General features: G+C 71.7%; 50 protein-coding genes and 1 tRNA gene (2 of these 51 running past the window's edge). 22 read left to right on the top strand and 29 right to left on the bottom strand.

Annotated elements, in window-relative coordinates:
- Nucleotides 1-365: the 3' portion of a MarR family winged helix-turn-helix transcriptional regulator gene (locus HS99_RS20990; RefSeq protein WP_030281833.1), read on the top strand. The gene continues 67 nt to the left of window position 1, outside the view; the window shows 365 of its 432 coding nt (coding positions 68-432); the start codon falls outside the window, past its left edge; its stop codon occupies nt 363-365.
- Between the two features lie 20 nt (nt 366-385).
- On the opposite strand, the gene HS99_RS20985 is transcribed toward HS99_RS20990, so the two are convergent.
- Entirely contained in the window at nt 386-2,602 is a 2,217-nt protein-coding gene (locus tag HS99_RS20985; protein WP_050366834.1) for an MMPL family transporter, read from the bottom strand.
- Nucleotides 2,603-2,829: 227 nt separating this feature from the next.
- On the bottom strand, nt 2,830-4,320 hold the full coding sequence (gene rpsA, locus HS99_RS20980; protein WP_030281838.1) for a 30S ribosomal protein S1: 1,491 nt from the start codon (nt 4,318-4,320) through the stop codon (nt 2,830-2,832).
- Nucleotides 4,321-4,733: 413 nt separating this feature from the next.
- Between rpsA and HS99_RS20975 the strand changes: the two genes are divergently transcribed.
- On the top strand, nt 4,734-5,606 hold the full coding sequence (locus HS99_RS20975; protein WP_050366833.1) for a class I SAM-dependent methyltransferase: 873 nt from the start codon (nt 4,734-4,736) through the stop codon (nt 5,604-5,606).
- 8 nt (nt 5,607-5,614) lie between these two features.
- Nucleotides 5,615-8,128: an ATP-dependent helicase HrpB gene (hrpB, locus tag HS99_RS20970; RefSeq protein WP_030551197.1), complete on the top strand. Its 2,514-nt coding sequence runs from the start codon at nt 5,615-5,617 to the stop codon at nt 8,126-8,128.
- A gap of 5 nt (nt 8,129-8,133) precedes the next feature.
- On the opposite strand, the gene HS99_RS20965 is transcribed toward hrpB, so the two are convergent.
- From HS99_RS20965 to HS99_RS20955, 4 genes are all read right to left on the bottom strand, one after another.
- Nucleotides 8,134-9,384: a chymotrypsin family serine protease gene (locus tag HS99_RS20965; RefSeq protein WP_030281846.1), complete on the bottom strand. Its 1,251-nt coding sequence runs from the start codon at nt 9,382-9,384 to the stop codon at nt 8,134-8,136.
- 130 nt (nt 9,385-9,514) lie between these two features.
- Nucleotides 9,515-9,661 (bottom strand): hypothetical protein, encoded by a 147-nt coding sequence (locus tag HS99_RS45095; protein WP_157846573.1) that lies wholly within the window; start codon nt 9,659-9,661, stop codon nt 9,515-9,517.
- Nucleotides 9,662-9,929: 268 nt separating this feature from the next.
- Nucleotides 9,930-10,376 carry a tetratricopeptide repeat protein gene (locus HS99_RS20960; protein ID WP_030281849.1) on the bottom strand — a complete coding sequence of 149 codons (447 nt, stop codon included), beginning with the start codon at nt 10,374-10,376 and terminating at the stop codon, nt 9,930-9,932.
- 11 nt (nt 10,377-10,387) lie between these two features.
- Complete coding sequence (locus HS99_RS20955; protein WP_030281851.1) at nt 10,388-10,603, bottom strand: hypothetical protein; 216 nt, start codon at nt 10,601-10,603, stop codon at nt 10,388-10,390.
- Between the two features lie 189 nt (nt 10,604-10,792).
- Between HS99_RS20955 and HS99_RS20950 the strand changes: the two genes are divergently transcribed.
- The gene (locus HS99_RS20950) at nt 10,793-11,521 is read left to right on the top strand and encodes an SDR family oxidoreductase (protein ID WP_030281853.1); all 729 of its coding nucleotides are present in this window, start codon (nt 10,793-10,795) and stop codon (nt 11,519-11,521) included.
- A gap of 126 nt (nt 11,522-11,647) precedes the next feature.
- Here HS99_RS20950 and polA read toward each other — a convergent pair whose 3' ends face one another.
- Nucleotides 11,648-14,335: a DNA polymerase I gene (polA, locus tag HS99_RS20945; RefSeq protein ID WP_050367169.1), complete on the bottom strand. Its 2,688-nt coding sequence runs from the start codon at nt 14,333-14,335 to the stop codon at nt 11,648-11,650.
- Between the two features lie 229 nt (nt 14,336-14,564).
- Between polA and HS99_RS20940 the strand changes: the two genes are divergently transcribed.
- From HS99_RS20940 to HS99_RS20915, 6 genes are all read left to right on the top strand, one after another.
- Nucleotides 14,565-15,029, top strand: coding sequence for a PaaI family thioesterase (locus tag HS99_RS20940; protein WP_030281858.1), 465 nt, complete (start codon nt 14,565-14,567; stop codon nt 15,027-15,029).
- A gap of 581 nt (nt 15,030-15,610) precedes the next feature.
- Nucleotides 15,611-16,855, top strand: a complete 1,245-nt coding sequence (locus HS99_RS20935) for a branched-chain amino acid ABC transporter substrate-binding protein (RefSeq protein ID WP_030281859.1) — start codon at nt 15,611-15,613, stop codon at nt 16,853-16,855.
- A 123-nt stretch (nt 16,856-16,978) separates the two neighbouring features.
- The gene (locus HS99_RS20930) at nt 16,979-17,908 is read left to right on the top strand and encodes a branched-chain amino acid ABC transporter permease (RefSeq protein WP_030281863.1); all 930 of its coding nucleotides are present in this window, start codon (nt 16,979-16,981) and stop codon (nt 17,906-17,908) included.
- Between the two features lie 5 nt (nt 17,909-17,913).
- Entirely contained in the window at nt 17,914-19,845 is a 1,932-nt protein-coding gene (locus HS99_RS20925; protein ID WP_078938541.1) for a branched-chain amino acid ABC transporter permease, read from the top strand.
- Nucleotides 19,846-19,853: 8 nt separating this feature from the next.
- Complete coding sequence (locus HS99_RS20920; RefSeq protein WP_046385622.1) at nt 19,854-20,663, top strand: ABC transporter ATP-binding protein; 810 nt, start codon at nt 19,854-19,856, stop codon at nt 20,661-20,663.
- Nucleotides 20,660-21,376, top strand: a complete 717-nt coding sequence (locus HS99_RS20915; RefSeq protein ID WP_030281869.1) for an ABC transporter ATP-binding protein — start codon at nt 20,660-20,662, stop codon at nt 21,374-21,376. The genes HS99_RS20920 and HS99_RS20915 overlap by 4 nt, the downstream gene beginning before the upstream one ends.
- A 61-nt stretch (nt 21,377-21,437) precedes the next feature.
- On the opposite strand, the gene HS99_RS20910 is transcribed toward HS99_RS20915, so the two are convergent.
- A complete protein-coding gene (locus HS99_RS20910) occupies nt 21,438-22,094 on the bottom strand; it encodes an ANTAR domain-containing response regulator (RefSeq protein ID WP_037828837.1) in 657 nt (218 codons plus the stop codon).
- Nucleotides 22,095-22,186: 92 nt separating this feature from the next.
- On the opposite strand from HS99_RS20910, the gene HS99_RS20905 reads away from it, so the two are divergent.
- Nucleotides 22,187-22,272, top strand: a tRNA-Leu gene (locus tag HS99_RS20905).
- Between the two features lie 101 nt (nt 22,273-22,373).
- Complete coding sequence (locus HS99_RS20900; RefSeq protein ID WP_030551202.1) at nt 22,374-23,162, top strand: helix-turn-helix domain-containing protein; 789 nt, start codon at nt 22,374-22,376, stop codon at nt 23,160-23,162.
- A 194-nt stretch (nt 23,163-23,356) separates the two neighbouring features.
- On the opposite strand, the gene pyk is transcribed toward HS99_RS20900, so the two are convergent.
- Nucleotides 23,357-24,787 (bottom strand): pyruvate kinase, encoded by a 1,431-nt coding sequence (gene pyk, locus HS99_RS20895; protein ID WP_030551204.1) that lies wholly within the window; start codon nt 24,785-24,787, stop codon nt 23,357-23,359.
- Between the two features lie 303 nt (nt 24,788-25,090).
- Here pyk and HS99_RS20890 point away from each other — a divergent pair, with 303 nt between their 5' ends.
- The 7 genes from HS99_RS20890 (at nt 25,091) to HS99_RS20860 (ending at nt 33,151) form a co-directional block, all read left to right on the top strand.
- Nucleotides 25,091-26,188, top strand: coding sequence for a substrate-binding domain-containing protein (locus tag HS99_RS20890; RefSeq protein WP_030551206.1), 1,098 nt, complete (start codon nt 25,091-25,093; stop codon nt 26,186-26,188).
- On the top strand, nt 26,185-27,840 hold the full coding sequence (locus tag HS99_RS20885) for a vWA domain-containing protein (RefSeq protein WP_223886092.1): 1,656 nt from the start codon (nt 26,185-26,187) through the stop codon (nt 27,838-27,840). Before HS99_RS20890 ends, HS99_RS20885 begins: the two co-directional genes overlap by 4 nt.
- A 244-nt stretch (nt 27,841-28,084) precedes the next feature.
- Nucleotides 28,085-28,381 (top strand): hypothetical protein, encoded by a 297-nt coding sequence (locus HS99_RS20880; protein ID WP_030551208.1) that lies wholly within the window; start codon nt 28,085-28,087, stop codon nt 28,379-28,381.
- Nucleotides 28,382-28,648: 267 nt separating this feature from the next.
- Nucleotides 28,649-30,484, top strand: a complete 1,836-nt coding sequence (locus HS99_RS20875) for a bifunctional metallophosphatase/5'-nucleotidase (protein ID WP_030551210.1) — start codon at nt 28,649-28,651, stop codon at nt 30,482-30,484.
- Nucleotides 30,485-30,558: 74 nt separating this feature from the next.
- A complete protein-coding gene (locus tag HS99_RS20870; RefSeq protein WP_030551212.1) occupies nt 30,559-31,119 on the top strand; it encodes a Uma2 family endonuclease in 561 nt (186 codons plus the stop codon).
- Nucleotides 31,120-31,256: 137 nt separating this feature from the next.
- On the top strand, nt 31,257-32,183 hold the full coding sequence (locus tag HS99_RS20865; RefSeq protein ID WP_030551214.1) for an NADP-dependent oxidoreductase: 927 nt from the start codon (nt 31,257-31,259) through the stop codon (nt 32,181-32,183).
- A 32-nt stretch (nt 32,184-32,215) separates the two neighbouring features.
- The gene (locus HS99_RS20860) at nt 32,216-33,151 is read left to right on the top strand and encodes an AraC family transcriptional regulator (protein WP_030551216.1); all 936 of its coding nucleotides are present in this window, start codon (nt 32,216-32,218) and stop codon (nt 33,149-33,151) included.
- Between the two features lie 29 nt (nt 33,152-33,180).
- Here the strand turns inward: HS99_RS20860 and HS99_RS20855 are convergent, their stop codons facing one another.
- From HS99_RS20855 to hisI, 19 genes are all read right to left on the bottom strand, one after another.
- Nucleotides 33,181-34,638 (bottom strand): aldehyde dehydrogenase family protein, encoded by a 1,458-nt coding sequence (locus tag HS99_RS20855; protein WP_030551218.1) that lies wholly within the window; start codon nt 34,636-34,638, stop codon nt 33,181-33,183.
- A gap of 48 nt (nt 34,639-34,686) precedes the next feature.
- A complete protein-coding gene (locus HS99_RS20850) occupies nt 34,687-35,553 on the bottom strand; it encodes a Sco1979 family transcriptional regulator (RefSeq protein ID WP_030281894.1) in 867 nt (288 codons plus the stop codon).
- 411 nt (nt 35,554-35,964) lie between these two features.
- Nucleotides 35,965-37,425: a glutamate synthase subunit beta gene (locus HS99_RS20845; protein ID WP_030281897.1), complete on the bottom strand. Its 1,461-nt coding sequence runs from the start codon at nt 37,423-37,425 to the stop codon at nt 35,965-35,967.
- A complete protein-coding gene (gene gltB / locus HS99_RS20840; RefSeq protein WP_191093681.1) occupies nt 37,418-42,061 on the bottom strand; it encodes a glutamate synthase large subunit in 4,644 nt (1,547 codons plus the stop codon). The genes HS99_RS20845 and gltB overlap by 8 nt, the downstream gene beginning before the upstream one ends.
- A 445-nt stretch (nt 42,062-42,506) precedes the next feature.
- Nucleotides 42,507-43,244 (bottom strand): VIT1/CCC1 transporter family protein, encoded by a 738-nt coding sequence (locus HS99_RS20835; protein WP_370863283.1) that lies wholly within the window; start codon nt 43,242-43,244, stop codon nt 42,507-42,509.
- A gap of 145 nt (nt 43,245-43,389) precedes the next feature.
- On the bottom strand, nt 43,390-44,475 hold the full coding sequence (gene lgt / locus HS99_RS20830; protein WP_072655363.1) for a prolipoprotein diacylglyceryl transferase: 1,086 nt from the start codon (nt 44,473-44,475) through the stop codon (nt 43,390-43,392).
- A gap of 119 nt (nt 44,476-44,594) precedes the next feature.
- Complete coding sequence (locus HS99_RS20825; protein ID WP_030551222.1) at nt 44,595-45,458, bottom strand: DsbA family protein; 864 nt, start codon at nt 45,456-45,458, stop codon at nt 44,595-44,597.
- A 61-nt stretch (nt 45,459-45,519) separates the two neighbouring features.
- Nucleotides 45,520-46,029, bottom strand: coding sequence for a MauE/DoxX family redox-associated membrane protein (locus HS99_RS20820; protein ID WP_078938889.1), 510 nt, complete (start codon nt 46,027-46,029; stop codon nt 45,520-45,522).
- A gap of 129 nt (nt 46,030-46,158) precedes the next feature.
- On the bottom strand, nt 46,159-46,404 hold the full coding sequence (locus HS99_RS20815; protein ID WP_157846574.1) for a hypothetical protein: 246 nt from the start codon (nt 46,402-46,404) through the stop codon (nt 46,159-46,161).
- A gap of 217 nt (nt 46,405-46,621) precedes the next feature.
- Entirely contained in the window at nt 46,622-47,446 is an 825-nt protein-coding gene (trpA, locus tag HS99_RS20810) for a tryptophan synthase subunit alpha (RefSeq protein WP_030281912.1), read from the bottom strand.
- 2 nt (nt 47,447-47,448) lie between these two features.
- Nucleotides 47,449-48,699, bottom strand: a complete 1,251-nt coding sequence (trpB, locus tag HS99_RS20805) for a tryptophan synthase subunit beta (RefSeq protein WP_030551226.1) — start codon at nt 48,697-48,699, stop codon at nt 47,449-47,451.
- 50 nt (nt 48,700-48,749) lie between these two features.
- Nucleotides 48,750-48,899, bottom strand: coding sequence for a tryptophan biosynthesis modulator TrpM (gene trpM, locus HS99_RS48455; protein ID WP_167395798.1), 150 nt, complete (start codon nt 48,897-48,899; stop codon nt 48,750-48,752).
- A 10-nt stretch (nt 48,900-48,909) separates the two neighbouring features.
- A complete protein-coding gene (gene trpC / locus HS99_RS20800; RefSeq protein ID WP_030281917.1) occupies nt 48,910-49,716 on the bottom strand; it encodes an indole-3-glycerol phosphate synthase TrpC in 807 nt (268 codons plus the stop codon).
- Between the two features lie 214 nt (nt 49,717-49,930).
- Nucleotides 49,931-50,371 carry a DUF2752 domain-containing protein gene (locus tag HS99_RS20795; RefSeq protein WP_030281919.1) on the bottom strand — a complete coding sequence of 147 codons (441 nt, stop codon included), beginning with the start codon at nt 50,369-50,371 and terminating at the stop codon, nt 49,931-49,933.
- 137 nt (nt 50,372-50,508) lie between these two features.
- Nucleotides 50,509-50,784 (bottom strand): HGxxPAAW family protein, encoded by a 276-nt coding sequence (locus tag HS99_RS20790; RefSeq protein ID WP_030551229.1) that lies wholly within the window; start codon nt 50,782-50,784, stop codon nt 50,509-50,511.
- 157 nt (nt 50,785-50,941) lie between these two features.
- A complete protein-coding gene (locus HS99_RS20785) occupies nt 50,942-51,553 on the bottom strand; it encodes a TIGR02234 family membrane protein (protein ID WP_030551231.1) in 612 nt (203 codons plus the stop codon).
- A gap of 26 nt (nt 51,554-51,579) precedes the next feature.
- Nucleotides 51,580-52,041, bottom strand: coding sequence for a Uma2 family endonuclease (locus HS99_RS20780; RefSeq protein WP_050366830.1), 462 nt, complete (start codon nt 52,039-52,041; stop codon nt 51,580-51,582).
- Between the two features lie 20 nt (nt 52,042-52,061).
- Nucleotides 52,062-53,582, bottom strand: coding sequence for an anthranilate synthase component I (locus HS99_RS20775; protein ID WP_030281927.1), 1,521 nt, complete (start codon nt 53,580-53,582; stop codon nt 52,062-52,064).
- A gap of 39 nt (nt 53,583-53,621) precedes the next feature.
- Nucleotides 53,622-53,993, bottom strand: a complete 372-nt coding sequence (gene hisI / locus HS99_RS20770; protein ID WP_030281929.1) for a phosphoribosyl-AMP cyclohydrolase — start codon at nt 53,991-53,993, stop codon at nt 53,622-53,624.
- Between the two features lie 123 nt (nt 53,994-54,116).
- On the opposite strand from hisI, the gene HS99_RS20765 reads away from it, so the two are divergent.
- The 3 genes from HS99_RS20765 to HS99_RS45090 all read left to right on the top strand — a co-directional run bounded on the left by HS99_RS20765 (nt 54,117) and on the right by HS99_RS45090 (nt 56,542).
- On the top strand, nt 54,117-54,695 hold the full coding sequence (locus HS99_RS20765) for a hypothetical protein (protein ID WP_050366829.1): 579 nt from the start codon (nt 54,117-54,119) through the stop codon (nt 54,693-54,695).
- A gap of 49 nt (nt 54,696-54,744) precedes the next feature.
- Nucleotides 54,745-55,383, top strand: a complete 639-nt coding sequence (locus HS99_RS20760; RefSeq protein WP_030280449.1) for a TIGR03085 family metal-binding protein — start codon at nt 54,745-54,747, stop codon at nt 55,381-55,383.
- A gap of 379 nt (nt 55,384-55,762) precedes the next feature.
- On the top strand, nt 55,763-56,542 hold the full coding sequence (locus HS99_RS45090) for a VOC family protein (protein ID WP_030280446.1): 780 nt from the start codon (nt 55,763-55,765) through the stop codon (nt 56,540-56,542).
- Between the two features lie 104 nt (nt 56,543-56,646).
- Here HS99_RS45090 and hisF read toward each other — a convergent pair whose 3' ends face one another.
- On the bottom strand, nt 56,647-57,192 hold the 3' portion of the coding sequence (gene hisF / locus HS99_RS20750) for an imidazole glycerol phosphate synthase subunit HisF (RefSeq protein WP_030280443.1). 225 nt of this gene lie beyond the right edge of the window; the window shows 546 of its 771 coding nt (coding positions 226-771); its start codon lies off the right edge, out of view; the stop codon is at nt 56,647-56,649.

The following is a 57,192-nucleotide window of genomic DNA, read 5'->3' as shown; positions in this document are numbered from 1 at the left end:
ACCTGGTCCGGACCCTGCGCGACAGCGACGACCTGCCGCCGAACCAGGCCGCCGTGCTCGGCCTGCTGATCCGCGACGAACGCTCCTGCACCGTCGCCGAACTCGCCGACCGCCGACGCGTGCGCCACCAGTCGATGGCCCGCACCGTCGCACTCATGGCCGAGGCCGGTCTGGTCGCCCAGCAGCCCCACCCCACCGACGGCCGCAAGCAGCTGATCGCCCCCACCAACGCCGGCCGCGCCGCCCTGCTCGACCAGCGCGCCCGCCGCGAGCACCACATCGCCACCGCCATCGAGACCCGCCTCAGCACCGAGGAACGGGCCCAGCTGCGCGCGAGCGTCGAACTGCTGCAGCGCCTCAGCTGAAGACCCGCCGGAGCCGGCCGCTACCGCGCCTGCCCCGACGCAACCAGCTCCGGAGCAGGCGCCTGCGCCTGCACCGGGATCGCCGGCTGCTCGATCTCCGGCAGGTCGACGTGCTCGCTCAGCCCGAACCTGCGGTGCAGCCGCCGCAGCGGGGCGGGCGCCCACCAGTTGAACTCGCCGAACAGGCTCATCGCCGCGGGCACCAGCAGGCAGCGCACCAGGGTGGCGTCCACCGCGACGGCCACGGCCAGTGCGATGCCCATCTGCTTGACCATGAGCATGTCCCCGAGCGCGAAGCCCGCGAAGACGATCACCATCAGCATCGCCGCCGAGGTGATGATCCGACCGCTGCGCTGGACGCCCAGCTCCACCGCCCGGACACAGCCGTGCCCGCGCTGGGTCAGCTCCTTGATCCGGGAGAGCAGGAACACCTCGTAGTCCATCGACAGCCCGAAGGCGAAGGCGAAGACCAGCACCGGGATGAAGGTCTCCAACCCGCCGGTCGGGCTGAACCCGAGCAGTCCGCTGAGCCAGCCGTCCTGGAACACCAGGGTCAGCGCTCCGAGCGAGGCGCCCAGCGACAACAGGTTCATCAGCAGCGCCTTGACCGGCATCACCACCGAGCCGGTCATCAGGAACAGCAGCACCAGCGTCCCGGCCGCGACCAGGCCGAGCGCCCACGGCCCGCGCGACAGCAACTCGTCCTTGAAGTCCACCACCGAGGCCGCGCCGCCGGTGACGTACGTCCGCAGCCCGCCCCGGTCGGCCCGCAGCTCGTCCACCACCCGCTTGGCCGTGTCGCCCTGCGGGTCCCCGTGCACGAGCACGTCCACCGTCGACACCTCGTCGCCGACCGGCGTCACCGCCCGCACCCCGCTCACCCCGGGCAGCTTGGCGACCACGTCGTCCGCGTACGCCTGCGCCACCGGCCCCCCGCCCTCGACCACCACGGTGATCGGCGCGGCCGCGACCTGCGGGAAGCGGTGGTCGACGGTCTCGGCGACCTGCCGCCCGGCCGAGGAGGTGGGCAGCACGGCGGCGCCGGAGCTGCGCATCTCGGCGTGCAGGAAGGGGGCCCCGGCCGCCATCAGCAGCGCCACCGAGGCGAGGGTCACCGCCACCGCCCGCTTGCGGACCCGCCGTACGGTCCGGCTGAAGAAGCCCTCGTCCGGGACGGGTGCGGTCGGCGTCCTGATCCGCGAGCCCGCGAAGCCGAGCAGCGCGGGGATCAGGGTCAGTGCCGCGGCGACCGCGATCACCACCACGCTCACCCCGGCCGCGGCGACGGCGCCCAGCACCGGACTGGTGAAGACGAACAGGCCGGACAGCGCGACGGCCACGGTCAGTCCGGAGAAGGCGACGGTGCGCCCGGCAGTCGCGGCGGTCCGCTCGACGGCGGCGGCGATGCCCGCGCCGTGGCCGCGTTCCTCGCGGAAACGGTTCACCATCAGCAGCGCGTAGTCGATCGACAGCCCGAGCCCCAGCACGGTGGCGATCGGCAGCACACTGGTGTCGATGTCCATGATCCGGCTGAACCCGAACATGGCCAGAAGTGCCCCGCCCACCGAAGCCACGGCGCCGATCACCGGCAGTGAGGCGGCGGCCAGCCCGCCGAAGACCAGCACCATCACGACCAGGGTGAGCGGCAGGGTCACCATCTCGCCGAAGCGGGTGTCCTGCTCGGTCTGCTTCTTGACCTCCTGCTGGAGCACCAGGTCCCCGCCGACGGTCACGTGCGCACCGCCCGCGCCGTCCAGCGCGGCGAGCCGGTGGGTGACCGTGTCGGTCTGGGCCGAGGTCGCGGCGGCGGCCATCCGTACGGTGACCAGGCTCGCCGTCCCGTCGGCGGCCCGCAGCGCGGCCGGACCGGGGCCCGGGCCGTACGCGTCCTGGACGCCGGAGACCCCGGGCAGGGCGGCGATCCCGGCGGTGGCCTTCTGGACGGCCGCGCGCACGGCAGGATCGTCCACCGGCTTGCCGTCCACCACCGCGGTCACCGTGCCCTTGACCGGATCGGCCGCGGCGACCACCGCGCTGCCCCGGTCGGCCTCGGCGGTGGCGGAGGAGGCTCCGGCCACCGAACCCTCGAAGACCCGACCGCCGATCAGCACCCCGGCGACCAGGACGACGGACCAGAAGCCGAGCACCCAGCGGCGGTGGCGGAAGCAGAACCGGCCTATCGCGGCGAGCCGGCCGCCGACCACAGCGGTGGTGGCGGCGGTGGTGGGGTTGCGCATGGAGGAGCCTTTCGGGCAGTTCCACTCAATGTAGGTGCAACCCGAACTCCGGCCTATAGCAGGGCGATGAGCCTCATCTCACATTTCCCTACACATAAACCACACATAAGTCAAACCAGAAAACGAAGGGCGCGAGCCGACCCCGGGAAAAACGCGGAACGGGCCCCACCCGGACGAATCCGGATGGGGCCCGTTCCCTAGCTGTCAGCTAGCGGGGGGCGAGAGCCTCAGCTCTGGCCGCCGGCCAGCTTCTCGCGCAGGGCGGCCAGGGCCTCGTCGGAGGCCAGGGCGCCCGAGCCCTCGTCGCTGCTGGACGAGTAGGAGCCACCGGCGGCAGCGGCGACGGCGTCGCCACCCTCGGCAGCGGCCTCGGCGTCGGCCTCGCGGCTCTTGATGACCTGGGCCTGGTGCTGCTCGAAGCGGGACTGCGCCTCGGCGTACTGGCGCTCCCACTCCTCACGCTGCTTCTCGAAGCCGGGCAGCCAGTCGTTCGCCTCGGGGTCGAAGCCCTCCGGGTAGATGTAGTTGCCCTGGTCGTCGTACGAGGCGGCCATGCCGTACAGGGTCGGGTCGAACTCGACCTCGGCCGGGTTGGCACCCAGGGCCTCGTTGGCCTGCTTCAGCGACAGGCTGATGCGACGACGCTCGAGGTCGATGTCGATGACCTTGACGAAGATCTCGTCGCCGACCTGGACGACCTGCTCCGGGATCTCGACGTGGCGCTCGGCCAGCTCGGAGATGTGGACCAGACCCTCGATGCCCTCGTCCACGCGGACGAACGCACCGAACGGAACCAGCTTGGTGACCTTACCCGGAACGACCTGGCCGATCTGGTGGGTACGGGCGAACTGCTGCCACGGGTCCTCCTGGGTCGCCTTCAGCGACAGGGAGACGCGCTCGCGGTCCATGTCAACGTCGAGAACCTCGACGGTGACCTCCTGGCCGACCTCGACGACCTCGGACGGGTGGTCGATGTGCTTCCAGGACAGCTCGGAGACGTGCACCAGGCCGTCGACGCCACCCAGGTCCACGAAGGCACCGAAGTTGACGATCGAGGAGACGACGCCGGAGCGCACCTGGCCCTTCTGCAGGGTGGTGAGGAAGGTCTGGCGGACCTCGCTCTGGGTCTGCTCCAGCCAGGCACGGCGGGACAGGACCACGTTGTTGCGGTTCTTGTCCAGCTCGATGATCTTGGCCTCGAGCTCCTTGCCCACGTAGGGCTGGAGGTCGCGGACGCGACGCATCTCGACGAGCGAGGCCGGGAGGAAGCCGCGGAGGCCGATGTCGAGGATGAGACCACCCTTGACGACCTCGATGACGGTACCGGTGACGATGCCGTCCTCTTCCTTGATCTTCTCGATCGTGCCCCAGGCACGCTCGTACTGAGCGCGCTTCTTGGACAGGATGAGACGACCCTCCTTGTCCTCCTTCTGGAGAACCAGGGCCTCGATGTTGTCACCGACGGCGACGACCTCGTGCGGGTCAACGTCGTGCTTGATCGAGAGCTCGCGGGACGGGATGACGCCCTCGGTCTTGTAACCGATGTCGAGGAGGACCTCGTCACGGTCGACCTTCACGATGACGCCCTCGACGATGTCGCCATCGTTGAAGTACTTGATGGTCTCGTCGATCGCGGCGAGGAACGCGTCCGCGTCGCCGATGTCGTTGACCGCGACCTGCGGGGTGGTGCTGAGGGAGGAGTCGGTGGGGCTCGTCATTAGGAAAAGGGCTCCGGTACGGACATGAAAGTCGTAGGTAATGCCACGCGGAGGGCCCGTATCGCTCCCACCGAAAGCCGGACAGCCAAGAACACGGCGCACCGGTGATCCCGTGAACAACGAGAACCGGCGTCCGTCTTGCGACCGTGGGGTCTTCGACAGATGCGAGCGCGACCTGCTCCGTCCGAGGCGCGCAGGCCCGCAGCGCAACTTGTAGCATACGGGGACGGCCAGGCACGGTCAACGCCAAGAGAGGCAAGACGGTGGAGCCCGGTACGGATCAGGCCATATCCTCCGATTGCGCACCTCGCGGTGGCGCTCGCAGGGGCCCTTCCCCGGATGCCACCACCAGGAGCCGGACCCTGACGGGCCGGTTCGCGGCAGCGGCGCTTCCGCACTTCATACCCTACGCGATGGGCATTGTCACCGTGGCCACCACCCCCCAGTCCCCTCTTCACGATCTTGACTCATCCGTCGACGAGGACGACACCGGCGACGACGCGGTGCGGCGCTCGGCGGGCGTCGGGGAGAGCAGCCGGGCCAGTCGGCACTGGTGGGACCGCAACGCCGACGAGTACCAGGACGAGCACGGCGAGTTCCTCGGCGACGACCGCTTCACCTGGTGCCCCGAGGGACTGGACGAGGCCGACGCCCGCCTGCTCGGCGACGTCTCCGGCCGCGACGTCCTGGAGATCGGCGCCGGCGCCGCCCAGTGCTCCCGCTGGCTCGCAGCCCGCGGCGCCCGCCCCGTCGCCCTCGACATCTCCTACCGCCAGCTCCAGCACTCCCGCCGGATCGACCTCGGCCGCGGCACCGCGCCCGTCCCCGTCGTCCAGGCCGACGCCGCCGTCCTGCCCTTCGCCGACGCCTCCTTCGACCTCGCCTGCTCCGCCTACGGAGCCGTCCCGTTCAGCGCCGACACCGAGCGCCTGATGCGCGAGGTGCACCGGGTGCTGCGGCCCGGGGGGCGCTGGGTGTTCTCGGTCACCCACCCGATCCGCTGGGCCTTCCCCGACGAGCCCGGCGTCGAGGGGCTCACCGCGACGTCCTCCTACTTCGACCGCACCCCGTACGTCGAGCAGGACGAGAACGGCAACGCCACCTACGTCGAACACCACCGCACCCTCGGCGACCGGGTCCGCGAACTCGTCGCCGCCGGCTTCCGGCTGATCGACCTGGTCGAGCCCGAGTGGCCGGCCGACCTGGAACAGGAGTGGGGCGGCTGGTCCCCGCTGCGCGGGCGGCTGATCCCCGGCACGGCGATCTTCGTCACCGAGCGGGGCTGAGCCCCTCCATGAACCCCGCCTGGCGCGAACTTCCCGTCCGCACCGCCCTGCCCGCCCTGCACGAGGCACTGGAGCAGGACGGCACCGCCGTCCTCGCGGCCCCGCCCGGGACCGGCAAGACGACGCTGGTGCCGCTCGCCCTCGCGGGGCTGCTCTCCGACGGCCGGCCCGTGCGGCGGGTGCTGGTCGCCGAACCGCGCCGCCTCGCCGTACGGGCCGCCGCCCGGCGGATGGCCTGGCTGCTCGGCGAGGCCGTCGGAAGCCGGGTCGGCTACACGGTGCGCGGGGAGCGTCGCGCCGGGCCCGAGACCGTCGTCGAGGTGGTCACCACCGGCGTGCTGCTGCAGCGGCTGCAGCGCGACCAGGAGTTGCCGGGCGTCGATGTCGTCGTCCTCGACGAGTGCCACGAACGGCACCTGGACGCGGACACCGCGCTCGCCTTCCTGCTGGACGTACGGGCGGCGCTGCGGCCCGAACTGCGGCTGGTCTGCGCCTCGGCCACCTCCGACACCGAGGCCTGGGCCGAACTCCTCGGCGGCGCACCGGTGGTGGAGGCGCACGGGGTGTCCCACCCGGTGGACGTGGTCTGGGCACCGCCGCCGCGCGCCGTCCGGCCCGCGCACGGGACCCGGGTCGACCCGGCGCTGCTCGACCACGTCGCGGCCGTCGTGCGGCGGGCGTTGGGTGAGCGCGACGGGGACGTGCTCTGCTTCCTCCCCGGCGTCGGCGAGATCGCCCGCGTCGCGGGGCAGCTGGGCGGCGTTTCGGCCGAAGTGCTGCAACTCCACGGCCGCGCCCCGCAAGCCGTCCAGGACGCCGCGCTCTCTGCCGGGCAGGGACGCCGCGTCGTCCTGACCACCGCCGTCGCCGAGTCCTCGCTCACCGTGCCCGGGGTTCGGATCGTGGTCGACGCCGGGCTCGCCCGCGAACCCCGCACCGACCACGCCCGGGGGCTGGCCGGGCTGGTCACCGTACGGGCTTCGCTCGCCGCCGCCCGCCAGCGCGCGGGGCGTGCCGGGCGCGAGGCCCCGGGGACCGTCTACCGCTGCTGGCACGAGGCCGAGGACGCCCGCGCCGCACGGTTCCCCACCCCCGAGATCGCCCTCGCCGACCTCACCTCGTTCGCCCTCCAGGCCGCCTGCTGGGGCGACCCGGACGCCACCGGCCTCGCCCTGCCCGACGCCCCGCCCGCCGGGGCGATGGCCGCCGCCCGGCAGACCCTCATCGCCCTGGGCGCCGTCTCCTCCGACGGCCGTGCCACCCCACGGGGTACCCGCCTCGCCCGCACCGGGCTGCACCCCCGACTCGCCCGCGCCCTGATCGACGGCGCCCCCGCCGTCGGCGCCAGGCGCGCGGCCGAGGTGGTCGCCCTGCTCTCCGAGGAGCCGCCGCGTGCGCTGGGCGACGACCTCGGCGCGGTGTGGCGGACGGTCCGTTCCGCCGGCGATCCGTACGCCGCCCGCTGGCGCGACGAAGTCCGCCGCCTCCAGCGCTCCGCCTCCGACGAACCGACCACCCCACTCCCCGACGCGACCGCCGTCGGACTCGTCGTCGCCCTCGCCTTCCCCGAACGCATCGCCCGCGCCCGGGTGGAGCGCCCCGCCCCCGGCGAGCGCAGCCCGTACCTGATGGCCTCCGGGACGGCTGCCGAACCCGCCCGCGACACCCGGCTCGGCGCCCTCCCCTGGCTCGCCGTCGCGGTCGCCGACCGCCCGGCCGGCTCGCACTCCGCCCGCATCCTGCACGCTGCGGCACTGGACGAGGACACCGCCCACCAGGCCGGAGCCGCTCTGCTCACCGCCCGCGAGGAAGTCCACTGGGACACCCGACGAGGTGAGGTCGTCTCCCGCCGGGTCGAGTCCCTCGGCGCCATCGAACTCACCGAGAAGCCCCTCAGCCGCCCCGACCCCGCACTCGTCCGCGCCGCCCTCCTCGAAGGCCTGGCCCGCGAGGGCATCAGCACCGTGCTGACCTGGCCCTCCCCGGGCCTGCGCGAACGCCTCGCCTTCCTCCGCAACGCTCTCGGCGACCCCTGGCCCGACGTCTCCGACGGGGCGCTGCTCGAACGCGCCGACGAGTGGCTCGAGCCCGAACTCTCCCGCGCCCGCCGCCGCGCCGACCTCGCGAGGATCGATACCACGGCCGCGTTGCAGCGTCTGCTCCCCTGGGCCACCGGCGAAGCGGGCCGCCTGGACGAACTCGCGCCGGAGCGGATCACCGTGCCGTCCGGCTCGAGGATACGAGTCGACTACAGCACCGAACGCCCGTTCCTGGCAGTCAAGCTGCAAGAGCTCTTCGGCTGGACCGTCACCCCCGCCCTGGCCGGCGGCCGCGTCCCGCTGACCATCCACCTGCTCTCCCCTGCCGGCCGGCCCGCCGCCGTCACGGGAGACCTGGCGTCCTTCTGGCAAAACGGCTACCCGGCCGTCCGTGCCGACCTCAGGGGCCGCTACCCCCGCCACCCCTGGCCCGAAGACCCGACGACGGCGGAGCCGACCCGCCGTACCAACGCCCGGAAGTGACGCCGTCAGGAGATCGAGAAGCCCATCTGGTTCACCACCGGCGTCATCGGCACGTACATGACCTGCGCGTAGCAGGTCGTCGAGTGCGCCGTCGACCCGGCCGGGCAGCTGACCTCCGACCTTCCGGCCACGATCACGCCGCGAGCCTCCATGTCGCCGCTGGCGCCGGACGGGTTCGCCAGCGCCGGGCCACCGCTGTCGCCCTTCGCGCCGACCGCCCGTCGGTCACCGCCCTTCGACTCCGCGATGTCCACCGGCCGGATCCTCGTCCCCTCGTCGTTCGTCGTCTCCACGTCGACCTTCTTGACCTCCACATCGCACTTCCACCCCGACTGGGCACCGCTGAGGCAGACCAGGTCCCCCACGTTGTTGCGTCCGGCCCCGTACGTGTGTCGTGACGAGCCGCTCCGGTCCGACCAGGCGCCGTCGTAGAACCGGTCGGCGCCATTGCCGTTGATCGCGATCATGCCGACGTCCAAGCCGTCGCCGATCGCGTACAGGTCGCCGATGTAGCCGCCGGTGCCGTTGTAGTACCGGCCGCCGCCGCAGTGCGCGGCGGTCAGCAGCACCTTCGTCCTGTCCTTCCACCCGCTGAACGCGGTCGAGCAGAACGCGGCCTTGCCGGTGTTGACCTCGGCGCCCGCGTAGTACGGCGCGCTGTCGGAGTGCCGACTGCCGGACAGCGCTGCCGGGATGCCCTCGACGGTGGCCGTCACCGGCATCCCGGCGATCTCGGCGGCCCTCCGGGAGTACGCCTGCTCGGTCGTGGCGCCGCCGGTCAGCCGCGTTGCCTTCGAAGGCACGTACGTGATCGAGATGGCGGCGCCGTCCTCCTGCGGGCCGATCGACGTCCAGGCCCCGGGCGCCACCGCGGCGGTGAACCGCTCGATCGCGGCACGCATCTCCGCACGGGAGTACGGGCTGCGGTGAACGTCGACGGTGAAGCCGGGGCTGGCGTTCGCGCCGAGCAGCGCCTGCACCTTGGTCGGGGCCTCGCCCTTCCAGTAGAGGTCGGCGTGCTGGTTCCAGGCGTCGATCACGGTCCCGGCGTAGCCGTCCGCCGCCTGATCGCCGGACTCCACCCAGTCCTGCACCGGGTCCGTCATGCGGTGGAGCGTCTGCTGCGCCTGCGGGTCACGGAGCACCGGCAGGCGGACGGAGCGGATCGGTTCGTCCGGCGCGGCATCGGCGGCAACGAGAGCGGAGGCGGTCACGGCGGACAGGGCCAGGGACAGCAGGAGACGGGAGCGGCGCATGAGCGGTCCTTCGACGGAGCTGGCGGGCCGGCATCCAGCGTAGGGACTGGGCGGCATCTCGCCTGGCCAGAAGGCGCATGTCGGGCTGTGGCAGGCGCACTTGGGAAGCAGCGCGCCCCCGGCAGGTGGGTCAGTCGCGTCGGTTCGGCCGGATCGCCGAGAAGAGGACGAACGACAGGATCACGGTGGTGAGGATGACCAGGAACTCGCGGAACCCCTCGGAGCTGGTGGGCAGCCACCCCTGGACCAACCCGACCAGCAAGACGATGTCGAGCACCACCGCAATTGCGTACCCCGGCCGCTTCACTGTCGATCTCCCTCCCCGTTCCCGTCCGCCCGCACCGTACCCCGCTCACGGCGCATCCCGGGGCGCTGCCAATGTATTTGACACTACGTGGGCCGCCGGCAGCCAGTGCTGCGCTGCAGGAGTTCGTGGAGGGGTCAGGCCGGCAGGTCGTCGGGGTGGAGGCCGAATTCCGGGCGTCCCTCATGGTTGCCACCGGGTGGCCCGCGTTGGCCCCGGGCGATTCGCCAACGGTGAGCCGTCAGGAGCCCGCACTGCCGGAGTGGTTCAGGTCCGCACGGGCCCGCAGGAACTTGAGATACCTGGGGTCGTCCTCTTCGAAGATTTCGGGTCCGCCACCCATGTGGGCCCTGATCAGCTCATCCGCAGCTCGGTCGTGGTCGCCCAGCTCGAAGGCGGTCTGGCCCAATCGAAGGTGGATGTACGGATTGCCGAGTCCGTCAGGACACTGAACGGCGTTGTGGAAGCACTTGTAGGCCTTGTCGTGAACACCGCGTCGGAAGTGCACGTCTCCGATCGCTACGTAGATCCAGGTCGAGGCCGCCCACCCACGGGGATCGCCCGGCAGCAGCCGGAGGGCTTCGATGTAGCGCAGCCTGGCCTCGTCGAACTCTCCCATTCCGGCCAGGGCATCACCCTCCTGACACAGGTCGGTGATCTCGGCATGGACCTCATCGGGCAGTTGCATGGCCGTCCCTGTCATGGCAACGACGGCGCAGCGGTCGGCGAGGGCTCCGCAGTGGGGCTCACCGCCGCGCTCGCCGTACCCGCCCCCACCGGCGCGGCCGCACCACCCCCGCCACCGGACAGCGCCCACACCGAGCCGCCCACCAACAGCAGCGCCGCCAGCCCGGCCGGGACCGCCAGCCGCGGCCGCAGCAACCCCCGCCGCTCCTCCGCGCCCTGTTCCGTCATCGCCGCTCCCCCGGATCCGCGCCGCGCCCACTGCGCGGCGGCCGGGCAGATCGTAGCGGCGGGCGCGGACACTGCTCCGTCCGGGCCCGGACGAGGCCTGCCGCGCAGGAAGTCGGACGGGCCGACTCCCTGCGCCGGGCGAACACGGGGAGGATGTGGCGCCGCCTTGCCGTCGGCCAAGCTGGGCACATGAGATTCGACGACCACAGGGTGGTCATCACCGCTGCCGGCCGCGACTTCGGGCGCACACTGGCCATCCGCCTAGCGGACCTCGGCGCCGAGGTCTTCCTCTCCGCCCGCACCCTCGCCGCTGCCGAGCGGGTCCGGGACGAGATACGCGACCGGGGAAAGCAGCGCGTCCACGCCTTCGCCTGCGACCTGACGGACCCCGCCTCGATCCGCGACTTCGCTGCCCGAGTGGGCGGGCAGACCGACCACATCGACGTGCTGATCAACAACGGCTCCCGCTACCTCGCAGGCCCGGACCTCCTGTCGGCCTCCGACGCCGACGTCGTCGACACGATCGCCTCCGGCGCCACCGGCACCGTCCTGACCGTGAAGAACTTCCTCCCCCTCCTGCTCAACTCGGTCAAACCGGACGTGGTGACCATGGTCTCCGCCTGCGGAACCCCGGGCCATCACCGCTCGGACGCCCATGACTCCTTCTACGCGGCCAAGAACGCCCAGGCCGGTTTCGTCGACATCCTCTCCAAGCGCCTGCGGCCCCGGGGAGTCCGGGTGATCTCCCTCTACCCGCCCGACTTCGACAACCCCGACCCCCTCGCCGAGGAGTGGGAGACCACCCCGCGCCACGCCCGGGCCCCCCTCGCCGCCCAATCCCTCGTCGAGTGCGTCCTCTTCGCGGTGTCCCAGCCCCGCGACTGCTTCATCAAGGCCTTCCACTTCGAACAGGTCTGAACGGTCGTCCAGCACCAGGGGCAGCAGGCCCAACTAAACGAACGGGCCGAACCGAGCGAACACGTCGGCGGGCCCGGGCACTTCGTGCGCCCGGGCCCGCCGCCGGCGGCCGACTACCGCTCCGGGTCAGTGCGCGGCGGCCTCCCAGTTGGCGCCGACGCCGACGGAGACGTCCAGCGGGGCGCGCAGCGGGTAGGCGCCGGCCATCTGCTCGCGGACGACGGCCTCGACCCGGTCGCGCTCGCCCGGGGCGAGCTCCAGCACGATTTCGTCGTGCACCTGGAGCAGCATCCGGGAGGCGAGCCCGGCCTCGCGCAGCGCCTCGTCGACCCGCAGCATGGCGATCTTGACGATGTCGGCGGCCGAGCCCTGGATGGGGGCGTTGAGGGCCATCCGCTCGGCCATCTCGCGGCGCTGGCGGTTGTCGCTGTTGAGGTCGGGCAGGTAGCGGCGGCGGCCGAGCAGGGTCTCGGTGTAGCCGGTGGCGCGGGCCTCGTCGACGACCCGGTGCAGGTAGTCGCGCACGCCGCCGAAGCGCTCGAAGTAGGTGTCCATCAGGCCTTGGGCCTCGGCCGGCTTGATGCCGAGCTGCTGGGAGAGCCCGTACGCGGACAGCCCGTACGCGAGGCCGTAGGACATCGCCTTGATCTTGCGGCGCATCTCGGCGTCCACCGCCGCGCCGGGGACCTCGAAGACCTGGGAGGCGACGGTGGTGTGGAGGTCCTCGCCGGTGGCGAAGGCCTCGATCAGCGCCTCGTCCTCGGAGAGGTGGGCCATGATCCGCAGCTCGATCTGCGAGTAGTCGGCGGTGAGCAGCGACTCGTACCCGGCCCCGACGACGAAGGCGCGGCGGATGGCGCGCCCCTCCTCCGTCCGGACCGGGATGTTCTGCAGGTTCGGGTCCTGCGAGGAGAGCCGGCCGGTGGCGGCGACCATCTGGTTGAAGGTGGTGTGGATCCGGCCCTTGGGCGAGACCGTCTTGAGCAGGCCCTCGACGGTGGTGCGCAGCTTGGCCTGGTCGCGGTGGCGCAGCAGGATGACGGGCAGCTCGTTGTCGGTCTGGGTGGCCAGCCAGGTGAGCGCGTCGGCATCGGTGGTGTAGCCGGTCTTGATCTTCTTGGTCTTGGGGAGGGCGAGTTCGCCGAAGAGGATCTCCTGGAGCTGCTTGGGCGAGCCGAGGTTGAACTCGCGCCCGGCGGCGGCGTGGGCCTCCTCGACGCAGCGCTGGATCTCGGCGGCGAACTGGGTCTCCAGCCGGGTGAGCCAGTCGCGGTCGGCGGCGATGCCGTGGCGCTCCATGCGGGCGAGCAGCGCGGCGATGGGCAGTTCCATGTCGTGCAGCAGCCCGGCGGCGCCGACCTCGGCGAGGCGGGTGTCGAAGAGAGCGGCGAGGTCGAGCACGGCGCGGGCCTGGAGCATGAGGGCCTGGGCGTGCGCGGTCGGGTCCTCCTCCGGTGCGTCGAAGGCGAGTTGGCCGCTCTCCGCCGCCGGGGCGGGGGTGAGGGAGCGGGCCAGGTACTCCTCGGCGAGGACCTCCAGGGTGAAGGTGCGGCGGCCGGGCTTCTCCAGGTAGGCGGCGAGCGCGGTGTCGGCGACGACCCCGGCGATGGTCCAACCGCGCTCGGCGAAGGCGCGCATGACCTGCTTGGCGATGTGCAGGGCCTTGGGGGCGGCCGCGTCGGCGAGCCAGCCGGCGAAGGCCTGCTCGTCCTCCTCGGCGAGCAGCGCCGGGTCGAACCAGGCGGCCGACTCCCCTGCGGCGAGGGCGACTTCGCTGACCTCGCCGGTGCCGAGCGCCCACTGGTAGACGGCGGCGAGGGCGACGGTGGTCTTGCCGTCGGAGGCGTGCTCGCGCAGCCAGGCGGCGAGCGTTCCGGGGTCGGTGAGCAGTTCGCCGTCGACCTCGACGCCGGGGGCGAGCTCGGCCTCCACCGCGGCCTCGCCGACGGCCGGGTCGATGCCGAAGACCCGGTCGCGGAAGTTGGCGTTGCGGAACTCCAGCGACTCCATCAGGGTGCCGACGGCGGCCTTGTCGAACGGCCGGCGGGCCAGGTCGGCGACGCCCAGCGGGAGTTCGACGTCGCGGACCAGCTCGGTGAGCACCCGGTTGCGCTTGACCGAGTCGAGGTTGTCGCGCAGCTTCTCGCCGATCTTGCCCTTCACCTCGTCGGCGCGGGCGACGAGTTCGTCGAAGGAGCCGAACTGGTTGACCCACTTGGCGGCGGTCTTCTCGCCGACGCCGGGGATGCCGGGCAGGTTGTCGGACGGGTCGCCGCGCAGGGCCGCGAGGTCGGGGTACTGGCGCGGGGCGACGCCGTACTTCTCGGCGACCTTCTCCGGGGTGAAGCGGGTGAGCTCGGAGACGCCCTTGGTGGGGTAGAGCACGGTGACGTGGTCGGTGACCAGTTGGAGGGAGTCGCGGTCGCCGGTGACGATGTCGACGTCGTAGCCGGCCGCCTCGGCGGCGGTGGCCAGGGTGGCGATGATGTCGTCGGCCTCGAAGCCCTCGACCGTCATCCGGGGGATGTTCATGGCGTCGAGGAGTTCGCCGATCAGGCCGACCTGGCTGCGGAACTCGTCCGGCGTCTTGGCGCGGTTGGCCTTGTAGTCGGGGAACTCGGCGGAGCGGAAGGTCTGCCGGGAGAGGTCGAAGGCGACGGCGAGGTGGGTGGGCTGTTCGTCGCGGACGGTGTTGGCGAGCATCGAGGCGAAGCCGTAGACCGCGTTGGTGGGCTGGCCGGTGGAGGTGTTGAAGTTCTCCACGGGCAGGGCGTAGAAGGCCCGGTAGGCCATCGAGTGCCCGTCGAGCAGCATCAGCCGGGGCCGCGCGCCGGCCCCGCCGTCACCCGTCGCGCCCTTGTCCGTACTCTGCGTAGCCACGTCAACGTCCGTTCCTGCCGATTCCACTACCGGTCACCGATCCTATGGCCCGGCACCGACAAAAGGGGCGCCGCGCCAGGGCGGCACCGCCACTACCGGCGAGTAGGACGGTCGTACGATCACAGGCAGCACGACGACGCGACACCCCCGAAGGAGTACCCCCATGACCGACGCGGCTCCCGACACCGCCCCCGTCCTGAAGGTCCCGCAGGACGTGCTCGACCACTTCGCCAAGCTCGGCGTGAGCCCGGAGACCTTCTCCGGCGGCCACCTCGGCGAGAAGCTCGGCATCCGGATCGTCGAGGCCTCCGGCGACCGGGTGGTCGGCACCATGCCGGTGGAGGGCAACCAGCAGCCGTACGGGCTGCTGCACGGCGGCGCCTCCGCGGCGCTGGCCGAGACGCTCGGCTCGATCGGCGCGATGCTGCACGCCGGTCCGGGCCGGTACGCGGTGGGCGTGGACCTCAACGCGACCCACCATCGCTCGGCCACCTCCGGTCTGGTCACCGGGGTGGCGACGGCGGTGTTCAAGGGTCGTACGGCCGCCACGTACGAGATCGCGATCACCGACGACACCGGCAAGCGGGTCACCAGCTGCCGGCTGACCTGCATGCTGCGCGACCTGTAACGGGCCTTCGGGTACGGCCGGTTCGGCCCGGAGAGCAGCAAGTCCCCTTCCCGCCCCCTCGTTTGACCGTCCGCCCCCGTGGGCAGGCGTTGGTCTGAGCGAGGGGGCGTCGGCATGTCCGGATGCGATCGACGCGTCTCCCACCCTTCCTCCCACTCCTGTAACGCAGCGTAATAAGTAGGAAATCCGCGCAAGCGGCGGTTCCGAGACCCCGAAGCCCCTTCACCGCGCCCCCCTTGTCCGCAATGCGGACGTGCACGGTCGAATGCAGCACATCGGACACCTGCGTCCGATTATCGACAGCGCCAGCGGCAACCCCCATTTCTGGCTCTTACATCCCGCCACCAGCGGGTAAACGCCCGGCAGTTCAGGGTCGGTCGAGCCGGAACGACCACATGCTGAGACAAATGCTCCGTGTGCTCATAACAAGAGAATCACAGCCTGCTCACACCACTGCCCGAGCCGCCCCCCGACATCTAGAGTCACGGCCAGTCACCGCGCCATCCGGAATGGGCCCGGCCCTCCGCGCATCCCGGCTCCCGCCACTCGGCGCGGCGCCTCCTGAACCGAAGGGGACCCTCGTGCGTCATCGTTCAGCAATTGTCGTGAGCATTGCCGTGATCGGCGCCCTCAGCCTCAGCGCCTGCGGCTCCCGCGGCGGCAAGTCCGGCGACAACGCCGGCAGCAAGGACAACAACGCCGCCACCACCACCGTCGTGATCGGCGTCGACGCCCCGCTCACCGGCGACCTCTCCGCCCTCGGCCTCGGCATCCGCAACTCCGTCGACCTCGCCGTCAAGACCGCCAACGCCACCAACGAGGTCCCCGGCGTCAAGTTCGAGGTCAAGGCCCTGGACGACACCGCCAAGCCCGCCCCCGGCCAGCAGAACGCCACCCAGCTGGTCAGCGACTCCAAGGTCCTCGGCGTCGTCGGCCCGCTCAACTCCAGCGTGGCGCAGTCGATGCAGCAGATCTTCGACGACGCCGGCCTCACCGAGATCTCCCCCGCCAACACCGGCGTCGCCCTCAGCCAGGGCGAGAAGTGGGCCACCGGCGACAAGAAGCGCCCCTTCAAGTCCTACTTCCGCACCGCCACCACCGACGCCGTCCAGGGCCCCTTCGCCGCCCAGTTCCTCTACAACGACGCCAAGAAGACCAAGGTCTTCCTGATCGACGACCAGAAGACCTACGGCGCCGGCCTCGCCGCCACCTTCAAGGGCCAGTTCACCAAGCTCGGCGGCACCCTCGCCGGCGAGGAGCACGTCAACCCCGACGACCGCGACTTCTCCGCCATCGTCACCAAGGTCAAGGCCTCCGGCGCCGACGCCGTCTACTACGGCGGCGAGTACCCCGCCGCCGGCCCGCTCTCCCTCCAGCTCAAGGACGCCGGCGTCAACATCCCCCTGATGGGCGGCGACGGCATCCAGAGCGACGAGTTCATCAAGCTCAACCCCAAGAGCCAGGGCGACTTCGCCACCGCCGTCGGCCTGCCCGTCGAAACCCTCGACACCGCCAAGAAGTTCATCGCCGACTACAAGGCCGCCAACTACAAGGACGCCTACGAGACCTACGGCGGCTACTCCTACGACAGCGCCTGGGCCATCATCGAAGGCGTCAAGAACGTCGTCGCCGCCAACAACGGCAAGCTGCCCAGCGGCGACGCCCGCAAGGCCGTCCGCGACGCCGTCCAGAAGGTCTCCTTCAACGGCGTCACCGGCAAGGTCTCCTTCGACGAGTTCGGTGACACCACCAACAAGCAGCTCACCGTCTACACCGTCAAGGACGGCAAGTGGGCCGTCGAGAAGTCCGGCACCTTCAACGGCTGACCGCCCCTCCGCAACCCGTCACCACCAGCACCACCAGCGCGCGGGGGCGCCACGAGTGCCCCCGCGCGCCCCCACATCCACCACCCACGCGGACACCCCAGAACGCACTACGGAGGCCCAGCGGTGCACGACCTACCGCAGCAGCTGGCCAACGGCCTGATCCTCGGCGCCCTCTACGGACTCGTCGCGATCGGCTACACGATGGTCTACGGCATCGTCCAGCTCATCAACTTCGCCCACGGCGAGATCGTCATGGTCGGCGGCTTCGGCGCCCTGACCGCCTACCTCGCCCTCCCCGGCGGCACCACCCTGTGGCTGGCCCTGCCACTCATGCTGATCGCCGGCATCCTGGTCTCCACCCTCACCGCCGTCGCCGCCGAACGCTTCGCCTACCGGCCACTGCGCAACGCCCCCCGGCTCGCCCCGCTGATCACCGCGATCGGGCTGTCCATCTTCCTCCAGCAACTCGTCTTCTCCTTCTACCCCGACGCCAAGAAGGCCCGGGTCTTCCCCAAGATCCCCGGCGACCCCTTCAGCCTCGGCTCCGTCACCGTCCAGCGCAGCGACCTCTTCCTGATCATCGCCGCCCCCCTGTGCATGCTCGCCCTCGGCTGGTTCGTCACCCGCACCCGCTCCGGCCGCGCCATGCAGGCCACCAGCCAGGACCCCGACACCGCCAAGCTCATGGGCATCGACACCGACCGCATCATCGTCATGGCCTTCGCCATCGGCGCCGCGTTCGCCGCCGTCGCCGCCGTCGCCTACGGACTGCGCAGCGGCCAGGTCGACTTCCGAATGGGCTTCATCCTCGGCCTCAAGGCCTTCACCGCCGCCGTCCTCGGCGGCATCGGCAACATCTACGGAGCCATGCTCGGCGGCCTCGCCCTCGGCCTCGCCGAAGCCCTCGCCACCGGCTACATCCAGCACCTGCCCGGCATGCACCTCTTCGGAGGCGGCGCCTGGAAGGACGTCTGGGCCTTCGTACTCCTCATCCTCGTGCTCCTCGTCCGGCCCCAGGGCCTGCTCGGCGAGCGCGTCGCGGACAGGGCGTGACCACCATGACCACCAGAACCGAGACCACCCCGGTCATCCCGCTGCCCGCCACCGCCGCCACCACCCTCACCGGACTCGGCGCCCTCGCCGTCGCCGCCTCCGCCGCCATGTCCTGGACCTGGACCAGCGACTTCCCCGGCGACCTCACCTACTACGGCTCCCCCGTCGGCCTCCAGTGGCTCGCCGTCGCCGCCGGCGTCCTCACCCTCGCCCTGCTGCTCGCCACCCTCGGCACCCCCGGCCTGCGCTGGGCCGCCCCCACCCGCAGCAACAACGCCGTCCTGTACGCCGCCACCGGCGCCCTCGCCGTCGCCGCCTACTCCGTCACCTCCATCTCCACCGAACTCGGCGGCCTCGCCAACCTCGAACCCGGCGGCTGGGTCCTCGCCGGCGGCGGCCTCCTCGGCGTCCTCGGCGCCCTCGGCCTCCCCCTCGACCGGCGCACCCACGTACCGCTCCGCATCCTCGACAAGCGGCTCTTCCTCCTCCTGCCCGCCGCCCCCGTCGGCTGGATCGCCGCCCACGCCATCCCCGGCGACAAGCCCGTCGCCCCCGTGATGACCGCCCTCTCCGGCGCCCTCGCCATCGCCGCCGGCGCCGTCCTCCTCCTCCAACTCGGCCACCTCGCCAACAGCCAGCTGCGCCTCGGCAAGGTCGACCGCCCCCTCCCCGCGCCCCGCGAACTCCCCTCCTGGGTCGAGGTCCTGCTCATCGTCGCCGCCTTCGGCGTCGGCTCCTACGCGATCACCTTCGGCATCGACACCGACTACGGCGAGCTCTTCATCGGCTACCTGCTGCTCATCGCCTTCATGATCGCCGCGCTCGCCGGCTCCGGCCTGCTGGGCAGGCTGCGCGCACTGACCCTCAAGTACCGCCCGGTCACCACCGGCGCCGCCTTCGCCGCCGCCGCCAGCTTCCCGTTCCAGACCGGCGAGCAGTACGCCTCCGTCGCCACCAACATCCTGATCTTCGCCACCGTCGCCCTCGGCCTCAACATCGTCGTCGGCCTCGCCGGCCTGCTCGACCTCGGATACGTCGCCTTCCTCGGCGTCGGCGCCTACGCCGCCGCCCTGGTCTCCGGCTCCCCCGCCTCACCCATCCACGTCCAGCTGCCGTTCTGGGCCGCCGTGATCGTCGGCGCCGCCGTCTCCATGGTCTTCGGCGTCGTGATCGGCGCCCCCACCCTGCGCCTGCGCGGCGACTACCTCGCCATCGTCACCCTCGGCTTCGGTGAGATCTTCCGCATCACCATGCAGAACCTCAACGGCACCACCGGACCCAACGTCACCAACGGCTCCAACGGCATCCCCCGCATCCCCGAACTGAACATCCTCGGCTTCGACTTCAGCCAGACCCACGCCCTCGGCGGCATCCAGATCGGCCGCTTCGGCAACTACTACCTGCTGATGCTGCTCGTCACCGCCCTCGTCGTCCTGGTCTTCGCACGAGTCGGCAACTCCCGCATCGGCCGCGCCTGGATCGCCATCCGCGAGGACGAGACCGCCGCCGAAGCCATGGGCATCAACGGCTTCCGCCTCAAACTCCTCGCCTTCGCCCTCGGCGCCTGCCTCGCCGGCGTCGCCGGCACCGTCCAGGCCCACGTCACCTACACCGTCACCCCCGACCAGTACACCTTCGCCGACGCCCTGCCCCCCAACTCCGCCTTCCTCCTCGCCGCCGTCATCCTCGGCGGCATGGGCACCATCAGCGGCCCACTCGCCGGCGCCACCCTCCTCTTCCTCATCCCCAAGAAACTCGAATTCCTCTCCGACTACCAGCTCCTCGTCTTCGGCGCCGCCCTCATCGTCCTGATGCGCGTCCGCCCCGAAGGCCTCATCCCCAACCGGCGCCGGCAACTGGAATTCCACGAAGCCGACGAACCGGCCCCACCCGCCGCCGACGACGACACCACCGCACTCACCAAGGCAGGGGCGTGACCCGCCACATGACCACCACAACTGCGCCCCTGCTCGACGTCACCGGCGTCACCATGCGGTTCGGCGGCCTCACCGCCGTCAACGACGTCTCCCTCACCGTCGGCGAAGGCGAGATCATCGGCCTCATCGGCCCCAACGGCGCCGGCAAGACCACCTTCTTCAACTGCCTCACCGGCCTGTACGTCCCCACCGAAGGCGCCGTCCGCTACCGCGGCACCGTCCTACCCCCCAAACCCCACCTCGTCACCCAGGCCGGCATCGCCCGCACCTTCCAGAACATCCGGCTCTTCGCCAACATGACCGTCCTGGAGAACGTCCTCGTCGGCCGCCACACCCGCACCAGGGAAGGCATCTTCTCCGCCATCCTCCGCCTCCCCCGCTACCACCACGCCGAGGCCGAGAGCCGCGAGAAGGCCATGGAACTCCTCGCCTTCACCGGCCTCGCCCACAAGGCCGACCACCTCGCCCGCAACCTCCCCTACGGCGAACAGCGCAAGCTCGAAATCGCCCGCGCCCTCGCCTCCGACCCCGGCCTGCTGCTCCTCGACGAACCCACCGCCGGCATGAACCCCCAGGAGACCCGGGCCGCCGAGGAACTCGTCTTCGCCATCCGCGACCAGGGCGTCTCCGTCCTCGTCATCGAGCACGACATGCGGTTCATCTTCAACCTCTGCGACCGCACCGCCGTGCTCGTCCAGGGCCAGAAGATCGTCGAAGGCGACCGCGCGACCGTCCAGAACGACGAACGCGTCATCAGCGCCTACCTCGGCGCCCCGCTCGAAAGCACCACCCCCGCCGCACCGGAGGACACCCAGTGACCGCACTCCTCGAGGTCGAGGACCTCCGCGTCGCCTACGGCAAGATCGAAGCCGTCAAGGGCATCAGCTTCACCGTCCACCAGGGCGAGGTCACCACCCTCATCGGCACCAACGGCGCCGGCAAGACCACCACCCTGCGCACCCTCTCCGGCCTCCTCAGACCCACCGCCGGCCGGATCACCTTCGACGGCCAGGACCTCGCCACCGTCCCCGCCCACAAGATCGTCGCCCTCGGACTCGCCCACTCCCCCGAAGGCCGGCACATCTTCCCCCGCATGACCATCGAGGAGAACCTCCTCCTCGGCGCCTTCCTGCGCACCGACGCGGCCGGCATCGCGGCCGACGTGGAACGCGCCTACTCGTTGTTCCCCATCCTCGGGGAGCGCCGCCGCCAGGCCGCCGGGACGCTCTCCGGCGGCGAACAGCAGATGCTCGCCATGGGCCGGGCGCTGATGTCCCAGCCCAAGCTGCTCATGCTGGACGAGCCCTCGATGGGCCTCTCCCCGCTGATGATGCAGAAGATCATGTCCACCATCGTCGAGCTCAAGGCGAGCGGCACGACCATCCTGCTCGTCGAGCAGAACGCCCAGGCCGCCCTGTCGCTGTCCGACCGCGGCTACGTCATGGAGACCGGCCGCGTCGTCCTCTCCGGGACGGGCGCCGACCTCCTCCACGACGAGTCCGTCCGCAAGGCGTACCTCGGCGAGGACTGACCCCGCCAAACGCAAGGAGGGCCCGGCAGAAACGTTCTGCCGGGCCCTCCTGCGTACCGCCCTACTCGGGCTTACCCTCTTCCGCCTTCTTGCGGTCCTGGGCCTCGCCCTCCTCGATGACCGCCTCGGCCACCGCCGCCATCGTCATCCGGCGGTCCATCGACGTCTTCTGGATCCACCGGAACGCCGCCGGCTCGTTCAGCCCGAACTTCGTCTGCAGCACACCCTTCGCCCGGTCCACCAGCTTCCGGGTCTCCAGCCGCTGGGTGAGATCCCCGATCTCCTTCTCCAGCGCCCGCATCTCGGTGTACCGCGACACCGCCATCTCGATCGCCGGCACCAGGTCCGACTTCGAGAACGGCTTCACGATGTACGCCATCGCCCCGGCGTCCCGCGCCCGGTCCACCAGCTCCCGCTGCGAGAACGCGGTCAGCATCAGGACGGGCGCCAGGTGCTCCTCATGGATCTGCTCAGCGGCCGAGAGCCCGTCCAGCACCGGCATCTTCACGTCGAAGATGGCCAGATCCGGCTTCAGCTCCTTCACCAGCCGTACCGCCGTCTCCCCGTCCCCCGCTTCGCCGACGACGGTGTACCCCTCCTCCTCCAGCATCTCCTTGAGGTCGAGGCGGATCAGCGCCTCGTCCTCGGCGATCACGATCCGGGTGATCTGGGGCGAATCGGTCTCAAGCGGCTGTGCCTGCTCGTCGGCGGTGCTCACTGCGCTCCTAGTTCCGGCGGGGTACTGCATGCACGAGGGTACCTAGCTGCGCTCGACGGTGCCCACAGGGTATCCTTCGTGGGCGCGAACCAGCCGGGTTGGTGGAAGGGCAGACACGATCGCCTCAAAAGCGATTGCCTGAAAGGGCGTGTGGGTTCGAATCCCACACTCGGCACCAGAATTTCCCTGGTATTCCCAGGTTGCAGGAAATTCACCTCATCTAGTGGAACGCCGTCAAAGTATCCAGCATTCGGCTGCGCACGTCGCAATGTGACGCACATGACCGCTCTCTCCGTGCGCGAACAGGCTGTCCACCTCCTCCGTCGCGGCATCAGCAATGCCGAAGTGGCCCGTCGGCTCCGTGTCCCGCAAGGCACGGTTTCCTGGTGGAAGCACCAGGACCTCGCCAAGCGCAACAAGCTCCCCGGCCGTAAGCGCTCTGCCTGTATGCACTGCTACGGCGACGAGCTGAACCGCCCCGCCTACTCCTACCTACTCGGCCTCTACCTCGGCGACGGCCACATCCTGCTGCCCAACGAGTACCGGAGGACCCAGAGCCTCCAGATCACCTGCGACGACAAGTGGCCGGGCATCATGGATTCCGTCGAACAGGCCATGCGCGAGGTCCTCCCCAACAACAAGCCTTGCCGGGTGCGGCGCACCGGATGCCATGACGTCAAAGCCTATTCGAACCACTTGACCTGCCACTTCCCCCAGCACGGCCCCGGAAAGAAGCACGAGCGCAGCATAGCCTTGGAGCCCTGGCAGCAGGAGATCGTCGATACGCACCCGTGGCAGTTCCTACGCGGTCTCATCCACTCCGACGGTTGCCGCATCACCAACTGGGCCACCAAGACCGTCGACGGCGTGGTCCGTCGCTACGAGTACCCGAGGTACTTCTTTACCAACACCTCGACCGACATCATCGGCCTCTTCACCGCCACCCTCGACGCCGTCGGCGTCCAGTGGAAGGCCTCGATCCCCCGCCTCACCGGGCAGGTCAACATCTCCATCGCCCGAAAGGACTCCGTCGCCCTCATGGACGCCCACATCGGCCCCAAGTACTGACCCCCGCACAGCGGTTCGCTCGTACTCGGCCCGGGCGGCCTCGTAGGCCGCGCCCGCGCCGGGGCGGTTCACGACCTCCTCGCGGAGGTCGCGCCGGAGGGTGCGCTCGTGAGCGCGCATCTCTCCGGTCCTTACCCGACCCAGCGCACGGGCGGCATCCCTCGCACGAGGGATGCCGCCCGAGGAAACGCCCCTCAGGCGTCCAGGGTCCCCACGTGGTGGACGCGGACGAGGTTGGTGGAGCCCGCCAACCCCGGAGGGGAGCCGGCGGTGATGATGACGATGTCGCCCTTCTGGCAGCGGCCGAGGGAGAGCAGGGCAGCGTCGACCTGTTCGACCATCTGGTCGGTGGTCGGGGCGAACGGGCCGAGGAAGGTCTCCACGCCCCAGGTGAGGGCGAGTTGGCTGCGTACGGCCGGTTCGTAGGTGAAGGCGAGCACGGGGATGGGTGAGCGGTAGCGGGTGAGGCGGCGGGCGGTGTCGCCGGACTGGGTGAAGGCGACCAGGTACTTGGCGCGGAGGAAGTCGCCGATCTCGGCCGCCGCGCGGGCGACGGCGCCGCCCTGGGTCCGCGGCTTGGTGCCGGTGGTCAGCGGAGGCAGCCCCGCGGCCAGGATGTCGTTCTCGGCAGCCTCGATGATCCGGCCCATGGTCCTGACCGTCTCGACGGGGTACTTGCCGACGGAGGTCTCCCCGGAGAGCATGACCGCGTCCGTGCCGTCGAGCACCGCGTTGGCGACGTCGGAGGCCTCGGCGCGGGTCGGCCGGGAGGCGTTGATCATCGAGTCGAGCATCTGGGTCGCGACGATGACCGGCTTGGCATTGCGCTTGGCGAGCTTGATGGCGCGCTTCTGGACGAGCGGGACCTGTTCGAGGGGCATCTCCACGCCCAGGTCACCGCGGGCCACCATGATGCCGTCGAAGGCGTCCACGATGGAGTCCAGGTTCTCGACCGCCTGCGGCTTCTCGATCTTGGCGATGACCGGGACGCGCCGCCCCTCCTCGTCCATCACCCGGTGCACGTCCTCGATGTCGCGCCCGCTGCGGACGAAGGAGAGCGCGACCAGGTCGGCCCCGGTGCGCAGCGCCCACCGCAGGTCGGCGACGTCCTTGTCGCTGAGTGCGGGGACGGAGACGGCGACGCCGGGGAGGTTGAGGCCCTTGTGGTCGGAGACGAGTCCGCCTTCGATGACGAGACATCGCACTCGGGGGCCGTCGACCTCGACGACTTCCAGGGTCACCCGTCCGTCGTCGACGAGGATGCGTTCGCCGCGGCCGACGTCGCCGGCGAGGCCGGCGTAGGTGGTGCCGCAGATGGTGTTGTCCCCCACGACGCCCTTGTCGGTGGAGATGGTGAACTCGTCGCCGCGTTCGAGGAGTACGGGTCCGTGGGCGAAGGTGTCGAGCCGGATCTTCGGGCCTTGGAGGTCGGCGAGGATGCCGACGCTGCGGCCGGTTTCGTCGACGGCCTTGCGGACGCGGCGGTAGCGTTCCTCGTGTTCGGCGTGCGAGCCGTGGCTGAGGTTGAGTCGGGCGATGTCCATACCGGCGTCGACCAGGGTTTTGATCTGGTCGTACGAGTCGGTGGCCGGCCCGAGGGTGCAGACGATTTTTGCTCGGCGCATACTGCTGAGGGTAGGCATTACCGGCGCGTAACCTCGACGTGGGTACGGACCGCGGGATGACCTTTGGGGTAAGGGGAGTTGAACAATCTGACACTTCCTCGGACCGTTGTGCGAGGGCCCTCCCCGCGGTCGTGCTGAAGCGGCCTGCGGAGGCCCCCGGGGCCCCCGGCCGATGCGATTCCGTGAAACGGTGTTCACCCCCGGTTCACCGTCCCTTCCGTCCGTGCTCCCCGCCCGGCGGGACGCTCGTCACCCCCGGGTGACCGCGCCCGGGTGTGGAGCGACGAGGGGGAGGCGCTCGGAATGAGACGCGCTCTGGGGGTGGTCGCCGCCCTGGCCCTGTTGGGCGGGGTGACGTACGCGCTGGTCCCGGACGACGGCCCGGACCCGCGGAAGACGGTCACGGTCACCGGGCTGATCGGTTCGGAGAAGCGGGCGTTCTTCGAAAGTCCTGAGGTGAAGGCGGAGTTGGCGAAGCAGGGCCTGGAGGTCCACTCCGACTCGACCGGTTCCTGGACGATGAGCGAGCAGGCGAAGAGCAACTCCGGGCTGGACTTCGCGTTCCCCGCGAGCACCGCACCGGCCCGCGAGATCCAGCGCAACTGGGGGCAGCAGGACTCGCCGTTGGTGCCGTTCTACTCACCGCTGGTGGTGGTGGCGCACGCGCCGGTCGCGCAGGTCCTCAAGGACAACAAGCTGGCGGCGCAGGACGCCGATTCGGGCGTCTGGACGTTCAGGATGGACGAGTACGTCAACGTCCTCAGGGCGAACCGCAGGTGGCAGGATCTGACGAACGCGGAGGGCCACGGTGATCTGGCCGGGCCGATCTACGTCACCACCACCGATCCGGAGAGTTCGTCCTCCGGCGCGCTGTACGTCGCGCTGCTGTCGTACGTCCTCAACAACCACCAGGTGGTGTCCGACGACGCGGGGGTGGAGGCCGCCCGGCCGGTGCTGCACCAGGCGACGGCGATGCAGGGCGGCCAGAAGAGCAGCAGCGACGAGCCGTTCCGGGACTTCCAGGCGGGGGTCGGCAATCCGTTGTTGTTCGGGTACGAGTCCCAGGTCGCCTCGCTGACGGCCCAGGGCCAGTCGGCCGGCGACACGGTGGTGATGTACCCGGACACCACGGTCTACTCCGACCACACCATCATCGCCCGCACGGAGAACGGCAGGAAGCTGGCCGCCCTGCTCCAGGACGACGACGCGCTGCGCACCCTGGAGGCCCGGTTCGGCTTCCGCCCGCAGGCGCGTCCGGGCGCCTTCGCCGAACTGGTGAAGGGCAGCAGGCAGCCGGCCTTCGCCCAGGACCTGAACGCGGCGAGGGTGAAGCAGTCGCCCGTGCCGTCCCTGGACAACCTGCTCAAACTGACCGCGGCGGCCAAGGGGAGCCCGAAGTGAACCACCCGATCAAGAGCCGCAGTTGGCTGATCGCCGCGCTGGCGGCGGTGCTCGCCGCGGCGACCGCCTGCACCTCCTCCCCCGCCCCGGCACCGCAGCCGAACCCGACCGGCTCGCTCGCGGAGACCGCGCGCCCCGGGGTGCTGCGCGTCCTGGCCGGCAGTGAGCTCCAGGACCTCCAGCCGGTCCTGGACGATGCCCGCAAGGCGACCGGGGTGACGGTGCAGCTGGCCTTCACCGGCACGCTGGACGGCGCGGACACGGTGTCCTCGGGCCGGGCGGACGGCAAGTACGACGCGGTCTGGTTCCCGTCCAACCAGTATCTGCGCCTGGATCCGACCGGCAGGTCCAAGGTGCTGTCGGAGACCCCGGTGATGGTCTCCCCGGTGGCGGTCGGGGTGCGCTCCTCGGTGCTCGCCGACCTCGGCTGGGGCGACGGCTCGAAGGTCACCTGGGCGCAGATCGGCGACGCGGCCGCCGCGGGGAAGCTGTCGTACGGGATGTCCGACCCGTCGCGTTCCAACTCCGGTTTCTCCACCCTGGTGGCGGTGGCCTCGGCGTTCTCGGGCGCGGGGGCGGCGCTGAGCGAGGCGGACGTGCAGAAGGCGACGCCGCAGCTGAAGCAGTTCTTCACCGGCCAGAAGCTCACCTCCGGTTCCTCGGGCTGGCTGGCGCAGGCGTACACCCGGGCCGAGCCGGGCAGGGTGGGGGCGCTGGTGAACTACGAGTCGGTGCTGCTGTCGATGAACAGGACCCTGCCGCCGGAGCAGCGGCTGACGGTGGTGCGCCCGGTGGACGGCGTGGTCTCGGCGGACTACCCGCTGTCGCTGCTGTCCTCCTCGGGGCCGGGCGAGCGGGAGTCCTTCCAGCGGCTGGCCGCCTACCTGTTGAAGCAGGACGTGCAACAGCGCATCTCGGAGCTGACGCTGCGCCGCCCGGTGACGGCGGGCGCGGCCCCGGCGGCGGGGCTGCCGACCGACCGCCGCCGCGAGCTGCCGTTCCCGGGGACGCGGGCGGTGGCGGACGGCCTGCTGGGCTCGTACCAGAACGAGCTGCGCCGCCCGTCGAGGACGGTGTACGTGCTGGACACCTCGGGTTCGATGGAGGGTGCGCGGCTGAGCTCTCTGAAGACGGCGCTGGGCCGGCTGACGGGCACGGACGACACCCGCGGGGTGCGGCGGTTCCGGGACCGCGAGGAGGTGACGCTGATCTCCTTCGCCTCGCAGGTGAAGTGGACGAAGACCCACGTGGTGCCGCCCTCCGGCGGGACGCCCGGTCCGGAGGCGGAGCTGGCGTCGATCAACGCCGACGTCCAGTCGCTGCGGGCCGAGGGCGGTACGGCGCTGTACGACTCGCTGGAGCAGGCGTACCGGGTGATCGAGGGCCAGCAGAAGGCGGCGAACGACGACCGTTTCACCTCGATCGTGCTGATGACGGACGGGGAGAGCAACGAGGGTGCCACGGACGGCGACTTCAGGAGCTTCCACGATGCGCTGTCGCCCGCCGAGAAGGCGATCCCGGTGTTCCCGATCAAGTTCGGTGAGGCGGCGGTGGGCCAGTTGCAGGGGATCGCGGACGTGAGCGGCGGCAAGCTGTTCGACGGCGGCGGTTCGCTGGACGGGGTGTTCGAGGAGATCCGTGGCTACCAGTGACGGGTACGGCCGGAGGGCGCTGCGGTACCTGGAGTCGACCAGGAACCTGGTCGGCTGCGGGGGTGGCGCCCTCGGGCTGGGGCTGCACTTCGCCGGGCTTGGCGGGGCATGGTGGCCGGGGGTGGTGGCGGGGTTGTACGGGGCCGGGGCGCTGCTGACGCCCGGCCCGAAGCCCACGCCCCCGCAGCCCGCACCGCCGCCGGCCCCGACGCCTGCGCCTGTGTCTGTGTCTGTGTCTGTGTCTGTGTCAGCGCCACGCGAGACGGCCGAGCCCCCGCCCGACCCCGAACTGGAGGCGCTCACCGTCTACCTGGACACCGTCCCGCTGCCCGCCTCGGCCGGGGTGGACGCGCTGCTGGCGGCGCTGCGCGAGACCGGGCCCGGTCCGGCGGCCGACCGGATCGTCCGGCACCGGCTGCCGGTGGCGGTGGACGGCTATCTGCGGGCCCGGACCTGGCTGCCGTGGGCGGGCCCGGACACGCCGGACCCTGCGGCGGAGCTGGGCCGGGAGGTGAAGCAGCTGGCGGCCGAGCTCGGCTGAGCAGCTTTCCGGAAAGGCGCCCGACCGGCCGGAAGCCGACCGTCCCGGTCCGTACCACCTCCTCCCCCGCCCATGCCGGTCACGAACGAGTCGCCAAGATCTCACCTGTTGGAAACGTCCGGGGGCTATCCAGCGGCCCGGCCCGCACGGCACACTTCTACGCGCGTCCCTCTACGCGCGTCACCGCAGTAGCGGACGCGCCACGCACTTCGTACGTCCACAAGTTGACGGCCCATCGGCCGTCGTTCCCACTCGGGAGAGTCGTCCATGCCCCTGAACCGCCGTGACTTCGTCACCCGGTCCGCCGCCACCGCCGCCGGCGCCGCCCTGACCGGCGGAGCCGTCGTCGCCGCCGCCCCCGCCGCCGCGGCCGCCGAGCCGGACACGGCGGCCGCCAAGGGCAACAAGCGCAAGCCGCGCCGCCAGGCCTTCACCGTCATGGGCACCACCGACCTCCACGGCCGGGTGCTCAACTGGGACTACTTCACCGACGCCGAGTACGTCGACAAGGCCCACAACGCGGTCGGCCTCGCCAAGATCTCCACCCTGGCCAACCAGGTCCGCGAGGACAAGGGCTGGGACCGCTGCCTGCTGATCGACTCGGGCGACATCATCCAGGGCACCCAGCTGACCTACTACTACGCCCGGATCGAGCCGATCGCCACCGACGGCGACAACGTGCCGGACCACCCGATGGCCGTCGCCATGAACCTCATGGGCTACGACGCCGCCGCGCTCGGCAACCACGAGTTCAACTACGGCATCCCCACCGTGAAGGCCTTCGAGGACCAGCTGGAGTTCCCGCTGCTGGGCGCCAACGCGCTGCACGCGAAGAACGAGAAGCCCGCCTTCAAGCCGTACGTGATCAAGGAGGTGTGGCTGGACGAGGACACCCCGATCAAGGTCGGCATCCTCGGCCTCACCAACCCGGGCATCGCGATCTGGGACAAGGCCAACGTCGCCGGCAAGATGGTCTTCCCGGGCATCGTGGAAACCGCCGCCAAGTACGTGCCCCGGATGAAGGCCGCCGGCGCGGACGTCATCGTGGTCTCCGCCCACTCCGGCATCGACGAGGCCACCACCTACGGCGACCAGCTCCCCTGGCCCGAGGACGCCTCCGGCGAGATGGCCGCGACCGTCCCGGACATCGACGCGGTACTGGTGGGCCACACCCACAAGGAGGTCGCCCAGCGCCTCATCGTCAACAAGAAGACCGGCAAGACGGTCGTGCTCTCCGAGCCGCTGTGCTGGGGCCAGCGCCTGAGCTGCTTCGACTTCGAGGTCGAGTTCGCCGACGGCCACTGGAAGGTCGCCTCGGTCTCCTCCCGGGTGCTGAACTCCAACACCGTGCCGGAGAACCCGGAGATCAGCAACGCCATCCTCGGCCAGCACAAGAAGGTCGTGGCGTACGTCAACCAGAACATCGGCACCAGCAAGATCGAGCTGTCCATCGCCGACGCCCGGTTCAAGGCCACCCCGATCATCGACCTGATCGGCAAGGTCCAGGCCGACGCCGTCAAGGCCGCGCTGGCGGGCGGGCAGTACGCCAACCTCCCGGTCCTGGCCCAGGCCGCCCCGTTCAACCGCACCGCGCTGATCCCGTCCGGCCAGGTCAAGCTGCGCGACGCGGCCGGCCTGTACATCTACGAGAACACCCTGGAGGCCCGCATCCTGACGGGCGCCCAGCTCAAGGACTACCTGGAGTTCTCGGCTAAGTACTACAACCAGCTCGCCGCGGGCGCCCCGGTCAACAAGGACACCCTGACCAACGCCGAGGACACCCCGGACTACAACTACGACTCGCTCTACGGCCTGAGCTACGACATCGACATCGCCCAGCCCAAGGGCAGCCGGATCGTCAACCTCAGCTTCCAGGGCAAGCCGATCGACCCGAACGCCCAGTTCGTCCTCGCAGTCAACAACTACCGCGCCAACGGCGGCGGCAACTTCCCGCACGTCGCCACCGCCAAGGCGGTCTGGTCGAACTCCGACGAGATCCGCAACACCATGATCGCCTGGGTCAAGGCCAAGGGCGTCATCGACCCCGCCGACTTCTTCACCGACTCCTGGCGCCTCGTCCGCGCCGGCCAGCCGGTGTTCTAGTCGCAGCTTTCCACGAAGGCCGTCCGCCCCCGCGCGGACGGCCTTCGTGCCTCTCCCGGTGGAAGAATGGAGCCATGAGCGAGTTCCAGATTCCCGACCGCCACGCCCAACTGCTCGAGTACGCGCAGAGCCTGACGCCCCCGGCCGGATGGAAGCTCGAGATCTCCGGCGACGAGATCATCATGATGGCCGGACCGTCCGCGATCCCTCAGCGCAACCTCCTGCAGATCCGCGAGCAGTTCGACGCACACCGCCCGTCCGACATGATGCCGAGCGAGAACTCCGACCTCGCCTCCCCCAACGTGGGAAAGCTGCGCAACCCCGACCTCACTTACATCCCCCTGGAATCGAGCGGCAACCAGATCCCGGCCGAACAAGCGCTCATCGCGGTCGAGATCGTCTCGCCGTCGAACCCGGAGAACGACCTGGTCGGCAAGGTGCGCGACTACCCACTGATGGGCATCCCGCTCTATCTCCTGATCGACCCGCGCGAGGGCGACATCACGCTCTACTCCGAGCCCTCCGCTGGCGGCTACCACCAGCAGTGGCACGGCAAGTTCGGCGACCGCGTGCCGGTCCCGGCCCCCTTCGACTTCGAGCTCGTTACCGACCGCCTCGTCCGCTACTCGGCCTGAACCACTCTCCCCACGAGACGATCGAACATCCAGCCGAGACTGAAGGATATTCATCCGCTCTTCCGGCCTCCCTACTGTTGAGCACGTCGAGAACGGCCCCACGGGGGCCGGTGTTGAACCGGATGAGGGAGAGTTCGATGCGCGCGATCGTGCAGCAGGAGTTCGGCGGCCCCGAGGTCATGAAGGTGGCCGAGGTGGAGCGCCCGAAGCCGTTGAGCGGCGAGGTGCTGGTGCGGGTGAAGGCCGCCGGGGTGAACCCGGTGGACGTGGCGGTGCGGGCGGGGGCGTTCCCGCTGCTGGGCGAGCCTCCGTTCACGGTGGGCTGGGACGTCTCCGGGGTGGTCGAGGAGGCCGGCCCGGGCGCCCGCTACCGGGTGGGCGAGGAGGTGTACGGGATGCCGTTCTTCCCCCGCGCGGCCGGCGCCTACGCCGAGTACGTGGCCGCGCCGTCCCGCCAACTGGCCCGCAAGCCCGCTTCGCTGGACCACACCGAGGCCGCCGCGCTGCCGCTGGCCGCGCTGACCGCCTGGCAGGGCCTGGTGGACCTGGCGAAGGTCGGCGAGGGCGACCGGGTGCTGGTCCACCGTGCGGCCGGCGGCGTCGGCCACCTCGCGGTGCAGATCGCCAAGGCCCGCGGCGCGTACGTGATCGCCCTCGCCAGCGAGCCCAAGCACACCTTCCTCAAGGAGATCGGCGCCGACGAGGTGCTCGACTACCGGACCACCGACTACACCGAGGCGGTCCAGGACGTCGACGTCGTCTTCGACTCCTCCTCCGAGGGCACCCGCGCCCTCGAGGTGCTCAAGCCGGGCGGCACCCTGGTCAGCATCATGGAGCACTGGAACCAGGAGCTGGCCGCCGAGATCGAGACCGCCGGGCGGCGCTTCGCGGGCGTCTCGGTGGAACCCGACTACGCCGGCCTGGAGGCGATCGCCGCCCTGGTCGACGAGGGCCGGATCCGCCCGCACGTCGCCGCGGTGTTCCCGCTCGCCGAGGCCGGCCGGGCCCACGAGCTGGTCGCCTCCGGTACCGTCCAGGGCAAGGTCGTCCTCACCACGGACTGACCGTCGAGCGACGAGAACCCCGGGGGCCGACGATGGACATCCTGACCGAGGCGCTGGCCTCGATGCGCACGGCGCACCCCGCGTCGGTGCGCACCGAGGGCCGCGCGCCGTGGGCCCTCCGGCTGCCCCCGGTGGCCGGGGCGGGCTTCCACGTGGTGCTGTACGGCACCTGCTGGCTGGTCCCCGCCGACCCGGCCGCCGGCGGCGGGCCCGTTCCCCTCAGTCCCGGGGACGTCATCTTCCTGCGGGACGGCCGGGGCCACGTCCTGGCCGACACCCCGGACACCCCGCCGGTGGACGCCGAGGCCTGCCGGATCGACCACGGCTCGCCGATCGGCACCCTGACGATCGGCGGCGACGGCGCCCGCACCAGCCTGCTGTGCGGCAACTACCACCTGGACCAGGGCCGTCCGCACCCGATGGTCCGCCAGCTGCCGGCCGTGATCCACCTGCCGACCAGGCACGGCCGCCACCCCGAACTGGCCGCCGCCGTACAGCTGTTGGGCACCGAGCTGGAGAACCCCCGGATCGGCTCGAGCGGGATCGTCCCGGCACTGATCGACTCGCTGCTGCTGTACGTCCTACGGGCCTGGTTCGAGGACCAGCCCCCCGCGGCCGCCGCGGGCTGGGCGGCGGCCCTGCGGGACAGCGCCGTGGCGCCCGCCCTGAACGCCATCCACGATGCCCCGGCGACCGCCTGGACGGTGGAGTCCCTGGCGGACCGGGCGGGCCTGTCCCGGGCCGCGTTCGCCCGCCGCTTCACCTCGATGGTGGGCGAGCCGCCGATGGCGTACCTGACCCGCTGGCGGATGACCACCGCCGCCCGGCTGCTGCGCGAGTCGGAGGCGCCGCTGACGGCGGTGGCCGCGCAGACCGGGTACGGCTCGGAGTACGCCTTCGCGAAGGCGTTCAAGCGGGAGTTCGGCCAGGCCCCCGGCGGCTTCCGCCGGGAGGCCCGCGCCGCCTGAGGCCGTCAGGGCCCCAGAGCGTCGAACCCCTAGAACGGGAACGGCGCCCGCCCGTGCTGCACCGAGATCCACTTCACCGTGGTGAAGGCGTCCACGGTGGACTCTCCGTTGAGGCGGCCGACCCCGGAGTGCTTCTCCCCGCCGAACGGCACACCGGGCTCGTCCGCGATCGTCCCGCCGTTGACGTGGATCATGCCGGTCTCGATCCGCTGGGCGATCCGGACCCCGCGCTCGGCGTCCGCGGTGTGCACCGCGCCGCTGAGTCCGAAGGGCGTGTCGTTGGCGATCCGGACGGCCTCGTCCTCGCCGTCGAAGGGCACCAGGAGGGCCACCGGGCCGAAGAGTTCGCGCTGCAGGATGGGCGCGTCCTCGGCCAGGTCGGTGAGCACGGTGGGCGCCATGAGGCTGCCGGTCGTGTCGCCGCGCAGCAGCGCGGTGGCGCCGGCCGCGATCGCCTGGTCGACCTGGGCGTTGATCGCGTCGGCCTGGACGGAGTTGATCAGCGGGCCGATGTGGGTGGCCGGGTCCTTCGGGTCGCCGACGGTCAGCGAGGCGGTCTTGGCGACGAACTTCTCGGTGAACTCGGCGAGCACGCTGCGGTCGACCAGCACCCGGTTGGCGGCCATGCAGACCTGGCCCTGGTGGACGAAGCGGCTGAACACGGCCGCGTCCACGGCGTAGTCGAGGTCGGCGTCGTCCAGCACGATCAGCGCACTGTTTCCGCCGAGTTCCAGCACCGTCCGCTTGAAGTGGGCGGCGGCGACGGTGGCGACGTGTCGGCCGACCTGGTCGGAGCCGGTGAAGGAGATCACCTTGGGCACCGGGTGCTCCAGGAAGCTGTCCCCGATCTCCGCGATGTCGGTGATGACCACGTTCAGCAGGCCGGGCGGCAGTCCGGCGTCCTCGAAGAGCTTGGCGATCAGGCTGCCGCCGACGACCGGGGTCTCCTGGTGCGGCTTGAGCACGACGCCGTTGCCGAGCGCGAGCGCCGGGGCGACGGCCTTGAGGGCCAGGAACAGCGGGAAGTTGAACGGGCTGATCACGCCGACCACGCCGACCGGCAGCCGGTGCAGGCGGTTCTCCTTGCCGGGCGCGGTGGAGGGCAGCAGCCGCCCCTCGGAGGCCACCGACAGGTGCAGGCACTCCCGCAGCATGTCCTTGACCAGGGACAGCTCGAAGCCGGCCTTGAGCGCGGTGCCGCCGAGCTCGGCCGTGATCGCCCGGGCGATCTCGTCCTGGCGCTCCTCGACCAGCCGCAGCGCGCGCTCGAAGACCAGCCGGCGCTGGTACGGGTTGGTGGCGGCCCAGCCGCGCTGGGCGCGCTCGGCGGCACGGTAGGCCCGGTCGACCTCGGCGACGGTGGCCACGGTGATGGTGGCCAGCTTGTCACCGGTGTACGGGTCGACGTCGACGATGTCCCAGGAGCCGCTGCCGCCGCACCATTCGCCGTCGATGTACTGCAGCGCCAACTCGGAGAAGTACGACATCTGATCCCTCTCGTGCCCGACCTGATGGGAGCTCATCGTACTGACGTGTCAAAGCTCTTGGCGTACGGAGCGCAGAAGATCGCGGGTCGGTCCGGGTTCGAGGCTCTCGGCGAGCAGCCCGTCCATCGCCTGCCGGTAGGAGGCGACCTCGGCGGGCTTGTCCACGTACAGCGCGGTGGTGAACTGCTCCAGGTAGACCACGTCGGCGAGTTCGGCCTCACTGAAGCCCAGCACGCTGAACGCGCCGCTCTCGGCGCCCAGCGCCGCGCCGCCGAGCGGGCGCACCTGCAGCCGCACGTTGGGCAGTTCGGCGAGTTCGAGCAGCCGGTCGAGCTGGCCGCGCATCAGCTCCGGTCCGCCCCAGGGGCGGCGCAGCGCGGCCTCGTCGAGGACGGCGAGCAGCTCGGGCGGGTGTTCGGCGGTGAGCAGGTCCTGGCGCTTGCGGCGGACCTCGACGCGGCGTTCGATCTCCTCGTCCTGGAGGCCGTGGCAGCCGGCCGCGATGACGGCGCGGGCGTAGTCGGCGGTCTGCAGCAGCCCGTGGACGAACTGGACCTCGTAGCTGAGGATCTCGGCGGCGGCCTCCTCCAGTCCGAGGTAGTTCTGGAACCAGGCGGGCAGCACGTCGCCGTAGTCGTGCCACCAGGAGGTGGCGTTGGCCTCGCGGACGAGTCCGAGCACGTTGGCCCGTTCCTGTTCGGCGTCGACGCCGTAGAGGGTGAGAAGGTCGGCGACGTCGCGTTCCTTGAAGCCGACCCGGCCGAGTTCCATCCGGCTGATCTTGGACTCGGAGGCACGGATCGAGTACCCGGCCTCCTCGCGGCTGACGCCTCTGGACTCGCGGAGCTTGCGCAGCTGGCTGCCGAGCAGCAGGCGCCTTACGGTGGCGCCTCCGCCTGCCTGAGTCGTGCCCATGAGAAGTCAACCTCCGCACTCGCGCAGCCCCCCGGCCGTCGGCGGCAGTCTGCCACCTGGCACCGACGAACAACAGTCCGTCCCGGTGCGCGTTCCGGCGGCTGTGCGAAGCCTGGGAGGAAGCTGTGAGGCGGTTGGCGGCCCGGTGGTGAAGACGCAGGTGGGAGCGCCGGTAAGAGGCGGGTGAGAGCGCAGGTGAGAAGCGCCTGGGAACGCCGCCCGAAGGGCCCGCGAAGCCCGCGCGAACACTCGGCGGAAACGCGACGGCGCCCGCCCTCCAACTGGTCGGGGAAGAGGGCAGGCGCCAGGAGACCGCGTTGGCCCGGCGACGCTGGCGGGGGCAGCGGGTTGAGCTCCCGGCGATGCGGCGCCGGGGGTTCGGGGTGGGGCCGGTCGGACCGTCAGGGCCCGTCAGACCACCAGCGGGCGGTCCGTGGGCCGGATCGGGGCGGGAAGCGGGGTCTTGCCGCCCAGGTACCTGTCCACCGCGGCGGCGGCCGAACGGCCTTCCGCGATGGCCCAGACGATCAGCGACTGGCCTCGGCCGGCGTCTCCGCAGACGTACACGCCATCGACATTGGTGGCGAACCGGCCGTCGCGGGCAATGTTACCGCGCGCGTCGAGGTCCACTCCCAGCTGCTCGACCAGGCCGTTCCTGACGTCCGTCCCGGTGAAGCCCATGGCCAGGGTGACCAGCTGGGCGGGGATGGTCCGCTCGGTGCCCGGGACGGGCTCGAACCGGCCGTCCTTGAACTCGACCTCGACGAGGTGCAGTTCCTGGACGTTGCCGTCCTCGTCGCCGGTGAGGTGGGTGGTGTTGACGGAGTAGACCCGCTCGCCGCCCTCCTCGTGCGCGGAGGTGACCTTGTAGGTCATCGGCATGGTGGGCCACGGCTGGTGCCCGGGGCGCTCCTCGCCGGGGCGGGGCATGATCTCCAGCTGGGTGACCGACAGGGCGCCCTGGCGGTGGGCGGTACCGACGCAGTCCGCGCCGGTGTCGCCGCCGCCGATCACGACGACGTGCTTGCCCTTGGCGCTGATGGGCGAGTCGACGAGGTCGCCCTCCTGCACCTTGTTGGCCAGCGGCAGGTACTCCATGGCCTGGTGGACGCCCTTGAGCTCGCGCCCGGGCACCGGCAGGTCACGGGCGGTGGTGGCGCCGGCGGCGACCACGACGGCGTCGAAACGCTCGCGCAGCTGCTGCCCGGTGATGTCCTCGCCGACGTGCACTCCGGTGCGGAACCGGGTGCCCTCCGCGCGCATCTGCTCGATGCGGCGGTTGATGTGGCGCTTCTCCATCTTGAACTCGGGGATGCCGTAGCGCAGCAGTCCGCCGATGCGGTCGGCGCGCTCGTACACCACCACGGTGTGGCCGGCCCGGGTGAGCTGCTGGGCGGCGGCCAGGCCGGCCGGGCCGGACCCGACGACGGCGACGGTCTTGCCGGAGAGCCGCTCGGGGATCTGCGGGGTGACCCCGCCGCGGTCCCAGGCCTTGTCGATGATGGTGACCTCGACGTTCTTGATGGTCACCGCGTCCTGGTTGATGCCGAGCACGCAGGCCGACTCGCAGGGCGCCGGGCACAGCCGCCCGGTGAACTCCGGGAAGTTGTTGGTGGCGTGCAGCCGCTCGATGGCGCCGGTGAAGTCGTCGCGGTAGGCGAGGTCGTTCCACTCGGGGATGAGGTTCCCGAGCGGGCAGCCGTTGTGGCAGAACGGGATGCCGCAGTCCATGCAGCGGCCGGCCTGCTTGCTGATGATCGGCAGGAGGCTGCGCTCGACGTAGACCTCGTTCCAGTCCCGGATGCGAACGTCCACGGGCCGGCGCTCGGCCAGCTGCTTGGGCGTGGTCAGGAAGCCCTTGGGGTCAGCCATGTGCCGCCTCCATCATCTTGCGAGTGGTCTCGGCCTCGGAGAGGCCATCGCGCTCAGCGGCGTCCTTGGCGGCGAGCACTGCCTTGTAGTCGGTCGGCATGATCTTGGAGAAGCGGGAGACCCCGCTGCCCCAGTCGGCCAGGAGTTCGGCGGCGACGGTGGAGCCGGTCTCCTCGTAGTGCTGCTGCACGGTCTCGCGCAGCCAGTCGCGGTCGGCGGCGGTGGGGGCCTCGATGCCCACCATGCCGTCGTTGACGTTGGCGGGGCGCAGGTCCAGGACGTACGCGATGCCGCCGGACATGCCGGCCGCGAGGTTGCGTCCGGTCTCGCCGAGGATGACGACCCGGCCGCCGGTCATGTACTCCAGGGCGTGGTCGCCGACGCCCTCGACGACCAGCGTCGCGCCGGAGTTGCGGACGGCGAAGCGCTCACCGGCCTTGCCGCGCAGGTGGATCCGGCCGGAGGTGGCGCCGTAGCCGATGGTGTTTCCGGCGATCACGTGGTTCTGGGCGTCGTTGCCGATGGCCGCGGCCTCGCGCGCCGGGCGCACCACGACCACGCCGCCGGAGAGTCCCTTGCCGACGTAGTCGTTGGCGTCGCCCTCGAGGCGCAGGGTGATCCCCTTGGGCAGGAAGGCGCCGAAGGACTGCCCGGCCGAGCCGGTGAAGGTGACGTCGATCGTCCCCTCCGGCAGGCCCTCGCCGCGGTACCGCTTGGTGACCTCGTGGCCGAGCATGGTGCCGACGGTGCGGTTGACGTTGCGGATCGGCAGCTCCAGCCGGACCGACTCGCCGCGCTCCAGGGCGTCCTGGGCCAGCTCGATCAGCTGGTTGTCGAGGGCCTTGTCCAGGGCGTGGTCCTGGTCGGTGGTGCGGTGGCGGGCTGCGCCCTCGGGCAGTTCGGGCACGTGGAACAGCGGGGCCAGGTCGAGCCCGGCGGCCTTCCAGTGGTCGATGGCGGCCCGGGCGTCGATGTGCTCGGCGTGGCCGACGGCCTCCTCGATCGAGCGGAAGCCCAGCGAGGCCAGGATCTCCCGGACCTCCTCGGCGATGAACTCGAAGAAGTTGACGACGAATTCGGGCTTGCCGGAGAAGCGCTCGCGCAGCACCGGGTTCTGGGTGGCGACGCCGACCGGGCAGGTGTCCAGGTGGCAGACGCGCATCATGATGCAGCCGGAGACGACCAGCGGGGCGGTGGCGAAGCCGAACTCCTCGGCGCCGAGCAGCGCGGCGATGACGACGTCACGGCCGGTCTTCAGCTGGCCGTCGGTCTGGACCACGATGCGGTCGCGCAACCCGTTGAGCAGCAGGGTCTGCTGGGTCTCGGCGAGGCCGAGCTCCCAGGGGCCGCCCGCGTGCTTGAGCGAGGTGAGCGGCGAGGCGCCGGTGCCGCCGTCGTGCCCGGAGACGAGGACGACGTCGGCGTGTGCCTTGGACACGCCGGCCGCGACCGTCCCGACGCCGACCTCGGACACCAGCTTCACGTGGATGCGGGCGGCCGGGTTGGCGTTCTTGAGGTCGTGGATCAGCTGGGCCAGGTCCTCGATCGAGTAGATGTCGTGGTGCGGCGGCGGGGAGATCAGGCCGACACCCGGGGTGGAGTGCCTGGTCCGGGCGACCCACGGGTACACCTTGTGGCCGGGCAGCTGGCCGCCCTCGCCGGGCTTGGCGCCCTGGGCCATCTTGATCTGGATGTCGTCGGCGTTGACCAGGTACTCGGAGGTGACGCCGAACCGGCCGGAGGCGACCTGCTTGATCGCCGAGCGGCGCTCGGGGTCGTACAGGCGGTCCGGGTCCTCGCCGCCCTCACCGGTGTTGGACTTGCCGCCGAGGCGGTTCATCGCGATGGCGAGGGTCTCGTGGGCCTCGCGGGAGATCGAGCCGTAGGACATGGCGCCGGTGGAGAAGCGCTTGACGATCTCGGAGACCGGCTCGACCTCCTCGACCGGGATCGGCTCGCGGCCGAGGCCGTCCAGCTGGAACAGGCCGCGCAGCGTCATCAGGCGCTCGGACTGCTCGTTCACCCGGTCCGTGTACTGCTTGAAGATGTCGTACCGGCGGTTGCGGGTGGAGTGCTGGAGCCGGAAGACGGTGTCCGGGTCGAACAGGTGCGGCTCGCCCTCGCGGCGCCACTGGTACTCCCCGCCGATCTCCAGGGCGCGGTGGGCGGCCGGGATGCCGGAGGCCGGGTACGCCTTGGCGTGCCGGGCGGCGGTCTCGCGGGCGATCTCCTCCAGGCCGATGCCGCCGAGCTTGGTGGTGGTGCCGGCGAAGTAGCCGTCGACCAGCTCCTGGGAGAGGCCGATGGCCTCGAAGACCTGGGCGCCGCGGTAGGAGGCGACGGTGGAGATGCCCATCTTGGACATCACCTTGAGCACGCCCTTGCCGAGCGCCTTGATCAGGTTCTTGATCGCCTTCTCGGCCTCGACGCCCTCGATGCCCCCCTCATTCATGAACGTGCCCTGCGCGACGAGGTCCTCGACGGACTCCATCGCCAGGTACGGGTTGACCGCGCCGGCGCCGAAGCCGATCAGCAGCGCGACGTGGTGCACCTCGCGGACGTCGCCGGCCTCGACCAGCAGCGACACCTGGGTGCGCTGCTTGGTGCGGATCAGGTGGTGGTGGATGGCGGAGGTGAGCAGCAGCGAGGGGATCGGGGCGTGCTCGGCGTCGGAGTGCCGGTCGGAGAGCACGATGATCCGGGCGCCGTCGGCGATCGCGGCGTCGGCCTCGGCGGCGATCGCGGCCAGGCGCGCGGCCAGGCCCTCGCCGCCGCTGGCGACCTTGTAGAGGCCGGACAGCGTGACGGCCTTCAGCCCGGGCTGGTCGCCGTCGGCGTTGATGTGGACGAGCTTGGCCAGCTCGTCGTTGTCGATCACCGGGAAGGTGATGCCGACCGAGCGGCAGGAGGCGGCCTCGGCGGTCAGCAGGTTGCCCTCGGGGCCGAGGTTGGACAGCAGCGAGGTGACGAGCTCCTCGCGGATGGCGTCCAGCGGCGGGTTGGTGACCTGCGCGAAGAGCTGCACGAAGTAGTCGAACAGCAGACGGGGCTTTTCGCTCAGGGCGGCGATCGGCGAGTCGGTGCCCATCGAGCCGAGGGCCTCGGCGCCGGTGCGGGCCATCGGCGCGAGGATGACGCGCAGCTCCTCCTCGGTGTAGCCGAAGGTCTGCTGGCGGCGGGTGACGGAGGCGTGGGTGTGGGCGATGTGCTCGCGCTCGGGGAGCTTGGCGAGCTGGATCTGCCCGCCGGTGACCCACTCCTCGTAGGGGTGCTCGGCGGCCAGGTCGGCCTTGATCTCCTCGTCCGGGACGATCCGCTTCTCGTTGAGGCAGACCAGGAACATCTTGCCGGGCTGCAGGCGGCCCTTCTGGACGACCTTCTGCTGGTCGATGTCCAGGACGCCGACCTCGGAGGAGAGCACGACCAGGCCGTCCTCGGTGACCCAGTAGCGGGCCGGGCGCAGGCCGTTGCGGTCGAGCACGGCGCCGATCCGGGTGCCGTCGGTGAAGGTGACGCAGGCCGGGCCGTCCCAGGGCTCCATCAGGTTGGAGTGGTACTGGTAGAACGCGCGGCGGGCCGGGTCCATGGTGGCGTGGTTCTCCCACGCCTCCGGGATCATCATCAGCACCGAGTGGGGCAGCGAGCGGCCGCCGAGGTGGAGCAGCTCCAGGACCTCGTCGAAGGAGGCCGAGTCGGAGTGGTCCGGGGTGCAGATCGGGAAGATCCGCTCCAGTCCCCGCCCGTTCTTGTTGGCCGGGATCAGGTCGGTCGCGAGCTGGGACTCCCGGGCGCGCATCCAGTTGCGGTTGCCCTTGACCGTGTTGATCTCGCCGTTGTGGGCGACGAAGCGGTACGGGTGGGCGAGCGGCCAGCTCGGGAAGGTGTTGGTGGAGAACCGCGAGTGCACCAGACCGAGGGCGGACGCGTAGGTGCGGTCCGACAGGTCGGGGAAGAAGGGCTCCAGCTGGCCGGTGGTCAGCATGCCCTTGTAGACGATGGTGCGGGCGGACAGCGACGGGAAGTACACCCCGGCCTCGCGCTCGGCCCGCTTGCGGACGACGAAGGCGATGCGGTCGAGCTCGATGCCGGCCCGCCCGTCCGCGCCGGGGCTCTGCCCGACAGGCGCTGACGCGAGGAAGAGCTGCCGGAACCGGGGCATCACGCTGCGCGCGGTGGCGCCGAGGAGGTCCGGGGTGACCGGCACGTCGCGCCAGCCGAGGACGGTCAGGTCCTCCTCCGCGGCGATCGCCTCGATCTGCGCGACGGCGGCGGCGTCGGCGCCGTCCTCGTCCGGCAGGAAGGCGATGCCGACGGCGTAGGAGCCGGCGGCCGGGAGCTCGAAGGAGACCTGCCCGCGCAGGAAGGCGTCCGGGATCTGGGTCAGGATGCCCGCGCCGTCACCGGAGTCCGGCTCGGCGCCGGTGGCGCCGCGGTGCTCCAGGTTGCGCAGGACGTTCAGCGCCTGCTCGACGATCGTGTGGTCGGCGATGCCGGTCAGCGTGGCGACGAAACCGACGCCACAGGCGTCGTGCTCGTTTCGCGGGTCGTACAGGCCCTGAGCAGCAGGTCGCGCATCCGGCACGAGCGCGTACGGCTGGCGGGCGGCGCCGGCCTGAGGCTCGTTGGCGGAGTGCATGGATGCAGACAGCATCGGCTCTCCCGTCGTCGTCTTTCGGCAAGTTGGTGCAAGTAGGGACGACGTTGGCCCTGATGCGATGGTGCGGTGTGTCGTGCAAGTTACATGGTTGCCCAGGATCCCGAGAAGCGGAATATCCCGTCCACATGGCGGACGGACACGCAGGTCAGGGGGCTGGAGGAAGAGGACGCGCAGCGGTGCACGTCCCGACGATTGTGCCCAACGACCCCCGGCCCGAAACAGGGGCGAAACCGGATCGCCACACGAGCCGATCATGGGCGCCTGGGAATCCATTCCGGGACCGGGTCCGCCGGATGCGAATCTGCGGCCGGGAACGCCGGATGATGAGACGATGCCGGGCAGCGCGCGACGTCCATGTGTGAAACGTCACGCACTGCCCGGCATAACCATGCAGTGCTCGTCGACCGCCTGTCGGCCCCGCCGCCTACCCGACGTGTCCGCCGATCAGCACCCCGAGCAGGTACGTCACCCCGGCCGCGGCCCCGCCCAGCACCAGCTGCCGCAGCCCGCTGAACCACCAGCTGCGCGCCGTCACCCGGGCCACCACCGCGCCGCAGCCGAACAGGCCGAGCGCCGCGAGCACCACCGCGGGCAGCAGCGAGGTGGCCCCCAGCAGGTACGGCAGCAGCGGCAGCAGCGCGCCGAGCGCGAAGCACAGGAAGGACGAACCGGCCGCGACCAGCGGCGAGGGCAGGTCGGTGGGGTCGATCCCCAGCTCCTCCCGCGCGTGGATCTCCAGCGCGAGCTCCGGGTCCCGGGACAGCTGCCGGGCCACCTCGTGGGCGAGCTCCGGGTCGACCCCGCGCGAGACGTACAGCTGCGCCAGCTCGGCCAGCTCGCCGTGCGGGTTGCGGCTCAGCTCCAGCCGCTCGGCCTCGATCTCGGCCTGCACCAGCTCCCGCTGCGAGGCCACCGAGGTGTACTCCCCCGCCGCCATCGAGCAGGCGCCGGCCGCCAGGCCCGCCAGCCCGGTCAGGATCACCGTGCCGTTGGACGCCGCCCCGCCGACCACGCCGGTCATCAGCGCGAAGTTGGACACCAGGCCGTCCACCGCGCCGAACACCGCGGGCCGCAGCCAGCCGCCGTTGACGTCCCGGTGGTGGTCGGCCGCGGGTATCCGCGGGTGCTGGGCCGGCTCGGCTTCCAGGGTGCTCGCAGTCACGGTTCTTCCCCTCGTCTTCGTTCGTCCCCCCGACCGTAGCCCGCTTGACCTGGGCATTTCCAGCAAGATAAGGCTTCCCGAACGATGCTGAGGCTGCCCTTCGCAGCGCTTGCGAAGGGCAGCCTCAGTCAGTGGAAGTGCCTGCTCAGATGGGGTTCTCGGCGTCCTTGCCGGTCTTCTCGGCGGCCGCGGAGGCCGCGGCGGCCGGCTGCGGGTCCGCTTCCGCGCGCCCGTCGCCGTCCACGATGCGGGAGGGCTTGTCCCCGGCCACCGTCTCGCTCGGCCCCTCGCCCTTCGCCTTCGCCGCGGCAGCCTTCCCCGCGAGCGCCTTCCCCGCGACGGCCTTCTCGTCGGCCGCCCTGTCCCCGGCCGCCTTCTCCCCGGCAGCCTCCGCCTCGGCGTGCGCCGCCGGGTCGATGCTCGCCGGGTCCTCGCGCCCGGGCCGCTTCTTCCCGACGATCACGAGGTACGCCACGGCGCCGATGAACACCACGATCGACGTCCAGTCGTTGAGCCGCAGGCCGAAGTAGACGTGCGCCTCGTCGATCCGCAGCCACTCGGTCCAGAACCGGCCCACCGTGTACGCGGCCACGTACAGGGCGAACGCCCGGCCGTGCCCCAGCTTCCAGCGCCGGTCGGCCCAGATCACCAGCAGCACGACCGCCACGTCCCAGATCGACTCGTACAGGAAGGTCGGGTGGAAGACCCCGTTCACGACCTCGCCGTCGGGCAGCGTCTTGTGGATCTCCAGGCCCCACGGCAGCGTGGTCGCCCGTCCGTACAGCTCCTGGTTGAAGTAGTTGCCCCAGCGGCCCATCGCCTGCGCGAGCACGATGCCCGGCGCGATGGCGTCGGCGTACGCGGGCAGCGGCACGCCCCGGCGGCGGCAGCCGATCCAGGCGCCGACCGCGCCCAGCGCGACCGCGCCCCAGATGCCGAGGCCGCCCTCCCAGATCTTGAAGGCGTTCCAGGGGTTCTTCCCCTCGCCGAAGTACAGCTGGTGGTCGGTGATCACGTGGTACAGCCGGCCGCCGACCAGGCCGAACGGCACGGCCCAGACGGCGATGTCACCGACGGTGTGCTTGGCACCGCCCCGGGCGACCCAGCGCTTGCTGCCGAGCCAGACGGCTGCGACGACCCCGAGGATGATGCAGAAGGCGTAGGCGCGCAGCGGGATCGGTCCGAGGTGGAGGACGCCCCGCGACGGGCTGGGAATGTAGGCGATATCCATGGCAGTTCCGACGCTACAGGGTCCGACGTCCCCGTCGGGCACCCCCGGGGTCACAGAAACCGAACAACGGACGCCGTCGCCCCCTCCCGGCGGGGAGGGGGCGACGGCGGAGCGGCGGCTCAGCCCGCCGCCGGTGACGGGTTGTTGGCCTCCGAAGCGGCCGCGGTGGGCGCCGGGGTCTGCCCGTTCGAGCCCGCCGTGCCCAACGGCTTGCCCTGGTTGGCGGCGTCCACCCACTTCACCAGGTTCGCCGGGGTGATGTCCTCGTCGCCGTTCTTCGGGTAGATCGGCTTGCCGTTGAGCAGCACGGTCGGGGTCGACTTGTAGCTGGACCTGTCGAAGTCCTGCTGCACCGCCGACACCCATCCGCCGTACTTGTTGTCGTTGACGCAGGCCCGGAATTCGGGCGTGTCCAGCCCGTTCACCTGCTTCGCCAGGTTGAGCAGGACCGCCTTGTTGCCGAAGGCGTCGTTGGTCTCGTCCGGCTGGTTGCGGTACAGCACGTCGTGGAAGTCCCGGAAGTGCCCGGCGTCCTGGGCGCACCCCAGCGCGTTGGCCCCGTTCTTGGAGCCCTTGCCCTGCAGCGACCGGTCGATGAAGGACACGACGTGGGCGTTGGTGTAGATCTTCCCGGCGTCCTCCAGCTGGTCGATGGTCGCCGAGAACTCGCGCTCGAAAATGCCGCAGGCCGGACAGCGCGGGTCCTCGTACACCGTGAGGACCGACGGCGCGTTGCTCGCGCCGACCGGGACCACCAGGTTCTTGTCACCGATCGTCCCGGCCGGGGCGGCGGTCGGGGTCTCCGGCTTGGAGCGCTGGTTCTGCACCACGACGCCGGTGGCCACCGCGGCGACGATCACCGCGAGCACGGCCCCGCCGACGATCAGCTTCTTCCTGCGCCGGGAGGTGGCCTCCTCGACCGCCCGCTGCTCCAGCATCCGCTCGCGGGCGGTGCGCTTGCCTTCTCGGTTCTTCTCGCTCATTGCGTTGACATCCACGGTCGGGGGCCTCCGTCGGGTGCGGGAATGGGAGTGGCCGAACGGTTCAGCTCGCCAGCCAGCCGTCGGCCGAGAGCCGGGTGCGGGGCCGCCACAACAGCCACCCGGCCAGCAGCAGGAACCCGGTGTCGCGCAGGACCTCCTGGAGGTACTCGGTCTGCGAGGCGTCGACGTGCCCGCCGCCGCCGAAGCAGCCGCAGTCGATCGAGATGCCGCGCGCCCAGGCCGAGGCGATCCCGGCGACGAAGGTGAGCAGCAGCAGCGCGGAGGCCCCGGCCACCAGCCGGACCCCGAGCCCGATCACCAGCAGCAGGGCGAACGCCAGCTCCAGGAAGGGCAGCCCGTAGCCGATCGGCTTGACCAGGCCCTCGGGCAGGATCTCGTACGCCCGGACGGCCTGGGCGGCCTCGGCCGGATCGGCGATCTTGGCCAGCCCGGCCCACCCCCAGACCACCGCCAGGCCGAGCCGCACGGCCGTGCCCGCCCACTCGCTCCAGGCCGGCAGCGGCCGCCGCGCCGGTGCGGAGTCACGGGGCTGCACTGCGGCGCCGGCCATCAGGGAACCCCCCTCGGGAAACTCGTTCACTTCCTGACGAACCGTAAGGGGCGAAGGCCGGTTCCTCCGGATTCAGGAATTAAGCCGGACGAGTGACGTTGTGTCCGATTCTCCTCGAACACACCTGCGTCACCGGCAGCCCGGCACCCGCCCCGGATCGAACAGCTCCGGACGTCCCTCGTGCTGTGCCCGGGCCGCCCGCTCGACCGCGTCCCAGCGCGCCGCCTCCGCGCAGGCCACCGCGTCCCGCTCCGCCCGCTCGGCCCCCCGCTTGGCCAGCGCCTGCCCCACCTCGGTGTGCGCGCCGACCGCGGCGCCCAGGGCCAGGGCGGCAGCCGCCGCCCGCAGCAGCACGGCCCGATGAAGACCCGCCACCGGCGCTCACCCCTTCCGCTCGCTCGGCTACCCCCGTGCACGTTGTCCGGTGCACTCGTCCCTCCAGTCAACGCCGGTCAATCCCGCCTGATGCGTGTCGCCGTCAGTGTTCACCCGTTCGGGGCCGCCCCGAAGCTGACGGCGGCGAACCGGGCCCGCGCAGCGGAACGGCCCGCCACCCCTCGCAGGGGTGGCGGGCCGTCGACCGGACCGTGCGTCAGCGCCTGCGCACTCCCGCGGCGAGCTCACCGGCGAGCGCCCGGACACCGTCCAGCGCCGCGGCCTCGTCCTCGCCGGCCTCCAGGATCCGCTTCACGAACGCCGACCCCACGATCACCCCGTCCGCGAACCGGGCGACCTCCGCCGCCTGCTCCGCGTTCGAGACCCCGAGACCGACGCACACCGGCAGGTCCGTGGTGGCCCGGGTGCGGGCGACGAGGTCCTCGGCCAGCGATCCGACCGCCGACCGGGTGCCGGTCACGCCCATCACCGCGGCCGCGTACACGAAGCCGCTGCCCGCGGCCGTGACCTCGGCCAGCCGTGCGTCCTTGCTGCTGGGGGCGACCACGAACACGGTGTCCAGCCCGTGCGCGTCCGCCGCCTTGCGCCACTCCTCGGACTCCTCCACCGGCAGGTCCGGCAGGATGCAGCCCGCCCCGCCCGCCGCGGCGAGGTCGGCCGCGAAGCGCGCCACCCCGTAGCGGTCGACCGGGTTCCAGTACGTCATCACCAGCACCGCCGTCCCGGGGTGCGCGGCGGCGACCTCCTGGACGGTGCGCAGCACGTCCTTGATCCGCACCCCGCCCCGCAGCGCGATGTCGTCGGCGGTCTGGATGACGGCGCCGTCCAGGACCGGGTCGGAGTGCGGCAGTCCGATCTCGACGACGTCGCAGCCGCCCTCGATCAGTGCGTCGACCGCCCGGATCCCGCCCTCGACGGTGGGGAACCCGGCCGGGAGGTAGCCGATCAGCGCGGCCCGGCCGTCGGCCTTGGCGCCGGCCAGGACTCCGCTCAGCTTGCTGGCACTCGGCTTCGAAGCCATGATCACTTGCCCCCCTCGGCCCGGTCGCCGGCCGGCTCGTCGTACAGCCCGAAGTACTGGGCCGCGGTGTGCATGTCCTTGTCGCCGCGCCCGGAGAGCGAGACCAGGATGGTCGCCTCCGGCCCGAGCTCGCGGCCCAGGTCCAGGGCCCCGGCGAGGGCGTGGGCGCTCTCGATGGCCGGGATGATGCCCTCGGTGCGGGACAGCAGCCGCAGCGCCTGCATGGCCGCGTCGTCCGTCACCGGCCGGTACTCGGCCCGTCCGGTGTCCTTCAGCCAGGCGTGCTCCGGGCCGACGCCCGGGTAGTCGAGCCCGGCCGAGATGGAGTGCGACTCGACGGTCTGCCCGTCCTCGTCCTGCAGGACGTACGTGCGGGAGCCGTGCAGCACCCCCGGGTCGCCCTTGGTCAGGGTGGCGGCGTGCTTGGGGGTGTCGGCGCCCTCGCCGGCCGCCTCGCAGCCGATCAGTCGCACCCCGGCGTCCGGGATGAACTCGTGGAAGATGCCCATCGCGTTGGAGCCGCCGCCGACGCACGCGACGACCGCGTCGGGCAGCCGCCCGGTGCGGTCGAGCACCTGCTGCCGGGCCTCGACGCCGATGATCCGGTGGAAGTCGCGGACCATCATCGGGAAGGGGTGCGGACCGGCGACGGTCCCGAACAGGTAGTGGGTGGAGTCGACGTTGGCGACCCAGTCGCGGAAGGCCTCGTTGATGGCGTCCTTGAGCGTCCGGCTGCCGGACTTGACGGCGATCACCTCGGCGCCGAGCATCCGCATCCGGGCGACGTTGAGCGCCTGGCGCTCGGTGTCGACCTCGCCCATGTAGATGGTGCAGTCGAAGCCGAACAGGGCGCAGGCGGTGGCGGTGGCCACGCCGTGCTGACCGGCACCGGTCTCGGCGATGATCCGGGTCTTGCCCATCCGCCTGGTGAGCAGGGCCTGGCCCAGCACGTTGTTGATCTTGTGCGAGCCGGTGTGGTTGAGGTCCTCGCGCTTGAGCAGGATCCGCGCGCCGCCCGCCTCGGCGGAGAAGCGGTGCACGTCGGTCAGCGGGCTCGGGCGGCCGGTGTAGTCCTTCAGCAGCCCGTCGAGCTCGGCGGCGAAGGCCGGGTCGGCCTTGGCCTTCTCGTACTCCTCGGCGACCTGTTCGACCGCGGCGACCAGCGCCTCGGGGATGAAGCGGCCGCCGTACGCGCCGAAGTAGCCGCGGGCGTCCGGCACCTGGGCGCCGGGCAGGTAGTCCTTCTCGGACATGGTGGTTTCCCTTGCGGAGATGGATGACGGTGACGTCTGATCGGCTGGGTTCAGCCGTGCGTCACGCGCCATCGCCGCCCCGGCACCTGGCCCGGTTCGCAGCCGATCACGTACCGCACCCGGCGCCCCAGCACCCGGCGTGCGGGCGCGCGGCAGCCGCGCGGGCGGCAGCCGGGGGCGAGTCGGGTGGCGATCTTCATCCGGGCCGCGTCAGTCCTTGTGCCGGACGGCGGGGTGGGCGCCGGCCGCGACCAGGTCGGCGACCGCGGCCCGCGGGTCCTTGCCGGTCACCAGCGACTCGCCGACCAGCACCGCGTCGGCGCCGAGGTTGGCGTAGTTGATCACGTCCAGCGGGCCGCGCACACCGGACTCGGCGACCTTGACGACGCCGTCCGGGATGGCGTGCACCACGTTCTCGAACGTGCTGCGGTCGACCTCCAGGGTCTTCAGGTTGCGGGCGTTGACGCCGATGATCCGCGCCCCGGCGTCCACCGCACGCTTGATCTCGTCCTCGTCGTGCACCTCGACCAGCGGGGTGAGGCCGATCGACTCGGCGCGCTCGATCAGCGACACCAGGGCCGGCTGCTCCAGGGCGGCGACGATCAGCAGCGCGAGGTCGGCGCCGTGGGCGCGGGCCTCCCACAGCTGGTAGGCGGTGACGATGAAGTCCTTGCGCAGCACCGGGGTGTCCACCGCGGCGCGGACCGCGTCCAGGTCGGCGAGCGACCCGCCGAAACGGCGCTGCTCGGTCAGCACGCTGATCGCGGCGGCACCGCCGGCCGCGTAGTCGCGGGCCAGGGCGGCCGGGTCGGCGATCGAGGCCAACGCACCCTTGGACGGGCTGGAGCGCTTCACCTCGCAGATCACCCGGACCCCGTCGCCCTTGAGGGCGGCGACGCCGTCCTTGGCCTCCGGGGCCTTGGCCGCGAGCGCCTTGAGCTCGTCAAGGGAGACGCGCGCCTGCCGCTCGGCGAGGTCCTCGCGGACCCCTTCGATGATCGAGTCGAGCACACTCACTCAGGAGCCCCCATCATTTCTGCTGGTTCGCCAGCGCGAGCCGGACGGGCGGGGGCCCGTCGGCACTTCGATGGTATCGGCACCCGGCACGCGCAGCGCATCCGCCCGGTACGCGTCTCGCGGAACGGGACGTTCCGTTCGAGGGCTCCCAGCTGCGGCTTCACCGGCCCTCCACCGGCTTCCCGCCGGTCCCGGGGGCCACCGACCGGGGCGTTCAGACCACCGGCGGTGCCAGCCCGGCCCCGATCGACAGGTTGCGCACCACCTCGAACACCAGCACCAGCAGGCCGATCAGTGCCCAGCGCCGGGCCCCGACCGAGACCCGGACCGGCGGCCCGAGGGTCAGCGCCGCCCAGCTCCAGCGCAGCCACAGCACCCCCAGCACACCGAACAGCAGGACGGCCACCGCGTTGTCGTGCAGTGCGCCGGTGAGGTCCCCGTGGGCCAGCGCGTGGACGCAGCGCAGGCCCCCGCAGCCGGGGCACCACCAGCCGGTGGCGGTCAGGAAGGGGCAGTCGGGGTAGTGCCCTGGGGCGTTCGGGTCCACCACCGCGACGTACCCGGCGGGGACGGCCACCGCCGCCAGCGCGGCCAGCGGCGGGCCCATCCGGCGCAGCACGGGCGGCGGGGCGGAGGCGGTGGGAGCGGCGTTCACGCCCCGATTGTGCCCGTGCCGGGCCCGGACAGAACGAAACGGCGGGCGTGGCGCGCCCGCCGTTCGGATGTACGAATCCTCAGGTGCACGGAGTCCGCGCGGAGCCCGTACGGGAGGACCGGGAGTACCGGCCGTCGTCAGGCGGCGACGGTCGCGCGGGACTCCACGGCCGCCTTGCGCGCCGCGGTCTGCTCCTCGACCGACTTGTAGACGTTGGCGCTGGGCTGCTTGCCCATGCCCGCCATCGACATGGCCTTGCCGACGATGCCGCCCACGAGGACGACCGCCAGACCGGCCCAGACCAGCAGCGGCGACGGCAGGATCATCGCGACACCCGCGATGCCGAAGCCGGCGAAGGAGATGACGACGCCGGTCCAGGCGGCGGGGTTGTGACCGTGTGCAGCTGCTGACATCGATGGTGCTCCTAGGCTCTCGGGGCCCGGCCGGGCCTGCGGGGCCGCCGGCGGGTTGACGGGTTCCATTGTGCCGGGCCACACACGGGCGGCCCAAAGCGGGTGGCCCGTCTATCGCGTCACACCCCGTCGGTCGGGGCGGCGGGGTGCGGGGGTCTCAGACCGCGGTCGGGTCCTCGCCGCGGTCCAGGGCCTTCCACAGGTCACCGGGGGTGTCGGCCTTCGCCGGCGCCTTGCGGGTCGGCGCCTCGTAGCGGCTGCCCATGGCCGGCCAGCCGCGGCCGAAGCGCAGGGTGATCAGGCCCGCCGCGGCCAGCAGCAGCCCGCCGGCCAGGGCGACCCAGGGCCAGGCGGTGTGCGACACCTCGGTGGCGGTCGTGCCGGCCAGCGCCAGCTTGCCGGAGGCGGCGGAGTCCAGCGCGGCGGTGTCCGAGGCCCCGGCCACCGAGGCGGCGGCCGCGCCCAGCCCGGCCAGCAGGGTCAGCGCGCCGACCGCGAGCCGCCCGACGCCGCGCACCGCGAACACCGCGACGGCCGCGGCCAGGCCCACCAGGGCCAGTCCGCCGGGCAGTTCGGAGATCCTGCCGCCGGTGACGGACACGTCCAGGGTGCCGGCCCGGCCCTCGGCCCAGACCCGCCCGACCGCGGTCAGCACCAGCACGGCGCTCAGCACGGTCAGCAGCAGCATCACGCCGAGGGTGCGGCGGCCGGCCGCGGGCGTGGCGGGAGCGGTGGCGGCGGGCGCGGGGGTGGGGTCTGCAGCGGTCACCCGTCCACTATCCCCCGGGCCGCGCGCTACGCCGTACCCGGGGTGGGGAACTCGTCCGTCCGCAGCACCACCGTGCGGCCGCCCAGCGGCAGGAACAGGTCGTTGCCGAAGGGCACCCGCTCGGCCTCCCGGTACACCCCGCCGGGGGAGGGCGCGGTGTGCACGGTGCAGACGGCGGCCGCCGGGTCGACCACCACGTACAGCGGCACGCCGCTCTCCGCGCAGGCCCGGGCCCAGGCGTGGTCACGGCCCGGGTGCGACACCTCCAGCACCGCCTCCACGTCGGAGGCGGCGTACCGGCCCCGGGCGTGGTGGACGGCGTCCGGGGCGATCACCGTGAGGTCCGGGGCGAGCGGGCCGTGCGCGGCCGGGAAGTCGACCAGGACCTGGGACAACACCCGCCCCCGGCCCGCGAGTTCGTCCCTGATCCGCACGGCGGCGGCGAGCACGACCTCCCAGCGCAGCTCGTCGTACGGCACCTCGGCCATCCCGGCCGCCTCCTCACGCCTCAGGACAGTTCCGGCCTCCGCAGCGTATTGGCGGTGGCGACGGCCCGCAGCACGGCGGCCGCCTTGTTGCGGCACTCGGTGTCCTCGCCGTGCGGGTCGGAGTCGGCGACCACACCCGCGCCCGCCTGTACGTACGCGGTGCCGTCGCGCAGCACCGCGGTGCGGATCGCGATCGCGGTGTCCGAGTCCCCTGCGAAGTCCAGGTAGCCCACGCAGCCGCCGTAGAGTCCGCGCCGGGTCGGCTCCAGCTCCTCGATGATCCGCATCGCCCGGGGCTTGGGCGCGCCGGAGAGGGTGCCGGCCGGGAAGCAGGCGGTCAGCACGTCGAAGGCGCTCCGCCCGGGGGCGACCCTGCCGGTCACCGTCGAGACGATGTGCATCACGTGGCTGTAGCGCTCGATCTGCATGAAGTCGACCACCTCGACGCTGCCCGGCTCGCAGACCCGCCCCAGGTCGTTGCGGCCGAGGTCGACCAGCATCAGGTGCTCCGCCCGCTCCTTGGGGTCGGCGAGCAGCTCGGCGGCCAGCGCCGCGTCCTCGTGCGGGGTCGCGCCGCGGTGCCGGGTCCCGGCGATCGGATGCAGCATCGCCTCGCCGTCGGCGACCTTGACCAGCGCCTCCGGGCTGGAGCCGACCACGTCGAAGCCGCCCTCGGCGCCGCCGTCCGGGCCGGGGAAGCGGAACAGGTACATGTACGGGCTGGGGTTGGTGGTGCGCAGCACGCGGTAGACGTCCAGCGCGGAGGCCGGGCAGGGCGCCTCGAAGCGCTGCGAGGGCACCACCTGGAAGGCCTCGCCGGCCCGGATCCGCTCCTTGACCTCCTCGACGGCGGCCCGGTACGGCGCCCCGCCGAACGGCGAACGCACCTCGCCGGGGCCGGCCGGGGTGAAGGTCGCCAGGCCCGGGTCGACCGGCTTCAGCAGATCGGCCTCCATCGCGTCCAGCCGGGCCACCGCGTCCGCGTAGGCCTCGTCCACGCCGCTGGCCAGGTCGTTGTGGTTGACGGCGTTGGCGATCAGCAGCACCGTGCCGTCCAGGTGGTCGAGCACCGCGAGGTCGGTGGCGAGCAGCATGGTCAGCTCGGGCAGCCGGAGGTCGTCCGGATTGAGGTCGGGCAGCTTCTCCAGGCGGCGGACGATGTCGTAGCCGAGGTAGCCGACCAGGCCGCCGGTCAGCGGTGGCAGGCCGTCGTCGGCGCGGCGCGGGGTGTGCAGTGCCGCCAGCGCGGCGCGCAGCACCTCCAGCGGGTCGCCGTCGGTGGGGATGCCCACCGGCGGGGTGCCGAGCCAGCGGGCGCCGCCGTCCGGGCCGGCCGTCAGCACGGCGGCGCTGCGCACGCCCACGAAGGAGTAGCGCGACCAGACGCCCTGCTCGGCGGACTCCAGCAGGAAGGTGCCGGGCCGCTCCTCGGCGAGACTGCGGTAGAGGCCGATCGGGGTGAGGCCGTCCGCGAGGAGCCTGCGGGTGACGGGGATGACCCGGGTGTCGACGGCGAGCTTGCGGAAGGCTTCGAGGTCCATGCGGGGCGGCACCTTCTGGAGTTCGGGCGGGTTCGGGGATCAGCCGAGCGGGAGCACGTCGGCGTCGAAGCAGGTGCGGTCGCCGGTGTGGCAGGCCGCGCCGGTCTGGTCGACCTTGACCAGCAGGGTGTCGCCGTCGCAGTCGAGGGCCACCGACTTGACCGCCTGGGCGTGACCGGAGGTGTCCCCCTTCACCCAGTACTCGCGGCGGCTGCGGCTCCAGTAGGTGCAGCGGCCGGTGGTGAGCGTGCGGTGCAGCGCCTCGTCGTCCATCCAGCCCAGCATCAGCACCTCACCGGTGTCGTACTGCTGCGCGATGGCCGGGAGCAGGCCGTCCTCGGTGCGCTTGAGGCGGGCGGCGATCGCCGGGTCGAGGGCGGTGGTGCCGGGAGCGGCGGGTGTGGTGGACATGGGGCCATTGTGTCAGTCCGGCCACGGCCGCCGGACGGCGCGACCGGTTCGCGGACGGCCCGTACGGAGGGACTTTCCGCCAACCGCCTGCCGGGTGGGGCCCGGCTGGGCCATCCTCGGCCCATGACCTCCGAGCAGCAGCCGCCCGAAGCCGCCGCCTCCCGTCCGTCCCGGGGCCTGGCGATCGCCGTCGCCGCCGTCCTGGCCGTGCTGCTCGCGGTGGTGGCCACCGCGCTGCTCTGGCCCGAGGACGCCCCCGGGCCGGCAGCCGCCCCGCCCCCGCCCTCCCCCACGGCCACCCCGACGCCGACCCCGACCCCCACGCCCACCCCCACGAGGCCGCAACCCCCTTACGCCTTCTTCCCCGTGGGCACCTGCTTCGACCACCCCCAGCTCAGCCCGGTGATCACCAAGGCCGAGGAACGCCCCTGCACCACCCCCCACGACGGCGAGGTCATCGCCGACCTCAAACTCCCCGACGGGCTCAGCGGCGAGATCCCCATCGCCCTCGCCATGCGCGACGGCTGCAAGGACGCCGAGGCCACCGCCAAGGCCCACCAGGGCGACGGAAAGTCCTACTACCCCCGCCAGTTCGGCCCCGCCACGGCCAACTACCAGCAGGGCTGGCGCGACTACACCTGCACCCTCACCGCGGGCAGCAAGCAGGGCGCGCCCAAGCTCACCGGCCCGTTGCACCCGTAGAACCTGCTCCTGTTCCCCCTCATCCCTCATCCGACCCTAGGCTGACGACATGTCGAACCACGCCCTCGCCGAACGCCACCGTCTCGCCGAACTCCTCACCGCCGCCGGGCCGGACGCCCCCACCCTGTGTGCCGGATGGACCACCCGGGACCTCGCCGCCCACCTGGTGATCCGCGAGCGCCGCGCCGACGCGGCGCCCGGCATCCGGATCGGCGCCCTGGCCGGCTGGACCCGGCGCGTGCAGGACGGCTACGCCGAGCGGCCGTACGAGGACCTGGTCCGGCTGTTCCGCGCCGGGCCCCCGGTCTACTCCCTGTTCGCCCTCCCCGGCGCCGACGAGGCCGCCAACACCGTCGAGTACTTCGTCCACGCCGAGGACGTCGCCCGGGCCGGCGACGACTGGACCGCCCGGCCCGTCCCGCCCGGCCGCTCCGAGGCCCTCTGGCGCCGGCTGCCCCTCCTCGCCCGCTTCGAGGCTGGCCGCCACTCCCCCGTCCGCCTCACCCTCGCCCGCCCCGACGGCCGGTCCCTCACCGTCGGCCCCGCCGGCGCCCCCACCGTCCACCTCACCGGCGAACCGGCCGAACTCGTCCTCTTCGCCTACGGCCGCGGCGCCCGCACCACCCTCACCGTCGACGGCCCCCCGGACGCCGTCGAGGCCCTCCGCCACGTCCTGCCGCTGCCGTAGCCCCCTGCGCAGGAAGCCGGCCTGGCCGACTTCCTGCGCGGAACGTCCCAACCCGCCTGGGGGCGAGCCGGTTCGGGCCGCGGAAGAGGAAGGTGGCCTCGCGGGTGGAGCCGAGGCCGGGCAGGGCCGTCAGGACCCGGCCGAGGCCCGTGCCGAGGCCGCCGTACGGCCTGGTGCCCGGCGGCCTCCCTGATGTGGGCCGAGACCGCGCGCTCGCCCTCCGGGTCCAGGTCGTCCCTGGTCCCGACGGGTCCCAGCCACCCCGCGCAGGACGTGCGGATGTCAGTGCCCGGGTGCAGACTCGCAGATGGCCGGGGAGGGGCGTGTGCGCGCCCGACGGGACTGCCCCGGTCACTCTCCGTCGAAGGAGCACCAGCTCATGCTCACCACCGACTTCCCCGTCGGCTCGCCCTGCTGGATCGACCTGGGCAGCCCGAACGTCTCCGCCACCGCCGACTTCTACGGCCAGGTCTTCGGCTGGACGTTCCAGCCCGTCCCCGAGGCCGGCGGCTACGGCTTCCTGCAGCTGGCCGGGAAGCGGGTCGCGGCGCTCGGCAACCTCGACACCGACGCGCGGCCCGCCTGGACGACGTACTTCCGCACCGCCGACGTGGACACCACCGTCAAGGCCGCCGAGCAGTCCGGCGCCACGGTCCGCGTGCCGCCGATGGACGTCATGCAGGAGGGCCGGTTCGCGGCGCTCACCGACCCGCAGGGCGCCGAGTTCGCCCTGTGGCAGGCGGGGAACACCCGGGGGCTGGACTCCGTCTCCGAGCCGAACACCCTGGTCTGGGCCGAGCTGCACACCTCCGACCTGGAGGGCGCCTTCGCCTTCTACCAGGGGCTGTTCAACTGGCGGGTCGAGGTCTTCGAGCCGACCCCGGGCATGAGCTACCGGGTGGTCTCCACGTCCGAGGGCGATCAGCAGCAGACCAGCTTCGGCGGCATCGCCCCGACGATGGGCGAGGGCCAGCCCCCCTCCTGGACGCCGTACTTCGCCGCCGCGGACGTGGACGCGCTGGTCGGCAGGGCGACGGCGGCCGGCGGCTCGGTGCTGATGCCGGCCGAGGACGTGGAGAACGTCGGCCGGATCGCCTGGCTGGCCGACCCGAACGGCGCCCCGTTCGCCCTGATCAAGGGCGAACCGCAGGAGTCCTGAGCAGGAACAGGGCCCGCTGCGGCAGCGGCGGGCCCTCGGTGCAGGACGTGATCACCGGCACGAATCACCGGCACCGGATCACCGGCGCCGGATCAGGAACCGGGTCACCGGACCGGGTGCCCGGCCTCCCGCAGCGCGTCCTTGACCTCGCCGATCCGCAGGTCCCCGAAGTGGAAGACGCTGGCCGCCAGCACCGCGTCCGCACCCGCCTCGACGGCCGGCGCGAAGTCACCGAGCTTGCCCGCCCCTCCGGAGGCGATCACCGGCACCGAGACGGCCTTGCGGACGGCCCGGATCATCTCCAGGTCGTAGCCGTCCTTGGTGCCGTCCGCGTCCATCGAGTTGAGCAGGATCTCGCCCGCCCCCAACTCGGCGGCGCGGCCCGCCCATTCGACGGCGTCCAGGCCGGTGCCCTGCCGCCCGCCGTGGGTGGTGACCTCGTAGCCCGAGGCGGTCTCGGTGCCCTCGGGGCAGCGCCGGGCGTCCACCGACAGCACCAGCACCTGCCGCCCGAACCGCTGGGCAATCTCGCGGATCAGCTCGGGCCGGGCGATGGCCGCGGTGTTGACGCCGACCTTGTCCGCGCCGGCCCGCAGCAGCTTGTTCACGTCCTCGACGGCCCGGATGCCGCCGCCGACGGTGAGCGGGAT

This window comes from Kitasatospora aureofaciens (genome assembly GCF_001188955.3).
Classification (GTDB): Bacteria; Actinomycetota; Actinomycetes; order Streptomycetales; family Streptomycetaceae; genus Kitasatospora; species Kitasatospora aureofaciens.
This window is presented reverse-complemented; position numbering and strand designations above follow the sequence as displayed.

What these genes read in the sequence shown, in the direction of transcription:
- HS99_RS20985 (WP_050366834.1), bottom strand. Translation starts at nt 2,602, where the DNA reads ATGCGCAACCCCACCACCGCCGCCACCACCGCTGTGGTCGGCGGCCGG.
- rpsA (WP_030281838.1), bottom strand. Translation starts at nt 4,320, where the DNA reads ATGACGAGCCCCACCGACTCCTCCCTCAGCACCACCCCGCAGGTCGCG.
- HS99_RS20975 (WP_050366833.1), top strand. Translation starts at nt 4,734, where the DNA reads ATGGGCATTGTCACCGTGGCCACCACCCCCCAGTCCCCTCTTCACGAT.
- hrpB (WP_030551197.1), top strand. Translation starts at nt 5,615, where the DNA reads ATGAACCCCGCCTGGCGCGAACTTCCCGTCCGCACCGCCCTGCCCGCC.
- HS99_RS20965 (WP_030281846.1), bottom strand. Translation starts at nt 9,384, where the DNA reads ATGCGCCGCTCCCGTCTCCTGCTGTCCCTGGCCCTGTCCGCCGTGACC.
- HS99_RS20960 (WP_030281849.1), bottom strand. Translation starts at nt 10,376, where the DNA reads ATGCAACTGCCCGATGAGGTCCATGCCGAGATCACCGACCTGTGTCAG.
- HS99_RS20955 (WP_030281851.1), bottom strand. Translation starts at nt 10,603, where the DNA reads ATGACGGAACAGGGCGCGGAGGAGCGGCGGGGGTTGCTGCGGCCGCGG.
- HS99_RS20950 (WP_030281853.1), top strand. Translation starts at nt 10,793, where the DNA reads ATGAGATTCGACGACCACAGGGTGGTCATCACCGCTGCCGGCCGCGAC.
- polA (WP_050367169.1), bottom strand. Translation starts at nt 14,335, where the DNA reads ATGCTGCTCGACGGGCACTCGATGGCCTACCGGGCCTTCTACGCCCTG.
- HS99_RS20940 (WP_030281858.1), top strand. Translation starts at nt 14,565, where the DNA reads ATGACCGACGCGGCTCCCGACACCGCCCCCGTCCTGAAGGTCCCGCAG.
- HS99_RS20925 (WP_078938541.1), top strand. Translation starts at nt 17,914, where the DNA reads ATGACCACCAGAACCGAGACCACCCCGGTCATCCCGCTGCCCGCCACC.
- HS99_RS20920 (WP_046385622.1), top strand. Translation starts at nt 19,854, where the DNA reads ATGACCACCACAACTGCGCCCCTGCTCGACGTCACCGGCGTCACCATG.
- HS99_RS20900 (WP_030551202.1), top strand. Translation starts at nt 22,374, where the DNA reads ATGACCGCTCTCTCCGTGCGCGAACAGGCTGTCCACCTCCTCCGTCGC.
- pyk (WP_030551204.1), bottom strand. Translation starts at nt 24,787, where the DNA reads ATGCGCCGAGCAAAAATCGTCTGCACCCTCGGGCCGGCCACCGACTCG.
- HS99_RS20890 (WP_030551206.1), top strand. Translation starts at nt 25,091, where the DNA reads ATGAGACGCGCTCTGGGGGTGGTCGCCGCCCTGGCCCTGTTGGGCGGG.
- HS99_RS20875 (WP_030551210.1), top strand. Translation starts at nt 28,649, where the DNA reads ATGCCCCTGAACCGCCGTGACTTCGTCACCCGGTCCGCCGCCACCGCC.
- HS99_RS20870 (WP_030551212.1), top strand. Translation starts at nt 30,559, where the DNA reads ATGAGCGAGTTCCAGATTCCCGACCGCCACGCCCAACTGCTCGAGTAC.
- HS99_RS20865 (WP_030551214.1), top strand. Translation starts at nt 31,257, where the DNA reads ATGCGCGCGATCGTGCAGCAGGAGTTCGGCGGCCCCGAGGTCATGAAG.
- HS99_RS20860 (WP_030551216.1), top strand. Translation starts at nt 32,216, where the DNA reads ATGGACATCCTGACCGAGGCGCTGGCCTCGATGCGCACGGCGCACCCC.
- HS99_RS20855 (WP_030551218.1), bottom strand. Translation starts at nt 34,638, where the DNA reads ATGTCGTACTTCTCCGAGTTGGCGCTGCAGTACATCGACGGCGAATGG.
- HS99_RS20850 (WP_030281894.1), bottom strand. Translation starts at nt 35,553, where the DNA reads ATGGGCACGACTCAGGCAGGCGGAGGCGCCACCGTAAGGCGCCTGCTG.
- HS99_RS20845 (WP_030281897.1), bottom strand. Translation starts at nt 37,425, where the DNA reads ATGGCTGACCCCAAGGGCTTCCTGACCACGCCCAAGCAGCTGGCCGAG.
- gltB (WP_191093681.1), bottom strand. Translation starts at nt 42,061, where the DNA reads ATGCACTCCGCCAACGAGCCTCAGGCCGGCGCCGCCCGCCAGCCGTAC.
- lgt (WP_072655363.1), bottom strand. Translation starts at nt 44,475, where the DNA reads ATGGATATCGCCTACATTCCCAGCCCGTCGCGGGGCGTCCTCCACCTC.
- HS99_RS20825 (WP_030551222.1), bottom strand. Translation starts at nt 45,458, where the DNA reads ATGAGCGAGAAGAACCGAGAAGGCAAGCGCACCGCCCGCGAGCGGATG.
- HS99_RS20820 (WP_078938889.1), bottom strand. Translation starts at nt 46,029, where the DNA reads ATGGCCGGCGCCGCAGTGCAGCCCCGTGACTCCGCACCGGCGCGGCGG.
- trpA (WP_030281912.1), bottom strand. Translation starts at nt 47,446, where the DNA reads ATGGCTTCGAAGCCGAGTGCCAGCAAGCTGAGCGGAGTCCTGGCCGGC.
- trpB (WP_030551226.1), bottom strand. Translation starts at nt 48,699, where the DNA reads ATGTCCGAGAAGGACTACCTGCCCGGCGCCCAGGTGCCGGACGCCCGC.
- trpM (WP_167395798.1), bottom strand. Translation starts at nt 48,899, where the DNA reads ATGAAGATCGCCACCCGACTCGCCCCCGGCTGCCGCCCGCGCGGCTGC.
- HS99_RS20790 (WP_030551229.1), bottom strand. Translation starts at nt 50,784, where the DNA reads ATGTCAGCAGCTGCACACGGTCACAACCCCGCCGCCTGGACCGGCGTC.
- HS99_RS20780 (WP_050366830.1), bottom strand. Translation starts at nt 52,041, where the DNA reads ATGGCCGAGGTGCCGTACGACGAGCTGCGCTGGGAGGTCGTGCTCGCC.
- HS99_RS20775 (WP_030281927.1), bottom strand. Translation starts at nt 53,582, where the DNA reads ATGGACCTCGAAGCCTTCCGCAAGCTCGCCGTCGACACCCGGGTCATC.
- hisI (WP_030281929.1), bottom strand. Translation starts at nt 53,993, where the DNA reads ATGTCCACCACACCCGCCGCTCCCGGCACCACCGCCCTCGACCCGGCG.
- HS99_RS20765 (WP_050366829.1), top strand. Translation starts at nt 54,117, where the DNA reads ATGACCTCCGAGCAGCAGCCGCCCGAAGCCGCCGCCTCCCGTCCGTCC.
- HS99_RS20760 (WP_030280449.1), top strand. Translation starts at nt 54,745, where the DNA reads ATGTCGAACCACGCCCTCGCCGAACGCCACCGTCTCGCCGAACTCCTC.
- HS99_RS45090 (WP_030280446.1), top strand. Translation starts at nt 55,763, where the DNA reads ATGCTCACCACCGACTTCCCCGTCGGCTCGCCCTGCTGGATCGACCTG.